We start from the raw sequence: 57,671 nt of genomic DNA on the forward strand, positions 1-57,671 counted from the left end.
GGCACATCTTTAGATGAACTCATCTGTGCCTACTGCGCTCAATAGTGTCTCTTTTTTATTTGAAATGACTATAAAATCCGTTGGCATCGGAATGATTCATTTGTCTCTCCCGTTTCTCTGTATCCTCTGCGCCCTCTGGGTTTTAATCATTCCAATACAACCGAAATTCATATTATTACGCTAATGATTAAAAGGGGAGCAGCCTAAAAGATGTAAAATCGATTCTATAAGCAAGAGCAAAAACCGCATAGGGAAAATGCTACTGTCGATTGAAAAATTTGGGAGTCAAGTGCTGAATTTGAAATGACGAAAGGCACGGCGCAGAGTCCTAATTTTGGATAACTAACGGCGATTCACTTGTAACCAACTTTCCAGGGTCACCAGCAGCCACAACTTCAGCCCATAGCGGGGAAAAACTTCGCCACGATAGTTTAGCCACTCGCGAATTAGTGTTTGATCGAGGTAAGGCGCGATCGCCGCATGACGATTCAGCAGCAACGATCGCGCTTGCCGCTGCCAATCCCTCAAAAACCACTGCTGCATCGACATCACCATCCCGCTTTTCGGACGGTTGACAATGACATCGGGCAGCAAATCCGCCACCGCAGCTTTGAGAACCGCTTTTTCCTGCGCCCCCGAAAGCTTATATTCTGGGGGAATTTGCAAACTTAGTGCCACCATCCGCGAATCAAACAAAGGCGATCGAGCTTTTAGTCCAGCCGCAGCCGTGAGATTATTCACCTTGGTCAAAATGTAATCGGCTCCTTTAAACTCAATGTTGAGCCGCATCAGCCGATTCAAAAACGTCGTTTCTGTCTGTTGCAATTCCTCAGCAAAGACGGAAGGCGCATTCTTCACCTTTTCCCAAACCTCCGGCTTCAGCAAACGTGGTAAATCCACATAGCATTTTTGAAACGAAGTCAAGTAAGCTGCGATCGGATCGGCTTTAACCTGAACCGAACCGTACAAACTATTCAGCAGCATCGGCTTATTTTTCGGCCCGCCAAAGCACGGATCGCCACCTTCGCCATTGAGTACCACGTCTGCGAATTGCTTTGCCGATCGCCCCAGCAGCAAATTGGGAACCGTCAAGCCTTCCCCCACCGGATCATCCATCGCCGCCAGCGTTTCCGGTAGCAACTCCCAAATTTGCTTTGGCGAAACTTCCAAAATGTGGTGATCAGTGCCACAATGTGCTGCGACGATGTTGGCAAATTCAATCTCGCTGGGATATTGAGCGCCAAAGTGCATCGAAAAAGTGTGCACCGGGCGATCGTGCAGCCTTGTGGCGATCGCCGCGACGCAACTTGAATCAATACCGCCCGAAAGATATGCTGCGACTGGTTCTCCCGCTGGTAGCGCTTCCTGCACCAGTTGTTCCAAAAGCGATCGCACTTGTTGACTATGCCATTCCAAAGGGCGATCGGCGTTAGTAATTTGCTCCTGTGGCTGCCAGTATCTGTGCGCCTCAATATCCGGTAAGTACAGGTAGCTACCGGGCCGCAACTCTCGCACCGCTTCCCACAGCGTTTGTGCTCCGGGTACAAACGCACAGCACAAGTAGTCGCGCAAAGCAACTAAATCCAGTTCTCGATCGTGATACGGATTGAGCGATCGCAGTCGAGGCGCGATCCAGCGAGTCGTTCCTGCACGGGTGTAATAGAGGGTTTTGGCTCCGACGCGATCGCGCCCCAGACACAAGGTTTTCTCCTCTCGATCCCACACGGCAAGGGCAAATTGTCCTGAGAGCAAGCTCAGTGTTTTAGTACCGTACTGTTCCCATAGCCGCCCGACGATCGCCAAATCGGTCAATCCCTCGGTATCAATCTGTTGTTTGAGCATTGGAGTGCGATCGAAGCAGCAGTCACCTACGAGTACAAATCGCTGATTGGGGCTGAAGGTGGGTTCACCTCCGATTATGGCAAAACCGGAAGTCTCCCAAGTTGCAGGGTGCGATCGGGCTGCGGAGCCCCAAGCAATGACCCAATTAGGGTAGATAGACTTCTGAGTCTGCATTTTAAATTAGACATCTCCCATAATTATTGTGGAACAGCCATCTTGCCTGTTCAAAACAGGCTTTTCTGGAGATGACTATTACATTAAAAAACGTTTGAAAGTAACTTATAAATCAAGCGAAAAATAGCTGTTCCAGCGATCGCACCCAAAGCACCCAACCATCCCACAAACAACACACCAGTGATTGGAGAATTCGGATAAATCGCAAGTGCCGCCGTCTGCAAAGCCGGGAAAAACCACAGCAAAGCCAGAGTACCTGCGCCAATAATCAACATCTCAGTTTGTTCGATCGCCCTGCGGTACTGGCCGTAAATCAAACCCGCCACAATCATCCCCAACAATCCGATACTCAAGCCTGGAGAGGGCAGCAAACTCGTCAGGGCGATCGCCAGCACCCCCCCCTCAAAACCCGTAAACGCCGCCCCTCCCAAAATATCCCAAATCGAAAAAGCCCGTCTCTGCCCAGATTGCAGATTTCCCGGAGGAGTCGCGGGAACAGGCACAGGAGCCTGCTGAGTCGGTGGCTGCGGCTGAGTCTGTAGGGGAGTCGGAGTCCTTACTGCCGGGGGCTGCACGACCATCGTAGGCTGTTGAGAATTGTATTTCAGAGCCGCTTCCACCTCGGCGGCAGATTGAAAGCGCTGACTGGGAGCCGGCAACAACATTCGATCGAGAACGTGAGCCAAACGCGAACTTACCTGCACCCGCGATCGCCAATTCCACTCATTTTGATAACTATCAAACAATTCCGTCGGCTGCAAACCGCTGAGCAAGGTAATGCAAGTCACAGCCAAAGCATAAAAATCCGTTGCTGGATAAACCTCTTGTCCATTCATCTGTTCTGGCGGAGCGTAACCCAAAGAATAAATACCAGTCGAAGCTTTAGAAGTGCCTGCAGTTTGCGTTACCTGTTTAACAGCCCCAAAATCTAATAAATAAAGCCGACCATTTTTACCCCGCATAATATTAGCAGGTTTAATATCCCGGTGAATCGAGCCGCGAGAGTGCACAAAATCGAGAACCTTCAAAATTTCCCGCAGTACCTCCATCGTTTCTGCCTCCGAAAACTTACCTTTTACAGCAAGTTCATCCTCCAAATTTTCACCGTCAATAAATTCTTGAACCAAATAGAAAAACTGATCATTTTTACCCGCCTGCAAACTCATAACAGTCAGCTCAAAAAACGCCAACAAACTCGGAATTTGCGAATGTTCGTTTCCGAGTTCTTCCAGCACCGCCGCTTCCCGTTCAAACAGAGTTTGAGCGATTTTTAGCTGTGTCGGAGTCAGACTTACCGACGGCTGCAAAAGTTTAGCAACGCACTGCCGCATCGCCGGAGTATAGCGGTCTCTGGCCAAAAAAGCCGCCCCAAAACCGCCTTGACCCAACAACCTCACGGGCAAATAGCGGCCGCTCAAAATCATGGGCATCCCGCAAGCGGTGCAAAACTTTTGCTGCACGGTTTTCAGCAGGGAACTGTCATCGAGGTCGGGAAAATAGTTTTGAGGGCGCGGGCAGCCCGGTCGGGTGCAGTAAACTTCCATTTTTGTTTGCTAAGAAGAAGGAAGAGGGAAGAAGGAAGAGGGAAGAAGGAAAAGGGAAGAAGGAAGAAAAAGAGGTGGTTAAACCAGATTTCGATTTCTCAACTAACCGCGAACTGCTAACTGCAAGCGACCTAAGAGATTAACTTCCCGCCGAGTTGGGAGTTCCTATTTCTATGAATCCCAAATCGAGCGCCGGGGGTTCTTTCTTCTCCAGGATGGTCGAATAAGTAGCAAACTGGGGCAAAATTTCATTGCTGAAAGCCTCTGCTGCTTTAGAACGGTAGCGGTTGGGGTTGTAAATCAGCGACAAAATGCGAGTTACTACAACTTCGTCCATTTGAGATTTGTGCAAAACGCCCATGAGTAACTCTTTTTCGATCGCCGAAACGGACACAAAAGCAGCGCCCAGCCCCGACTGAACGGCATTTTTAATTGCTTCGATCGAATTTAGTTCCATCTCTATTTTCAAGCGGCGCGTGTCTATGCCGCAGCGAGTCAGTACCTGATCGATTACTTTGCGGATAGTAGACTGCGAATCGAGGGATATAAACTGCAATTTGTAAAGGTCTTCTTTTTGGATAGTTTCTTGTTGTACCATCGGGTGAGACGGAGGGAGAATCAGAGCTAATTCGTCCTCAGCGTAAGGAACAATTTCTAAAGCTTCTACAAGTTCGGTAGGAATTTCTCCGCCAACAATTGCCAAATCGATTTGCCCGTTGGCCACACTCCACGCCGTGCGGCGGGTCGAGTGAACGTGAAGCTGTACTGCTACATCCGGGTACTTTTGGCGAAACATTCCGATCATCCGGGGAAGCAAATACGTCCCCGTTGTTTGAGAAGCGCCGACGATCAAAGTACCGCCTTGGAGGTTTTGCAAGTCTTCCAGAGCTCGACAAGTTTCCTGGCAAAGCGATAAAATTTTCTCGCCGTAACTCAGCAGCAGGTGTCCGGCTTCGGTCAGTTGCGCCCGCCGCCCCCCCCGGTCAAACAGCGGCACGTCCAATTGTCTCTCTAAGTTTTGCACCTGCAAGCTAACTGCTGGCTGGGATACATAGAGGCTGTCCGCGGCGCGTTTGAAGCTTCCTTCAGAGGCGATCGCCTTGAGAATGCGTAACTGGTCTAAAGTGAAAGGAAGGTCAGACATATATCTAAATTGTCAGTTGTCAGTTTTCAGTTTTCAGTTGACGGTTGACGGTTGACTGTAGGCAGCGAACAGCAAACAGCGAACAGTCAACAGCGAACAGTCAACAGCGAACAGCGAACAGTCAATAGTCAACAGCGAACAGTGAACAGTTAACTGACTGATAACCGCTGAATGCTCCCATAGATACTTTGTGACACAAATTGGCCGAGAATCAATAACTTTTCTTAATATTTGCAATGACGATCGACTTGGCGCTCGACTCCCACTTAGTTATTCTGGGCCTGTTACTGGTTTTTGCGATCGCCCACAGCGGTTTAGCAGCCCTCCGGCCCAAAGGTGAAAAGCTGATCGGGCCGAGACTTTATCGCGTTTTGTTTGCCCTTGTCAGTTTGCCGCTAGCCGTCATTCTGATTGTCTACTTTTTCAACCACCGCTACGACGGCGTACAGCTTTGGCAAGTACAGGGATTACCCGGAGTTAAACCCGCAGTTTGGATACTTTCGGCAATTTCTTTTCTGTTTCTGTACCCAGCAACTTTCAACCTCCTAGAAATTGCCGCCGTCCAAAAGCCCCAAGTTCACCTCTACGAAACTGGCATCATTCGCATCACCCGTCACCCGCAAATGGTGGGACAGGTGATTTGGTGCGTGGCCCACACCCTGTGGATTGGCACTAGCTTTACCCTCGTTACTTCCATCGGTTTGGTACTTCACCACCTGTTCGGAGTGTGGCACGGCGACAGCCGGCTTCAGGCTCGTTTTGGAGAATCCTTTGAAACCATCAAATCTCGAACCTCAATAATTCCTTTTTTGGCAATCCTACAAAAGCGTCAAACCCTTGATTTGCTTGAGTTTCTGCGCCCTTCCTACGTGGGTGTAGTCATTTTTACAGGCCTGCTGTGGAAAATTCATCCTTTTTTGATGCGTGTAACTAGGAACATATACTGGTAGCATGATCCCTAGAATAGAAAAAAAATTATTAAATTTTGAGGGCTCATGGTGTTGTCGGTTAGCGAACGCACTTTTGCACAAGAGGTGTTTCAAGCCTCTACCCCCGTTTTAGTTCACTTTTCGGCTCCTTGGTGCGGTTTGTGCCGCGCGATCGATCCCACGCTTAAGACGTTTGAAGCACAGTGGGCAGAAAAAGTCAAGCTGGTTGGCGTGAATGCCGATCAATGTTTCAAGTTGGCCCACACTTACCGGCTGACAAGTCTGCCCACGCTGATTTTGTTTGAGGGCGATAAAGTTCGATTTAGATTGGAAGACTACCAAGGGCGGGAGGAACTGCGGCGAACTCTGGATTCCTGGATGCTCGCGGCTCACGTAGCTTCCCCATCTCAACGGCTGCAACTTCAGGAAGTAGCCAACAGGTAACGGTTCCAAGGCATTCGGCTCTTGTTTAGAAGACCTTCGGCTTTTATGTAGAAAGCAGAAGGCTTTCCCCATTTTTACCTCAAATCTGACACCAAAATAAATCTCGCCGTCTTGAACGCACAGGACTGTGAGATTTGTCGTATAGTTTTCGTTTGCACGGGAATAATTTTCGGCGTTTATTGCGATCGTCTCGTTCGCGATGAAAAAGTAGTGCGATCGTCTCGCTCGCTATTGCACTCGGGTATAGCAATACTTAAAGAATTGGATCAAGTATTTTGGCCCAGTCGCGCAGCCGTGTGCCACAATTTGTAAAGAATTGTGGCAATATCTAGTAGAAACTTTAAATTACCTATCAGTCATGGAACTGCTTTATCAATACGCTTGGCTGATTCCAGTCCTGCCACTGGCAGGCGCAATGCTAGTAGGTCTAGGCTTAATCACGTTTAACCAGGCAACCAACAAACTCCGACAGGCGAATGCGATATTAATCCTCTCCGCACTGGGAGGGTCAATGGTACTCTCTTTCGCTTTGCTGTGGAGTCAACTACAGGGTCACGCACCCTACACCCGCACTATTCAGTGGGCTTCTGCTGGCGACTTCTCGCTGAATATGGGCTATATCATTGACCCCCTGACGGCGGTGATGCTGGCGATCGTAACCACGGTCGCCTTTTTGGTGATGATTTACACCGACGGCTACATGGCGCACGATGACGGGTACGTGCGCTTTTACGCCTACCTCAGCATCTTCAGCGCGTCGATGTTGGGTCTGGTAATCAGCCCGAACATCGTTCAGATTTACATTTTTTGGGAACTCGTAGGTATGTGTTCATACCTGTTAGTCGGATTTTGGTACGATCGCAAACCCGCTGCTGACGCTTGCCAAAAAGCTTTTGTCACCAACCGCGTCGGCGACTTCGGCCTGCTGCTGGGCATCCTCGGCATTTACTGGGCCACCGGCAGCTTTGAATTTGATGTGATGGGCGAACGTCTCCACTCTTTAGTCGAATCCGGTGCTCTTTCGGCGACTCTGGCGACAATCTTCGGCGTCCTGATATTTTTGGGGCCAGCAGCCAAATCCGCTCAATTCCCCCTCCACGTCTGGCTACCAGACGCAATGGAAGGCCCGACACCGATTTCGGCATTAATCCACGCCGCGACAATGGTAGCCGCCGGCGTATTCCTGATCGCTCGGATGTACCCGGTGTTTGAAGGGCTGCCGGCAGTCATGAATTTGATCGCCTGCACCGGCTGTTTTACGGCATTTATGGGAGCTTCGATCGCGATTACCCAAAATGACATAAAAAAAGGCCTCGCCTACTCCACCATCTCCCAACTCGGCTACATGGTGATGGCAATGGGCGTCGGCGCTTACAGTGCCGGACTTTTCCACTTGATGACTCACGCTTACTTCAAAGCAATGCTGTTCCTGTGTTCAGGTTCAGTGATTCACGGTATGGAAGCAGTTGTAGGCCACAACCCTGCACTCGCTCAAGATATGCGAGTCATGGGCGGCTTGCGGAAATATATGCCCATTACCTCTGCTTGCTTTTTAATCGGAAATTTGGCAATCTGCGGAATTCCGCCGTTTGCTGGTTTTTGGTCAAAAGACGAAATTCTCGCCAGCGCCTTCGCAGCAAATCCCGCTCTGTGGGCTGTTAGCTGGCTGACAGCCGGGATGACCGCGTTTTATATGTTCCGGATGTATTTCAGCACCTTTGAGGGCGAATTCCGGGGCAATAACAACGCTATCAAACAGCAACTTCTGCAACCGGGTTTGGTTTTCGGCCCCGGAGCGATGAACGTTAAGGAATTGGCATCAACTGGCGAAAGTCACGATGAGCACGACCATTTGCCTCACGAATCTCCTCTGACAATGGCTCTGCCGTTAGTCTTGCTGGCAGTACCTTCTGTGTTTATCGGTTTTCTCGGTACGCCGTTTGCCAATTATTTCGAGCAGTTTGTTCGCGCTCCAGGCGAGTCTCTGGAAGAAGTTTTGCAACACGCTGCTGAGTTCAATTTGACGGAATTTTTGATTATGGGTGGAAGCTCTGTAGGTATTGCTTTGCTGGGCATTACTTTGGCTTCTCTGATGTATTTGAGCCGTAAAATTGACGCAAGTGCGATCGCCCAAAAAATCAAACCGCTTTACGAGTTCTCCCTCAACAAGTGGTATCTCGACGATATCAACGACTTTCTCTTTGTCAAAGGCAGCCGCCGTTTGGCGCGGCAAGTCATGGAAGTGGATTTGCGAGTCGTCGATGGTGTAGTCAACTTAACAGGGCTTATCACCCTGGTTACGGGCGAAGGTTTGAAATACTTTGAGAGCGGTCGCGCTCAATTTTATGCCCTGATTGTGTTTGTCGCAGTTCTGGGTTTTGCGATCGTTTCTGGCATGAGTTGAGATGAATAAATGGGAAATGGGTTTACCATTTCCCATTTCCCAATTGAAATGTCATAGGTTGAAATTTAGGAGATCAATCATGGACAAAGCTATTTACTCACCTTTCCGCTTAATCGTTGGTTTTTTTCTGGGATTATTTATCGCGTTAAACCTTACACCAGTTGTTGCTGCTACCACACCGCCGAAAGTGAATTGGAACGAAGGGCCACACATTGTTTCCCTGGGGGACAATCTCGCTCAGTTGAATTTACCTAAAGGATATCTATTTGCCAATGCTGAGGATACCTCAAAATTGATGGAGTATATGGGAAATATTCCCTCAAAACAGGACATTGGTTTAGTAGTTCCCAACACTCCTAACAAAGATTGGTTTGTTGTGTTCAGCTATGACCCACTTGGCTATGTTAAAGAGGATGAGTCTCAATCTATTGATTCAAAGGCTATTCTTGAAAGCATTAAAACTGGAACAGAAGAAGAAAACAAACAGCGACAATCAAAAGGTTTACCCTCTCTTGTAATTACTGGTTGGCAAGAAGTACCTCATTACGATCAAGCTTCGCATAACTTGGTATGGGCACTTTTCGCTACCGAAAATGGCAATCCAGTGGTGAACTACAACACCCGCAAACTAGGTCGTGGTGGAGTGACTTCGATTACTCTAGTCACATCTCCTACAGAACTGCCACTGTTGAAACCAGAAATCGAAAAACTTGTTGCTAATTACGACTATGTGACTGGGAATAAATACAGTGACTTTATTCAAGGTACTGATAAGGTGGCTGAGATTGGTCTAACGGCTCTCATTGCTGGCGGTGTAGGAGCAGCAGCAGTCAAAACCGGAGTTTTTGCCAAAGTTTTACTGTTCTTTGTTGTAGCCTTGAAAAAAATTTGGATCTTCTTGATTATAGGGTTAGGTGGGCTTTTCAAAAAGCTATTTGGTGGTCAAAAGCCTCAAGATAATTCTGAGGAGGGAGCGACTGATAAAAAGTGAAAACTATTGAACTTGATACACGAAGAGTGCAAGTACCTTGCTTGCTTAGGTAGTGTCGTTTAAATCCTCAACAGCTTATTTGTGCTTTAATCTAAATAAAGTATAAAGTTTAGGTTATAATGCCAAAAAGATGTCTAAATGTGATAGTTGAGAGTTGATTTTAGAACACAATGGATACAGCTAACTTTCCCTGGTTAACAACAACAATTCTGTTTCCCATTGCTGCGTCCCTGCTGATTCCTTTGATTCCCGATAAGGATGGCAAGACGGTGCGGTGGTATGCCCTAATTGTGGGTTTGATCGATTTTGCCCTACTTGTTTACGCTTTTTATACTCAGTACGACTTCAGCAATCCAGACTTGCAACTGGTAGAAAGCTATACTTGGGTGCAGCAACTCGATTTAAATTGGTCGGTTGGTGCTGATGGTTTGTCGATGCCGCTGATTTTGCTGACTGGTTTTATTACTACTCTGGCTACTTTAGCGGCTTGGCCGGTCACATTTAAACCGAAGCTATTTTACTTTTTGATGTTGACAATGTACGGCGGGCAAATAGCAGTTTTTGCCGTGCAAGATATGTTGCTGTTTTTCCTAGTTTGGGAACTGGAATTAGTACCCATTTACCTGATTTTGTCAATCTGGGGCGGCAAGAAGCGCCTTTACGCAGCAACTAAGTTTATCCTGTACACCGCAGGCGGTTCGCTGTTTATTTTGCTTGGCGGGCTGACGATGGCGTTTTACGGCGATACGGTGACTTTTGATATGCGGGCGATCGCAGCTAAAGATTATGCCCCCAATGTAGAATTGATCCTGTATACAGGTTTCTTAATAGCTTACGGCGTCAAACTGCCAATTTTTCCGCTGCACACTTGGCTCCCTGACGCTCACGGGGAAGCAACCGCACCCGCCCATATGTTGCTAGCAGGAATTCTGCTAAAAATGGGCGGTTACGCTTTACTGCGGATGAATGCGGGAATGCTCCCAGATGCTCACGCTACCTTCGCGCCCATCTTGGTAATTTTGGGTGTGGTTAACATTGTTTACGCGGCATTAACTTCTTTTGCTCAGCGAAATTTGAAGCGGAAAATTGCTTATTCTTCGATTTCGCACATGGGGTTTGTGCTGATTGGGATAGCTTCGTTTACTGATTTGGGAATGAGCGGTGCAATGCTGCAAATGGTTTCCCACGGTTTAATAGGGGCGAGTTTGTTCTTCATGGTAGGATGCACTTACGATCGCACTCACACGCTCATGCTCGACGAAATGGGCGGTGTCGGGCAGAAAATGCGTAAGGTTTTTGCGATGTGGACTGCTTGTTCTATGGCTTCTTTGGCTTTGCCGGGAATGAGCGGTTTTGTAGCAGAATTGATGGTGTTTGTAGGTTTTGCAACGAGCGATGCTTACAATCCTGTGTTTAAAGTTTGTGTGGTATTTCTAGCTGCTGTCGGGGTGATTTTGACTCCGATTTATCTGCTGTCGATGCTGCGCGAAATCTTCTACGGGCCTGAGAATAAGGAATTGTCCGATCACGAAGAATTGGTGGATGCGGAACCGCGAGAAGTGTTTATTATTGCGGCTCTGTTGGTGCCGATTATTGGCATTGGTTTGTATCCGAAGATGCTGACTCAGGTTTATGATGCGACTACTGTACAGTTGACGGCTAAGTTGCGCGATTCTGTGCCGTCGCTTGTGGCTAAGGCTGCTGCGGATAAAACTCTGTCTCTGCGTGCTCCGGCGATCGAGCCGAGTAAGTTGTAATTTGAACGGGAGTTAGGAAGAAAACCCCCAAAATCTTAGAAAGATAGAGTTTGGGGGTTTTCTATTTTTTTTTTCGGTGGGGCGATCGAAACTGAATTATTTGGTGGTTGTGCTATCCTAGTGGAGTCTCTGTTAAAAACATTACATTAGCAGCCATGCCGACACCTTCCACAAGTCATTTACCAAAACCTAAATCTTGGGATGAATTTGAGGATATTACATGGGAAATTTATCAACGAAAATGGCACGACAATCAGGCACAGAGATATGGCAGAAGTGGACAGGCACAAAATGGTATTGATATTTATGGTCGGCAAAACAGTTCCGACAAGTATATAGGTGTTCAGTGTAAACGAGTTGAGGATAACAAGCTAACCAAGAAAATAATCCAGGCAGAGATTGTCAAAGCAGAATGCTTTTCACCTCCACTCAGTGAGTACATTATTGCAACTACGGCATCAAGAGATGCAAAGCTTCAAGATTTTGTCCGGTCTTTAAATGAAAAGCGTAGATTAGAAAATAAGTTCCCTGTCTATATAGTGTTTTGGGAAGATATATGCAATGACTTGGCAGAGCCCAATAATCGTGATTTACTCAAGAAGTATTATTCTGAGTGGGAACAGATATTTAGCAATCAAGAGAAATCTATAAGTAGTGAGCAGGTTGCATCTATTCATTGTCTTTTGAGCTTGGAAATACAGCAAGACTGCAACTTACTTCAGGAACTTCTTAATCAAAATCAAGATGCTTTATCGAAAAAATGGCAATCATGCTTTAGTAAAAATCGCGGCGTATGGCGAGAAGAATCGTCTCGTTTACTTCTTGCTAGAAGTAGTATAGAGTTAATGTCAAAAGTTCAAAAATTTTACCACCAATTGGATGATATTGAGAGTAGATGCAAAAGTCTACTTGCCTTGAGATATAGAATTGAATTGGTGAATTCAAAACCCATGTATATAGATTCTAAGGGTGGGATTTTCGGATTTAATACAAAGCCTTTACACCCTTTGGCAAGTTGCTTCTACACAGACTCAGACCTGAAAGAGGTATTTGATTTAACGGAAAAATCCTCTACGGACTTCAATAAGCTGAAAGAAAAAGTTCATGAAACGCTGAATCTTGGCAATCAAATAACTTGTGAGTTAATTAAATTATGCAATTCTGGGAGTTGATATAACAAGCCCGTTGTAGGCCGACTGTATCGAGGTCGTTGAAGGTGGAGTTGAGAATTTTCAGGAACTCATCCTGCTGAGATCGCAATACCCAATACTTCAAAATTACCATTTGGTCGATCGCCCTTCATTCCGGTATTGCGATCGCTCTCTTAGTTTCTAGCCTAATTATTCTGCGAAGAGTGCGATCTTTGTTAAGGGCGATCGCGCTTCTAAGATTCTTACGGCTTCAGATCGAGCAGTTGGGGGTAATTGACACCTTGATTGATTATTGTACCGCCTCAGATTCTTTGAGGGCTGCACTGAACGCGAAGTGGTTAAGATTCAGCAGCGATCGGGAATCCTGAAATTATCTGTTGCCGAATGGGTATCTGAATCACAAACTCGGTGCCTGAGCCAGGTGTAGAAAAACACTGGATGTTACCGCGATGTTTTTCAGTAATGATTTGATAACTAATCGACATTCCCAAACCTGTACCTTTACCGATGGCTTTGGTCGTGAAAAAGGGATCAAAAATGCGCTGCTTCACTCGGTCTGTCATACCGATTCCGTTGTCAGCGATCGCCACCTCCACCCATTGATTGTCGATCGCAGAAGTCCGAATCGTAATCTGGTTCGGGGTGTCTTTAAGCTCCTGATAGGAGCGTTTGCTATTCATCTCATCTAGGGCATCCAGGGCATTGACCAAAATATTCATGAATACCTGATTGAGTTGTCCGGGGAAACATTCCACCTTGGGCAATGTGCCATAGTCTTTGATCGTTACCACGCCTGGACTCTCTGGTTTATCTTTGAGTCGGTGTTGCAAAATCAGCAATGTACTTTCAATTCCCTCATGAATATCAACATCTTTGAAGTCTGCTTCATCCATGCGAGAAAAGTTTCGCAACGAGACGACAATACCGCGAATTCGCTCGGTTCCTACCCTTATAGATGAAATTATCTTTTGGATATCTTCAGTGAGGAATTCCAAATCGATTTCCTCTGCCATTGCTTGCACGTCTGGATCGTTGCTGGGATGGCGCTGTTGATAGAGTTCTATCATCTGCAGCAGATTTTGGGTATATTCGTCCAGGTGGGTGAGATTACCGTGGATGAAGTTGACGGGGTTATTAATTTCATGGGCAATTCCCGCAACCAACTGTCCCAAGCTAGACATTTTTTCGCTTTGGATAACTTGCATCTGGGCTTTTTTTAGTTCGTTTAGGGTTGTCTCCAGTTCTTTAGCTTGCGCCGTCGAGGAGATTGCTAGTTCTTCGATCGCAGCAACCTGGGGTAGAGTTGTCCAGCAAGCAATCGCTACTCCCACAAATGCCAGCGTCATCAACACAATAATCAGCAGATAGGGATTGTGGGTTCCGGCTTCTACCCGCAGCCAAGAGCGGATGAGCCAACTGATCGCCGCTGCACCACAAATCAGCGCAATCAAAATTGCGACCTGAAGCACCACAAAGTCTTCGTTTTTAGGAGGAGTTACTGGCTTGGTATGCAGTCTATCCCACCACGGTAAATGCAAAAATGCCCAAGGAATCCGCAGAACCGCAGCGTCGATAGCTATCACTGCTAACGGCAACAGCAATCCGAGACAAAAATCCATCCATCCCCAGGCAAAACCACCCACCACCAGGGAAATGAACTCCACCACCAGCAATGCTAAGGATAGTCGCCCCCAACGCACGACTGGATCGTTGCGCTGCATCCACAGCCCCAAGTGCAACCCCATAATAGAAATGAAAAAACTCACCCCTGACACCACGACAATTTGAGTGGTGTTGCCCCATACTAAAAATCCTAAACTACATACAAAGGTTAGCAACAGCGCGGGTTCTAGGGCACCCCGACGGGACACTGCGCCAAACACGGGAGACAACAGCCCATCCTGCGCGAGTTGGAAAAGGATGCGGGGCGTATTGCAAACGCTAGTCGCCGATCCCAACAAACAGCTAGCCGCAACCAGCAAAGTGACTATGACAGGGGCAGCGTCTCCCCAGAAAGGCTTGGCAGCCACCAGGAATTTGCCGTACAAATTGCCTTCTAAACCGGCAGCGGTTGCCAACTGCACCAACACTAAAGTGCCACCGACAAACACCAGAGGCATGAACCAGGCAACCCAAGACAGCGCCTTAAGGGTGTCTTTTGGGTGGAGACTGTCTGCTACAAAGGATGAAGCTGTGTCACAGCCATAAAAGCTATAAGCGGCAAACAAGAACCATTTCAGCCAGTCCTGGACACTGATGGCATCAATGCTGGTGGGCAAGAGTCCGGGGCTTTGGGGCGAAAAGGCAAGCCAGCCTAAACCCTGAACGCAGAAGAGGAGTAAAAAGCCGATCGAAGGAAACACAAAAAAGAGGTGCAGAATGGCGACGGCGCGGGTGCCACTGAATGCTACAAAGTAAGCGATCGCAGTAAAACCGATCTCAAACACTTTTTCTGGAATATTCAGCCCCATCGGTGCTAAATGGAATTGGATCAAATCTGTGATGACGATCGCATTAATGGGCGGAAAGGAAACCCACCCCAAGTAGTAGGCAATCCCCAAATAGCGGGAAAGGGCAGGGTAACGATGGAGCAATCGCGTGATGTAATTTGGTGTTCCCCCAGATACATCTGGATATTTCTCACCCAAACTCTGAACTTGAAGGTTAAGCAGAATTCCGACGATAACACCAGGAATCCAGACCAACAGCGATGCGGAGCCAATTCCTGCTTGCATCGACGGCGCTAAGGCAAACCACATCAGATATCCAACCACACTAAACCCCCAAGCTTCTGCAGAGGACATGGTACGCCGGAGGCGATTTAGAAATGGCACAGGATCTATTTCCATAACAAGCAGATAGGGGTCATCCTATTGTGATACAATCGCAATTTTTACAGCCCAGAAAAAACACCTACCTAGTGTTTCCTTCTCGGGCTGAAAATTGTAAGCTCGATCTGATGTAGCGGTGAAAGATTGAGGCGTAATCAGTTGAGGTTGCTAGCAATCGCACTCTTGAGCAAAACAACTCGTTGCAAGTGAGATTTTGCACCAGTTGCAAGAAGCCTTTCACGGGCGGTATCTCCTGCCCACCCCACAATAAAATTCACTTACTTTTTGTGGAACAGGTCGAAAAGCCTGTTAAGCCAGAAGGGTGCAATATTTCAGTTGAAACGGACTCAATAGAGTCTTTTCACTTTGTTTAATATGCCGTTAGCTAGCGATCGCAATACTCAATACCCAATACTTCAAAATTACCCGTAGATCGATCGCTCTTCCATGAGCGTGCGATCGCACTTGCGGGTTTCTATCCTTATTGTTATACCGAGAGTGCGATCTTTGGAAAGGGCGATCGCGCCGAGCAAGTTTTGATTCGATCGCGCTCTAATAGGCAAAAAAGATAGCAACAAAACCCCCCAATCCAGTTTAAAAATGGGGTTGGGGGGAATTCGTTGAGGCTGGCAAGCATACTCATCCGGCTGATATCGTTACCGATCGCAATATTGGACGGAATTTTCCTCTGTGAATAAACTGTTGATTGCAGCGTCCCCAGAACCGCCAGAGCAACGAACCCCTCAACTCCCGGAAGCGATTCGCATCGTAATATCGGCCTTGTGTAGAAGTTCTAACTATATTTGCCGACAGATGAATCGGGGAATTCTTATGTGCGGGAATCAGTGACGATTTCTTGATTTTGGTTGGATTTGGTAATGAATTATAAGCGAGGAGAAGAGTTTTATTTTACATTTGTTTTAGGCGTTTTTTCAGGGAATGAGATCCAGAAAAGTTTTTGCTATCATCGAGGAACAAGAGCGTTGAGGCTACATAGATGACTGGCAAAGCTCAGACCGGCACTAGACAATTATTGCGTAGGTATTGGTTGACCTTAACGAAATGGCGATCGCTCAGTGTCCTCTGCGTTTTGACACTGGCGGTTAGCCTGATTATGAATGCTTGTAGCCTTGCACCACAGCCACTAGCTCCTTTGCGCGTTGGCATCACCAGTTGGGCAGGATTTGATATTGTACTTTATGCTCAGGAAGCAGGCTTATTCAAACAGCGCGGATTGGACGTGCAACTCATTCGATTTGAGAATCAACAAGATTCGACTCGCGCCATGCTGCGCGGTACTCTAGACGCGACTTTTGTCTCTTTGTGGGATGTGGTGCAGTCTGATTCGGGTAGTGACAAGCCTGCGGTGCTGATGGTAACAAATATTTCTCATGGGGCTGATGGTATTGTTGCTCAACCTGCAATCAAGTCAGTGGCAAACCTTCGCGGTAAAAGAGTCGGAGCGAAACTCGGAACAGTGAATCATCTGATTTTATTAGAAGCCCTCAAGTTGCACCAGATTAAACCCGAAGAGGTCAAGATTGAAGATATTTCTAACGAAACAGCGGTTGAGGTGATGCAGCAGGGACGTTTAGATGCCGCCGTGATCTGGCAACCACTTCTAGGCGAAACTGCCCAAGCAATCAAGGGGAATATTATTTTTACCACTCAGGAAGTTGATAGTTTAGTTATTGATACGTTGGTTTCTAGGTCAGCTATTACTCCCACAAAGAAAGCTGAATTGAAGCAATTTATCCTTGCTTGGTTGGATATTATGAGTGCGGTGGAAACAAAGCCTAATGTCGTGTTTCAAAAAGTTGCTCAAAACCTGGGACAGAAGGGTGAGGCTTTTGCTAAAGATTACGCTGGTCTGAAAAAGGGTGATATTGCTATGCAAAAACAGATGTTTAAGTCTGGTCGCTTGTCAGAGGCCATCGCTCAAATGGCTGAACTATTAAAATCTGACCCCCGTGCCGGACGGATACCGCGTCAGGATGTGGAGATTAATACTGAGCTGGTAACTACAGCGATCAAGGAGTGGCAATTATGACCAAATGGTTGCGTCCCCATAGTTTGTCCCAGCGCTTGCTAGTTAGCGTTGGGTTGTCGATCGCCACTGTTGGACTGGCAACCCTCGGACTCAACTATCGGCTGATGCAGTCTGACTTAGAAACGCAAGTTCATAACCGGGCTCAATCGATTACACAATCTCTGGAGTTTTCTACAGAAGGCTTACTAGAGTTAGAGAATAAAAGCATTCTGCGACGGGTTGTGCAAAATTTTGCCACGATGCCGGGTGTGCTGGAAATTGCGATTGTCGATCCATCTGGAATGGCGATCGCCCGCAGTCCTCAGAATACGACTAATGGGCCATACACTTCGATCTATCCGCAACTGGCGCAAGCGATCGACCAAGCGGCAACCACAAGCGTCGAAGTCACCTACGATATCGTACTAGATGGCAAGCCTGCGATCGCACAAATTCTGCCTTTTAGCAGTACCTTATTTGGCACATCTCAACGACGGGGAGTGGCGATCGCGCTACTCGATCTCAACCAAATGAAGCAAGCTGCCCACAGAACTTTCATTACCTCAACATTGTTATTGCTAGTTGGCATCATCACAATTTTGTTAATCATGGGGATACTCCTTCAGAAGAATGTATTGCAACCTTTGCGGGATTTGACAGAAGCAGTTTCCCACAGTAAAAAAACTGGCATCTTTCCTATGCCAAAGACGATTCCCGCTAACGAAATTCAATTTTTGGCTAGCACATTTGAAGAAGTATTCCGACAATTGGAAATCCACGCGCAACTCACCGCAGAAATAGCTCAACGGAAACAAATAGAAGTCACCTTACGCGATAGCGAAGCCAGAGAACGAGACAAATCTCAGCAGCTTGAGCAGGCAATTGAGACTTTAAAACGAACGCAAACCCAACTGATTCAGACAGAAAAAATCTCATCCTTGGGGCAATTAGTTGCAGGAGTAGCCCATGAAATTAACAATCCGGTCGGGTTCATTCATAGCAATCTAATTCATGTACAATATTATGCTGACACTATATTAAATTTGGTACACTTATATCAAAAGCATTATCCAAACCCAATTGGCGAAATTGAGAAAGAAGCAGAAAATATTGACCTGGATTTTTTGCAAGATGATTTACCTAAAATTTTGAGTTCAATGAGAATTGGTACCGATCGCATTCGCCAGATTGTGCTGTCACTCCGCAATTTTTCCCGAATGGATGAGTCAGATTTTAAAGAAGTTGATATCCATGAAGGAATTGATAGCACGCTGTTAATTTTGCAACATCGTCTCAAAGCGCGACTAGAACATCCAGAAATTAAAGTCATTCGAGACTATGGTGATTTACCGCTAGTTGAGTGTTATGCCGGACAACTTAACCAAGTATTTATGAATGTTTTGGCAAACGCTATTGATGCACTGGAAGAAATAAATATTCAACGGGTAGCTTGCTCGATCGAGAAGCACCCATGTTGTATTACCATTTGTACCTCGGTGGTATATTCGCAGTGGGTTAAAATTGCGATCGCCGATAATGGCAATGGAATTCCAGAATCAATTCAAACACAGATATTCAATCCATTTTTTACAACAAAGCCTGTAGGGAAGGGAACCGGAATGGGAATGGCGATTAGTTATCAGATTATTACTGAAAAACATGGTGGGACGCTGAGGTGTTTTTCAACGCCAGAAAAAGGGACCGAGTTTGAGATTTGTATTCCTGTTAAGCAGCAGGAGTTGACGATGGGGAAAGTTTCGGTATAATTAATCCTTCTAATACTGTAAAATGAAATCGTAAGTTGTCATTTTAGCCAAATATTGATGAAAGTAAAACTCAAAAATCTTGGTGTTTTAAAGCAAGCAGAATTGACCCTTGGCGACCTAACAATTATTTGTGGTGGCCATACTACTGGTAAAACCTACGCTACTTACAGCGGGAACCGCTGTATCATTATCTCTTTAGGACTACAAGAAATACCAACAAAAACTACTCATCAGGTTTGGCTTTGCAAAGCCAATTTTTGATAGTCCTGTCGAATAGGAATCTGAATGATGAACTCTGCCCCCTGACCGGGATGAGAAACACACTTCAACTGTCCGCGGTGTTTTTCTACCACAATCTGGTAGCTGATTGACAGCCCCAAACCGGTGCCCTTCCCTACGGGTTTCGTCGTGAAGAAGGGGTCGAACACCCGTCCCTTCACTTCCTCTGTCATACCCGGACCATTGTCGCAAATGCGAATCACAACAAATTGGGCAGCTTTCCGGGTGGGGGCGAGGTTGTGGGAATCCACCTCAGCCGAAGAAACTGTAGAGCTTTCGGCAAGGGGGGGATTGGAAATCGGGGATTTTTCTTCTTCCCCATACCTCACTGAAGTGCGAATTGCGATCGTCCGCGGCCCCCTTTGATCGTGGAGAGTGTCAATCGCATTCGCCAGTAAATTTACAAACACCTGGTTCAGTTGGCCGGCATAGCACTCCACCAGCGGCAGCGGGCCGTACTCTTTAATTATTTGAATAGCAGACTGGTCTAATTTGGCTTGCAGTCGATGCTGCAAAATCAATAGGGTGTTATCAATCCCCTCATGGATATCGACCTCTTTCATTTCCGCTTCATCCAGTCGCGAGAAGTTTCGCAGAGAGAGGACTATTTCGCGAATTCGGTCTGCCCCCACCTTCATCGAATCGAGCACTTTGGGTAAGTCTTCCATCAAAAACTCTAATTCGATTTCCTCAATATCCTCAACAATCGTTGCTGTGGGATGGGGGTATTGTTCCTGATAGAGTTTCACCAGTCCTAGTATGTTTTCACTGTATGTCCTGACGTGAGTCAGGTTGCCATATATGAAGTTAATAGGGTTATTGATTTCGTGGGCCACTCCAGCCACCATCTGTCCCAGGGAGGACATTTTCTCAGTCTGAATGAGCTGGGTCTGGGTGCGCTTGAGCTCTTGGAAAGAAAGCTCTAGTTGTTCGGCTTGTTTTTTTAATAGCGCTTCTGATTGTCGCAGAGCTTGCTCTATCTGCACGCGATCGCGAATTTCCTGGCTCAGCAGCAGATTTTTTTCCTGTAATTCCTGCGTCCTCTCTTCCACTTTATGTTCTAAAGTCCGGCTGTAATCTTCTAATTGCTCATTGGCTTGTTTCAGGTTGTCCGTCGCCTCAGACAAATTGGCATATAGTCGGGCATTTTCCAGAGAAATCGCTGCTTGAGAACAGAGCACGGTTAAAACTTCCAGGCGATCGTCCGTAAACGCACTCGTTGTCAGATTATTTTCCAAGTAAAGCAGACCAATAAGCTTTCCTTTATGGACAACAGGCATACATAAAATCGACTGCGGTTGGGCGTTAACGATATAGCTATCCCTGGTAAAAATTCCCTCCTGACTTGCATCATTTAAAACCACATTCTTCTGAGTTCTAGCCACATAATTGAGGAGAGATAAGGGCAGTTTATGACTCGTTTCTATCGGCGTGGATTGCAGCACTACTACCTCATTATTATCTATGCTTGCCGTGCCTTCTACCACCAGTTGACCATCTTTTTCTAAAATGAAGTAACTTTTTTCAGCCCCAGCATTCTCGATCGCAATTTTCAATAACTTAGAAAGCAGGCTTTCCAGAACAATTTCGCCAGAAATAGCTTGAGAAGATTTCATCACAGAGGCGAAATCCAGTGCCGCAAAACTCCCCGTAGTCGTCGCGCTAGTTGTCCGTGATACGTCGAGGGTGGGGGCTTCTTTAGCCAGTAGTCGCCAGAAGAATTCAGGATATTGTTCTGATAAATCTTTCACTTTGGCCTTCGCTCCCCAGCGAATATAGCCATAGTAAGCATCCGTCAAATAAATCTCCGCTATCTTCTCCCGACCGCGAGAGAAATAAAACTCGGCTGCCCGTTCATTAGCTAGGGCTTCTTCCTGAATGTATCCCTGTTCTCTGGCTCCTTGAATGCTGGCGTCATAATACTCCATCGCTTTGCCAATTTTTCCCAAGACTCGCGCTTTCTCTGCCTCCACTAACTCGTACTTGTGTTGATAATTCATCGGCCCATGTATAGCCCATTCCTGCATTTTTTCCTGATTTTTAGCCACTTGCTTCAAGAATTCTTCTTGTTCGCTGCTGGAAACTTGGGGATATTGACCAAGGAGGGCTAGAGAATAGTAGAAATTGTGTTCCGCACCACTCATCAGCGCCGGTGCACCTTCTTTATATTTTTCTGCTTCGCTGGCATTTTTCACTGACTGAGCGTAATCTTTCAACAAGTAAAATCGAATCAGTTTTGTCAAGTGAGCCACAAAAACAAACATATGTTTATTGTCAGCAATTGACTGTTGCAGGAGTTCATCTTCATTCAAAGCTTCGCCCTTGACCGTATATTTTTCTTCAGGGGCTGCAAGTAATTGTAATACCATTACTCTCCATATTTTCAAATAAGGAAGATGCGAATCTTGTTGAAGTTTCAGCAGTAAATCAAGATAGTGCGCCTGCTTCTGATCCACAAACTCTAACGGTTGGCCAGTAAAAAATATATGATCGCAATAGTAAATACAACTATAGCCAACATCGTCTAAATCTCCAGTTTCTAAACCACTTTTGATGCCTTCAATTAATGGTACTAAGGTTTCTTTTCCATGCTCTTTCCAGTGTCTAATGTGAGCATTAAAAACTACATAGACGTAAGATTTCAGTTCTTTGGCATCAAATCGATCCAACAAATTTAAACCTAGTTGCCCAAAGCGATATCCCGCCTCAATTTCACCCAGATGCCAGCACAAAATCATGCCATAAACCGCATACCCCGAAGCAGCTTGGGGTGAATTACCATATTGGATACACAGATGAATCATTGTAAATGGAACTTGTGGAAGTAAGGCAGGAGCCACATGAAAAGCAAGAGGAGCGGATTTCAATAATATCCCCATAGCCACTCGCTTATTGAGATCCGTCATTTCGGGCAGAGAAGCTAATGCCTCCGTATTCATCTCTTGTGGAGGTTCTGGACAAAGGGAGACGCCCAGCATACCGAGAACTTGCAGCGCAATATCGAACGCGACCTGCATCTGGTTTTGCTGGGTATAAAACTGCATTTGGATTTCATAAACTTTTACTTTTTCAAGCAGAGTTTTAGCGTGTTTGAGAGCTGCCTCAGAAAGTATTCTTGCTCGCTCGAAGTTGATATTTAGAAATTCCACCGCCGCTGTTTCCACATACAGAGAAAACGTCAGGTCATACTGAGTTTCCCAGCTATCTTCTCTTAGGAGTTCTAGCCCCACCCGTAGTTGTCTGGCGGCAGTTTCATAAGCTGTTGCTGCCTTAGCTTTTTTGCCTGCTATCAAATTTAATCTGGCTAGACGATCTTTTTTTGCCTGATGGGTGATGAAGTCAGCCCCAACATTTAACTGATTGACAATCTCAAAGATATTTTCTTCAATCTCCTCTGCTGGAGTATGCTCCAATAGCAGTTCACCAATTTTCAAATGCGTCTGTTGTTTCTGAGATTCGGGAATAAGAGAATACGCCGCTTGCTGCACCCTGTCATGGAGAAATTTGTAAGCGATAGGGGCGTGATGGCTGCAAGGCAAAGAGGCAGGTGAGCCTGATAGCAGAGGAGAATCTGGAGCTATCCTGTGATCTGCTTCTCTGCTCATTTCATCGGAGTTAAAAACAAGAGGGATTTTGTAGGCTTCGTTTAGGGGCAAAACCAAGCCAGCCTGAAGTCCGCCCCACAAATCAGTCGCCGTTTCCGACTGAGATTTTTCATTGACAATAGCCAGAACCTCTAAATTAAACTTGTCTCCAATGCAGGCGGCTAATTTTAAGACCTCCTGCGTCTTTTCCGGGAGTTTTTGAATATTTCTGGCAATCAGTTCTACGACATTATAATCAGTGATTCCTACCGCTTGAATTTCGTTTAATGACCACTGCCAGCACCCAGCACTAAAATCAAAGGTCAATAGTTTTTCTTGGTACAGAGTAGCGAACATCTGAGTCAAGAAGAAAGGATTGCCCTGGGTTTTATTGAACAGTAGCTCGGACAATTCAGAAACCCGGTTTCTCGGAGCGGAAGACTCCTTTAGGGTATGCGCTACCAGTAAGCTGACGTTCCCAATATCCAAAGGACGGAGAGTGATATTATTTACAACCGCCCCATTCTTGTGAATCTCATCTAACGTCAGCATCAACGGATGCGTCGGACTGACTTCGTTATCTCGATAGGCTCCCATCAGCAGTAAATATTGGCTGTCCGGGTCACAAATAAGCAGATTAATCAACTTGAGCGATGCCGAATCTGCCCACTGTAAGTCATCCAAAAAGACGACGAGGGGGTGTGAGGGTTTAGTAAATACATGAATGAATTCTTTAAAGACGCGATTAAAGCGATTCTGGGATTCAGATGCCCCCACTTGCGGAACAGCTTCTTGAGGGCCCACAATCAGTTCGACTTCGGGAATGACATCTACTATGACTTGGCCATTTGAGCCTAAAGCTTCTAAGAGTTGCTCTTTCCAAATGGCTAGTTTTTCCGAACTTTCTGTTAACAGATGCCGCATCAAGCCCTGAAAGGCTTGAATCAAAGAAGCATAAGGAATATTTCGTTTTAATTGGTCAAATTTACCTGAGATAAAATAGCCGCGCTGCCTGACAATCGGTTTTTGAACTTCATTCACTAAGGAAGATTTGCCAATCCCTGAGTAACCGCTCACTAGCATCATTTCGCTGGTTCCGCCGGAGACTCGCTCAAAGGCTGCCATCAAAGTGGCTACTTCTTGCTCGCGCCCATAGAGTTTTTGGGGGATGAGAAATTGTCCAAATTTATCCCGATTACCGATGGGAAAGTTGTCAATTTTTCCCTGCGTTTGCAGTTGATGCTGGCACATTTCTAGGTCAGCTTTTAGTCCCCTAGCGCTTTGGTATCTGTCTTCCGCAGTTTTGGCTAATAATTTCATTACGATGTCAGAAATCGCTTCGGGAATCTCGCCGATTTGCTGATGAGGTGGCACTGGTCTTTTAGCGATATGGCAGTGAATTAATTCTAGGAGGTCCGTGGCTTGATGCGGCAGCTTCCCAGTCAGAATTTCATAAAAGGTGACACCTAATGAGTAAAAGTCAGTGCGGTAGTCAATTGAGCGATTCATCCGCCCAGTTTGCTCTGGGGACATATAGGCGAGAGTGCCTTCTAGCAAGTTGGGATTGCTGAGAATCTGGTTTTCTCGCTCTAAGTACGTGGAAATGCTAAAATCGATGATTTTAATTTGATTTGTTTTGGGTTTGATAATGATATTCTGCGGTTTAATATCTTTATGAATAATCTTATTTTCATGCAGTTGAGCTAGGGTTTCTGCTAAATGAATTGCCAGACTCAGAAATTCGCTTATTTCAAGGTTTTTAGCTGCGATTAGGTTCTTCAGGGAGTCCCCCCCAAAATCTTCTAATATCAGCGCCAGACCGTTATTATGCTTTTCCAAAGAGTGAGCTTTGATAATCCCTGCTATGTTCAGAGTTTTTAGGATTTTATATTCATGCCTCAACCGCGCGATTTCTTCTATTGTGGGATACTCGGCTTTGAGGGTTTTTACTATAAGCGGAGTTAGGTCGGACTCTCTAACCCCGCGATAAATAACTGTATTGACACCTTCATGAATGGGCAACGATAAGAGTTTGTAACCGGGCAGCGTGGTTTTCATATTTGTTTTTTCTATGAGTCCGATTATTCTGGTGTGGAATTGATGGATGGGAACCTGAGACAGCGATGTTCGATCGCCTGTAGGGAAAAATTAAAGGAGCAGGGAATCAGCTTATTAGCAAGTGGCAATATTTTCTCCGCTTATTCAATACTCAAGTGCAGGATGGTTTGATGTTTAACTATCATACTTCCGGTGGAGTTGGACAAGCAAGAAGGCGCATCCACATAAATTATCCGATCGCACTACCTCAATCATCTGTTTAAAGGTCTCTCGCTGTACTCCGCACAGATGCTTAAAGTTTTCATAACTCATGTTTTTTACATCCCAGTAGCTTACCTGTTTCAGCATGAATTATTCCAACTTAGGATTATACATCTTACTACAACATATTTGCAGCACTGCGACCGGGCGCGAGCATTTGCGTCGTGCAAAACATTTGTATGAGAGCAGCATCTCCCAAAAATTGAATTAGAAGATAATCTTGGCAAAATGGTGATCCTTGATATAGAAACAGGCGGCTCTAAAGTTGATGAAAATGGTTTACACGCTGCTGATTACCTGAGTGCGAAACATCCAAATGCTAGACTTTTGGGTATCCCTATTGGATCTAACGTTGGGGCATCTCTAGGTGGTGTCATGGATGGTGTTTTTAAGTAATTTTACTTAGAGCGCTTGATAGATAGGCTAAAATTAATTTTATGGGATTTTGCTTAAAAGTCAAGCTGTTTGAGTTTAAATTTATGATAATCTTCACTGCGCTGGTTTAGAAAAATGCTGACACTGCTTTATATTATGTAGCCTATATTACAGGTTTCTAAGAGAGCGCATTCTCAAGGAGAAACTTTAGACGAGCTACAAGCAAACCTACGTGAAGCGATTGAAATACTGTTGGAAAATGAGAATATAGCCTTCCATCGTTCTTCAATTCAGTACGATCGCTCTTTTAGTTTCTAGCTTTATTGTTCTGCGAAGAGTGCCAGCTTTGATGGGGCGATCGCACGATCGTAAGTCGCGTTACAATTTAGTTCAAAACAAAATTATGTATGCTGACTGACCAAAACAAAGCAATCGTTCTCCAGTTCTACAAAGCGTTCGACGATCGCAAAATGGAACAAGCCTTAGAGCTTCTAGCGCCGAATTTTATTGCTCACATGGCGGGAATGCCAAAGCCATTGGACGGGGAGGGGTTCAAGCAGTTCGGGATGTCGTTTTATCTAGCTTTTAGTCAGGGTCAACACGTTTTTGAGGAGGTCGTGGTTGCAGACAATACAGTGGTGACGTGCGGAACGTTCACAGCAAAACACCTCGGAGAATTTCAGGGTCTTCCGCCAACGGACAAACAAATCAGCTTGGCGATTATGCACATCGATCGAGTCGAGAACGGCAAAATCGCGGAGCATTGGGGGCAAGGCGATGGACTTGGATTAATGCAGCAGTTAGGGATTGTGTTCTTGCCGGGCCCAAAGTTACTACCGCACATTTTGAGAGGTGCTGCGTCCAAACTGTTGAAAAAATCCGCCCATAAATAAGATTGTCAGAGCTTGTAGTTGACAGTGGCACAACAAGTCATGGTAACAGTTACGTCGATCTCGCCGCATAACACATTGCACCCTCACCGGAACAAAGGATGAATTATCTGTGGAGTTGCAATGGCTGTCGCCGTCCGGTTAGCCCAAACGCGCCGAAGAGCGATCGCAATACCCAATACTTCAAAATTACCTGTGGAGCGATATGTCGATGTCGGCTTCACAACATTAGGCCGATAATTCTAGAGTGTTTGATTTAATACTAAATGCTACGGATGTCGATCGGGCTACTATTTTTTATTTTCAAATCGATTTCTTATAACTCTTCTCAGGTGGCAGGAGATCCCGCCTCGACAAAGCTTAAGATATTGCCCGCCTGAAAGCTTAAATTTAAATGTAGAACAGCTTGCAAATTTTTACTGCTCCATGAGGGAACCAAAAAGATATATCATAACCTTAACCAGATCATTTCTTCCCAGATATGTTCTACTGTTCTAATCCAAGGTGTTCCCATCCTTTCAATCCCGACAACTCTAAATTCTGTCAAAGTTGCGGCAAGTCCGACCTCACGCCTCTATTCAGAAACCGCTACCGCGTGATTAGACTGTTGGGGGAAGGGGGATTTGGCAGAACTTATGAAGCGGTAGATACCGATCGCATGGACGATCCCTGCGTAATCAAGCAGTTTGTACCCCAATTTCAAGGAACCTCCGCACTTGAAAAAGCCACAGAATTGTTTAAAGCAGAAGCAAAACGACTTTACGAACTCGGCGAACATCCCCAAATTCCTCGATTAATTGCTTATTTTGAGCAAGACAAGCGACTTTATTTAGTACAAGAGTTGATTGAGGGGCAAACTTTACTAGCAGAATTAACTCAGCAGGGTGTTTTTAGCGAAGAAAAAATTTGGCAGTTACTCGCAGATGTACTGCCGATTTTGAAATTTGTGCACGATCGCAATGTCATTCACCGAGACATCAAGCTTGAGAATATCATGCGTCGCCGCACCTCTGTTAGCTCATCCCTGCCAAAGGCGGGAAATTTTCGCAATTCAGCTTTCCGAAGAGGAGGGCGCGGAGAGTTAGTTTTGATAGATTTTGGCATTTCCAAACAAGTGACGGGCTCGCTGATGAGCAAAGTAGGCACGACGGTAGGAACGCCCGGATATTCGCCAATAGAACAAATGCGCGGTCAAGTTTTCCCCGGAAGCGATTTGTACAGTTTGGGAATAACTTGCGTAAGACTGCTAACTCAATGTTTGCCAAAACTTGACGGTTCCGATGACCTTTATGACCCGATAAACGGCGACTGGATTTGGAGAGAACGGTTGCCAGTCGGCACAAAAGTCAGCAGCGAGTTGACAAAAATTTTAGATAAGTTAATTGAAGATTATCTCAAAAATAGATATCAATCTGCTGATGAAGTAATCAAAGCTTTAAATCTCTATTCTTTACCTCCCCAACCCCCTTTTGTCAAGGGAGGACAACTTGCTTTAAATTCTGCTGTGACCAAGGGAGGCCCACTTGCTTTAAATTCTGTTGTGACAAAGGGAGGGTCACTTGCTATTAATACTCCGCTCAATCACAGCGGGCCAATCAATAGCCATATCTCTGTTAATCCCAGGGTGAAATCCAACCCCAATCCCCTTCCGAACAAGTCATCGCAGAGAACTGCCGCTGTCAAAAGCACTTTTGAGTTTCAGGTGGTGACAGTAGACAAGCGCGGGAAGCAAACTAATCTTAACAGCGGCAAAGCGCGTTTTTTTGAAGAACATCTTGGTAGCAGTACAGTGCTGGAAATGGTATTTGTTGCCGGCGGTACTTTCCTCATGGGTTCTCCAAAGCAGCGGGGTGACAGCGACGAAAAACCGCAGCACCCAGTAACTTTAAGATCTTTCTATATTAGCAAATTTCCAGTCACTCAGGCCCAGTGGACAGCAGTTGCAGCGCTGCCAGAAATTAAAATATTTCTCAATCCCGATGCTGCTCGTTTTAAAGGTGCAAATCGACCTGTAGAAAATGTATCTTGGTACGAGGCGGTGGAGTTTTGCGATCGACTTTCTCGCAAAACGGGTAAGAATTATCGCTTGCCTAGCGAAGCCCAATGGGAATATGCTTGCCGGGGGCAAACTACGGGGCCGTTTCACTTTGGGGAAACGATTACCAGTGAGTTAGCCAATTACAACGGAAATTCTAATTACGCTGATGCGCCGAAGGGAGTTTATCGCTTTCAAACGACAGATGTTGGCAGTTTTAAACCTAATGCTTTTGGATTGTACGATTTCCACGGTAATGTTTGGGAATGGTGCGCGGATTCTTGGCACAATAATTATAACGGTGCGCCTGCTGATGGTAGCGTTTGGGAATCTGACGGGGACTCTTCGCTGAGGTTGTTGCGGGGGGGTTCTTGGAACGATCATCCTCCGAATTGTCGCAGCGCGTGCCGCCTCAGATATCAGCCGGATTGCAAGGCTAGTATTGTGGGTTTTCGAGTGGTTGTTTCGGTTGTTTAAGAATGGCTGTCACGCCTTTTTAGCTTAACTAAAACTTAACCAGCCAAAAACAGTTTCAACTGTCAATTCTAACTCAATTCCATTAAGTATTGGTAAATCACTTGCACCTTCGTACACTTCCACTCTTTGCCCGGGAAATACTGCTAAAATAATTTCTTCTTCTGGAATCATTAACCACCCCAATTCAGTACCTTGTTGCGAACAAGCAAGTAATTTAGCCAGCACTTTAGTTTGGCTTTGTTCGGGAGAAAGAATTTCAATCGCCCAGTCTGGATAAATTTCAAAACGGTTAGCAATTCTACCAGATGGTAGAAAGGGAATTCTTTCCCACCGGAATACTGCTACATCTGGGACGAGTGATGCACCGCCAAAAGTGCAACGCAATTCTGGAAAAGCATAAGCAATTTTTGGTGTTTCGACTATTTGGTTGATGACATTGCAAAGCTTACCCTACAATCTGCTATGTTCACCTGAAGGTATGGGTTTTTGAATAATTTCTGCGTTGAGATATTCTGAAGCTGGCTCCGTTTCTGGAAGTTTTAGGAACTCGTCTAAGTTGGGCGATATTTTAATGACTGTAGTCATAGGTCAAGTCGATTTTAGATTTTAGATTTTAAATGGGATAGATATCAGAACCCCGACTGTTTAAAAGTCGGGGTTCTGGTATCTATTATGAAGGACAAATTCTTGCCTCAACCAGCCTTCTTCTGAGGAGCCATTATGCGTTCCACACTCATAGCAGCTACGCTCAACGTCACCACAGCCATGCCCAGAATTGCCACAGGCTGCAACTTCTCATTGATAATTATGAACGCAAAAAGTCCCGTCATCGCCGGCCCCAAAGTGCCAATAACTGACGCTAAGGCTGCCCCCGCAAAGCGGATGGCAAAATTATTCAAAAGATAGCTAAACAGCGTCAGCACCCCTAAAACAACGCCTCCCACAATCAAACCGGGCCAAACATTTTGATCGATGTTAGGAGCAAAATTGTCCGACAGTGGCACCCACAAACTCAGGGCCGAAAATACAAAAATCGCGGCAAAATTAACTAAACTAAAAGGAATTGGGTGTAGCTTGCCCGCAGCCATTTGTGTCAGCAATACGTAACCTGCAAAGGTAATCCCAGAAGCCAGTGCGGCCATGACTCCCACCCCGACATTGCCGCCGCTCCGAGCAGGGGCAGCAAAACTCGGCGACCCAGCCAAAATTAGGCCTGCGGTAATTCCCAACATTGCCCAAAAGCCGACTGTGCTGGGGCGAGAGCCAAACAATATCCAAGAACCTAGTACAGTGACGATCGGATAAATAAAGAAAATCGTAATCGCAATCCCCGCCGGAATATTGCCGATCGCCAAATAAATCAAAACCTGAGATAAAAACAGAAAAAATGCGCTTCCTAAAACCTTGCCCCACAAAGCTCGATCGCCCGACTCGAACAACCGTCTAATATCTTTCCATACAGAAGGATACAGAAATGTCGCCAATATCGGCATCAAAGCCATCACCACGATCAGCCGCATCAACAAAATCAACAAAGAATTTCCAAAACCTGGAGTTACCACCCCCGGAAATTCAAACAACCCAAAAACCATCCGAGGATGTCTGCCTTTAATCAGAATTCTTAAACAAACATTAAACAGCGACAATACCACCGCCGAAGACAAAGCCAGCACCAAACCTGTCTGCACTTGAGAAGCTACTTTAGCGGGTGCCGTCGGTGGCGCTGAAGAAGGCTGTGGTAGGGGTTCCCGCGGCGTTTGCACAGGTGTTGGCTGGAGAAATTGCGGGCGAACAGAATTAACAGAATTAGTTGATTCCTCGACATAGGAATCTTGAGCATCGAAAGGATTCTCCAGATATTCTTCTTCTGATTCGAGTTCTTCCCTGATGCGGTTTACGAGATTTTGTAACAGCTCTTCCCCTTGCAGTTCCAGGGTTTTCATATTGTTGAGCCGCACGGAAAGCTCGCTTTCATAGCTGCTCAAATCTTGTTCCAGCATCTGGAAACTGCGATCGATCCTTTCATCCAGCGCCGCCAGCAACTGCGAAGCCCGTTCGTCGTAGTTGCTCGGCGGCAGGGGTATCGGGAACTCGCCGCTGGGAATAGGGCTGCTAAGAGAATTTCCCGAGTTAGCGCTGAGTTCGTTGAACCGCTGCACCAACAAATCCTGCAAATTGTGAGCCAAAACTTGAGCCAACTGCTTCAGCCACAATTGCTGCTGCTGAATGTATCGCCCCGACAGAGATTCCATTTGCTGAGACTGCAATTTGCGATATTGCTCCCGGAGGTCTTCAATATCCTCAATCAGGTGATTTTTTTCAGTTTGCAGCCGAGTAATGTCTTGATTTAACTGGCCTTTGACATTTTCATGCAAAGCGTCCAGTTCTTGCATTACTGAGTGGAGGACTTCTTCTGCTGATTGTGCATCCTCTGGCTCGCCCTTTGACGAGTATACGTTCCGCTGCGCCATTAGCCTATAACCTCTAATTTAAACTGCACGTTCAGTGTTCTTAAGTATTTTGCCTGCATCAGGTCGCAAGTTATAGTGAGTGGATCTAAAAGATTGCGAACACTGTTTAATCAATAGTAGTCGCTAAGCTAGAAATGTGAGAAAATTGCGTGAAGCAAAGCTATCCCGCTCTTAATCCCCCCAAGAACACTTTGTGCAATAAGAAATCATACTACAGCTTGACCTCTCCACGGATTGCTCCCGGTAATTCTCGCATCTAACTTGGCCGATTGCACCCGAATCACAAGCCTAAGAGTGCGTTGGGCGACTAAATTTAATTGGGGGGTGGCACTCCTAGCCCCTTAACGGATAACTTGATCCTACAGGCAGAAATCCGGTTTCTTTTGCCCGCCTTTCTCCCGCACTCCCGCACCCAGATTTATGATTTTAACAGTTCCGATCTTTTGCTCGCGAAAGTTTTAAGAGGCGATCGCCCCCTCAAAAACCAACCCCGCGCCATCCAAAAATTAACACATCCCATCCTCGAAGAGCAACAGATATGGCATCCGAAATTTATGACAATTCCTTTACAAGCGATCGACAAAGCCTGAATATTTCGGAGGATGCGGAGGTGTGTGTCTTTCCGGCATCATTTGCCCAGCAGCGCTTGTGGTTTCTCGACCAATTCGCACCGCAAAACCCTTTCTATAATGTAGTAACAGCACTGCGCTTAACTGGCTCCCTCAACTTACCAGCCTTAGAGCAAACCTTCAACGAAATAGTGCAGCGGCACGAAACTTTGCGAACCACTTTTGCTGCGGTATCAGGTCAACCAGTGCAGATAATCTCGGTCGCTTTCAAGACTAATTTAACACTATTAGAACTGCAACATTTGTCGCCAGAACAACGGCACACAGAAGCAAAGAAACTCTCCGCCGCAGAATCTCTTCGCCCTTTCAATTTATCCACCGGGCCGCTGATGCGAATCACCATCCTGCGGCTGACGGAGACCGAGCATATTCTATTGATAAATATGCACCATATAGCCTCCGATGATTGGTCGATAGGCGTGCTAATTCGAGAAATAGAAGCTATCTATACAGCTTTGATAAATCAACAGCCATCTCCCCTGCCAGAATTATCACTTCAATATGCCGACTTTGCAGAGTGGCAGCGCGAATGGCTGCAAGGTGAAGTATTAGAAACTCAGCTAGCATACTGGCGGCAGCAATTACACGGAATTTCTGTGTTAAATTTGCCCACTGATCGCCCTGCACCAGCTAGGCAAAATTATCGGGGAAAAACTCAATATTTAGAACTGCCGAAAAAGCTGAAGGACGCACTTTTAGCGCTCTCGCAGCGAGAAGGAGCGACTTTATTTATGACAGTGCTTGCAGCATTTCAAACTTTGCTTTACCGTTACTCGCAACAAGAAGATATTGTGGTAGGTTCGCCGATCGCCAATCGCAACTTGAGCGAAATAGAAGCATTAATCGGTTTTTTTGTCAATACTTTAGTGCTGCGAACAGACTGCTCGGGAAACCCGACATTTCGAGATTTTTTGGGCCGGGTGCGGGAAGTAACCCTGGGAGCTTACGCTCACCAAGATTTGCCTTTTGAGAAGCTCGTCGAGGAATTGCACCCAGAGCGATCGCTGAATCGCCACCCCTTGTTTCAGGTGGTATTCGGGCTGCAAAATGGGCCTGTGGACGAGCTAGAATTGCCAGAATTAAAGTTGAGTTCTTTCCATTTGGAGACTCAAACAACGCGCTTTGATTTAGAGCTGCATTTGTGGGAAGCTTCGGATAAGTTTAGGAGCAGATACGGCGAACAGTGGGAAGATTCGGAAGGGCTTAGAGGCGTAGCTGTGTACAATACAGATTTATTTGATGAAGTTACGATCGCCCGAATGCTGAGGCATTTTAAAACGCTGCTGGAAAGCATTGTTGCTAATCCAGAACAAAGAATCGCTAACTTACCTTTATTGAGCGAGGATGAAGTGAATCAATTATTCAGAGAATGGAACGATACTCGGACAGATTATCCTCAAAATAAGTGCATTCATCAGTTATTTGAAGAGCGAGCCCGGCAGCATCTGGAGGATGTCGCCCTAACTTTCGACAGCCAGCACCTGACTTACAGAGAACTCAACAGTCGCAGCAACAAACTGGCGCGCTACCTACAAAAACTGGGCGTGGGGGCGGAGGTTTTAGTGGGGCTTTGTGCTGAGCGATCGATCGACCTAATTGTCGGGATGTTGGCTATACTAAAGGCGGGAGGAGTCTATCTACCGTTAGATCCGAGCTATCCGCGCGATCGGCTAAACTTGATGCTGGAAGATGCTCAAGTTAAAGTCTTGCTAATTCAGGATAAATTGATTGGGAATTTCCGAGACTTCTCAAACTCGGTGATTTACTTCGATCGCGATTGGGAACACATAGCCAAAGAAAGCGCCGAAAATCCCGCCAACACCGCAACAGCAGACAACCTAGCTTACGTTATTTACACATCTGGCTCCACAGGAAAACCCAAGGGAGTTGCTGTCACCCACAAAGCAGTAAATCGGTTGGTACTCAACACCAATTATATAAAAATAGAACCTACCGATAAAATTGCCCAAGCATCAAACGCTTCATTCGATGCAGCCACATTCGAGATTTGGGGAGCCTTGCTTAACGGCGCTCAACTCCTGGGAATTAGCACAAATATTGCCCTTTCGCCTCACGATTTAGCCTTAGAACTGCGCCAACAAGGCATCACAGTTTTGTTTTTAACAACGGCCTTATTTCAACAAATTGCTAGAGTTTTACCGCAAGCTTTTAATTCGCTGCGCTGCTTACTGTTTGGCGGAGAAGCGGTCGATATGAGATGGGTTAAAAAAGTTCTCAAACAAAACCCAAGCACTCAATTAATTCACGTTTACGGGCCGACAGAAAATACCACCTTTTCCGCCTATTATTGCGTGCAAGACGTACCCGAAACCGCAACATCTATCCCCATCGGCCGCCCGATCGCCAACACGCAAATTTATCTCCTTGATGCGGATTTGCAGCCCGTGGCGATCGGTGTTATAGGTCAATTGTACGTCGGCGGTGACGGATTGGCGAAAGGCTACCTCAACCAGCCTGATTTAACTGCTGCTGCATTCATTCCTAACCCTTTTAGCAATAAATCTGGTTCTAGGCTTTATAAAACAGGTGATTTAGGTCGCTATTTAGTTGACGGCAACATCGAGTTTTTAGGCCGCATTGACGACCAAGTAAAAATTCGCGGCTACCGCATCGAATTGGGAGAAATCGAAGCGGCTTTGTGCCAGCATCCACAAGTGCGCGAAGCAGTAGTAATTGTGAGGGAAGACATCCCAGGCGATAAACATTTGGTAGCTTATGTTATTCCTGACGGCATTAATGAGAAATTAGAAATTTCCAATCTAAAATCAAGTGAGTTGCGCCAATTTTTGAAAGAAAAGTTACCAGGATATATGGTTCCTGCAAGTTATGCAGTGTTGGAGAATATGCCACTGACGCCTAATGGCAAAGTAGACCGCCGCGCCTTGCCTGATATAGATACAGACAGCGAGGATCTAACAGAAAATTATGTAGCGCCTCGGACTGATCTCGAAAATGCGATCGGGAAAATTTGGGCTAAGGTTTTGGGAAAACAGCAGGTTAGTATATACGATAATTTCTTTGAACTAGGCGGGCATTCCCTGCTAGCAACTCAGTTAATTTCTCGCATCCGAGACGCTTTGCAAGTCGAGTTACCCGTCAGCAATTTGTTTGAGGCTCCGACTGTGGCGAGTCTGGCAAAATACATTGAAACAATGCGCTGGGCCGCGACTGGTTTGGATACTCCTAGAACAGACGAAAATGAGCGAGAAGATGTGGAATTTTAAGGCTTTACTACATAATTGCGGGAGGATTTTGATTGTTTGGTGGAATTGGCGTCCGGGAGCATCTCACTTTTGCAGCCAAGCTAGAAATTGGAGTTTTGAGGCAGGAGGCAGGACGAAAGAGGAAGAAGGAAGGAGCCAGAAGAAGTGTTTTTACAAATATGAGATGCTCCCGGATGACAACCCTCCTCAAACCCTGATGGAGTAAAGATTTAGCATCGCTTATGCTAAAAAAAGATAAACAGCCTTAACTCAACCGTATTGAATTATAGATAACATTCTAATTTAAACTGTTCCCAGCGATAGATGTTCTCTAAATTTTTAAATTTTACTATCAAAGAACAGGCTAACCACTGAACATCAATGATAAAAACACTCATAAAAGTGGAATGATCCTAATAAAAACATGAGCTATCCTCTACCAAAAGCTTCCTTAATGCAAGTTCCCTCTAATTCGGGGATGCTGATGCTGGGAATGGCTGGCAGAGATGTGATAAAAACTGGTAGATAAATTCTACGCTCATGTGGTGGTCATCACTGTTTTTTCTTGGCAATAATCTGATAATGGCTCGGATTCGTTGTTATCAAGAAAAATTTGTGTAATTCATTGAAGTCAATTCATACCTTTTATTACAGTTAGAGCAGAAACTCATGGAAAATACATTGTTCGATCGCACATTCCGGGACAGCGAAGGCAATATTGTTATAGCTCAGCCGCCAAATCTACCACTGAGTGTCGGGATTGTAGCTAGTTTATTAAAGCTCATTGTTACAACAGGGCAAATTAATTTAGCGCTGGATCTAGTAGCTTTTGGTTCTTTGTTTACTTGGGCTTGGGAAGAATTATTTCAAGGCGTAAATTACTTTCGTAGAGCATTAGGTCTGATTGTGCTTGTCGGTCTGATTGCCTCGAAACTTTTATAAGGAAGTGAGCATAAACAAATCGGAACCACCATGATTTTACCTCAACAATCTACGCCAACTTTTCTTTTGTTATTGGCATGATGAGTGAACTTTCAGATCTACAGATGACCTCGCGCTCGCTGAGGAGATTAGCTTGACTCCATAGCATTCTCTCCTTTCTCTTTAATACCGCAATTGTTGCCATGAGTATTAATACCATTGGCGGTTTAATTCAGTAATTACCGCAGATCTCACCTTTATAAACTACCCCCCAGAAGCCGAGTTTCTTGCGGAAACTCGGCTTCTGTGTACCTCCCTTATCTGAAAAGTGCTGTATAATGCTCTCTCAACAGCGAGTCATCCCGAAAATCCGAAACGATGTCCAACCAAGCGTCTGACCGTCTTAAACAAAATTCTGAAAAAATTATGGGGATGTGGGAGAAGCGGGCGCGTGATCAAGTCGATGCATCAACGCACCAAAATTCTCTTGTCTTGCAAGATTCCCTACCTCTGTACTTAAACCAACTGGTAGATGAACTCTCAAACAGAATTGTCAGGACACCTGCCCGCATCACAGCCGACGAGGTAGAAAGCACTCGGATTGGCAAGCTGCACGGGCATGAACGGGCGGGGTATGCTGACTACTCCATGACTCAACTCATTTTCGAGTATCACCTCCTCCGTCAAGTAATATTTCAAGTTTTAGAAGAAGAAGCACCTTTAGGAGTGGAGGATCGAGACATTATTATCGGCTCCATTGAGCAAGCAGTTAATGACGCGGCCACTCAATTCTCCGAAACGCTGCGAGATATTCAAGAACTATTTATGGTGACGCTAACTCACGACCTCAGAAATCCCATCAATGTCGTAAAAATGGGAACTCAACTAACTCTGCGGCGGCTTGAACGAGGAGACAGCCATATGGATGTGGCGGCGAGGATGCTCAGTGCGATCAATCGGCTGGATTCGATGATTCAAAATCTGCTTGATGCGAGTCGCCTGCGGGCAGGGCAGAGCTTAAAGATTGAATTTGATGACTGCGATTTTGTGATGCTAGTCCAAGAGGTTGTAGAAGATTTGAGCTTCGCGTATGGAGAGCGGTTTGTTGTGGTCTCTGATTCTGAGATCTGGGCTTTTTGCAGTCGTAAAGAAATACGGCGGGTGATTGAAAATTTAGCAATTAACGCTGTGAAATATGGTGCGCCTAGTACGCCGATTACACTGACACTCCAGCAAACAGAAACGCAGATCAGCCTTACTATCCATAATGAAGGTGATCCGATCGCCCTAGACGCTCAATCCATCCTATTTCAACAATTTCGTCGAACCATTTCTGCCGAGGAGCAAACCGGCTGGGGATTAGGATTATTTTTAGCAAAGAGTATTACTGAAGCGCATCAAGGGACACTTGCGGTTGAAAGTGCAGAGGGCAAGGGGACAAGCTTTATTATCAACTTACCTAAAGTTCTTGTTTAGTTGGCGACATTAAGACTAAGAATAAAAATAGGTTATAAAATAATGAATCCACAGTCCACATTTTGATCTGACCCAGAGAGGAAGCGATTCAGCAAAGGCGATCGCTCTACACCTGCTATTTTTAAGCCGTCTGTCGTGCGAAACAACGCCTTTCGGAATTGACAAATCAGCGATATATCTCAATACCGTTCAGTTAAGTTCGATCTCCCTGGCGCCCCCCTTAAAAAGAGGGGGGGACAAGAACTTGCTCAAAGTGGGTCTTCTTAAGGGGGATGCCAGGGGGATCTCCGAGGAATAAACAGTTTTAACTGAACCTACAGGATTTTAACTCACATTTTTAGTCACGAAATTTCAGTGCAGAATGCCCTGACAGCATCTGCAAACTGCTGGTTATGCTCCATTAATGCCATGTGTCCTCCTTTCTGTATAGTAACTAGCTCTGCTTGAGGTAATTCTGCTTTCATTCGCAGGCTAGCTGGGGGGGTAGTGGCGATATCTGAATCGCCGCATATTACCAACACAGGAATGTCAATTGATGGCAAAGTTTTTGTTTCGTCAAATTTGAGCATTCCCAGTGTGCCGCGAGCGAGAACGCCGGGAGAACCCAAGGCTGATAAGAAAGCTGAGAATTCTAATTGACCGCGCGTTTCAGTGCCTTTAAATCCCGATAATTCTACACTGATGTGCAGTGAACCATTGAGATAGCTCAGCCAAGTCATTCCCCACATAATGGGTTCAAGAGCTATGGTGAGATAGAGGATAGGTTGGAGCAGCGGCTTCTGCAAAGCGCGTAATAAACCGCTAAAAATAGCGGTTTTGAGAGGATTAGTATAAGTCGTATCTACCAGAATTAAACCAGCTACTCGACTACCGAGAAGTTCTGGGAAAAGCCGACTGAATGTTAGAGCAATCATGCCGCCCATGCTGTGTCCGAGTAGGATAACAGGTTTAGTTCCTGCTATGGCAATTACGGCTTCGAGATCGCGGGCAAATTTTTCTAGGGAGTAGTCGCTGTTTTTTGGTCGAGTGGATTTTCCCAGACCTGGAAGATCCCAAACAATCACTCGGAAGCGATCGGTTAGTTGTCGTTTTGCGTAATACCAAACCATACTGTTCGGCCCCCAACCGTGGGAGAGGATAATCGGCTGTCCGTCCTCTGGGCCGTAGAATTCTACTTGTAAAATAGTGCCATCAGGCCTCTCTACCCGCTGCACCGTACCCGTCCGCGTCGGCTTGGGTTCGTCAGCACCGGGGCGGCGGAACAACGGCAAACTGATAAAGCGGCCGCCAACAGACCAAAGAAGCATCAAGACTCCGCTGACTAAGTAGGAAATCCCTATAAGTTCGCCGATGTACCATTCATAGAGAATGTATATACCTCCGCCAAGTACCCCGACGGACAGCAGTCCCACCAGCCATAGGAACAGGAAATTGAAGGGCATGAACGGCATAAGCTGAAACCTTGGGTAGAAGTTGGGTTGCGGATTCACACAGAATCATACTCAGGTTAGGCCACAGTAAGCAAGCGGTAAGTTAAGCTCTTAATTTGTGCGCTGGTGGAATTTAATTTATTGATTTGCCCAAGTAATGACAGGATAACTCAAAATGTCCGAGCCAAAAATATCGAGTTCATCGCCAAATGCCAGAGATTCTGTCAGGGTGGAGTTAGTTGAGTTTTTATCTTACCTTCGCAGTCTAGATATTAATATTTTTATTGAGGGATCTCGCTTGCGCTGCAACGCTCCTGAAGGAATTATTACACCCGAACTACGCGCCGAAATTTCTCATAGAAAAACCGAAATAATTTCATTTTTAAAAGCAGCTAATCGTACTTCTAGTTTCACTCCTACACCGATTGTTCCTATGGGGCGGGACGGAAATCTACCGCTTTCCTTTGCACAGCAGCGCTTGTGGTTTCTCGACCAGTTAGTCCCGAACAATCCTTTTTATAATGTTCCCGCAGCATTGCGTTTGACAGGTTCGCTCAATTTTGCAGCGCTGCAACAAACCTTCAATGAAATTGTGCGCCGCCACGAAGCTTTACGCACGACTTTAGCAGTAGTTTCGGGCCAAGCTGTTCAGAGAATAGCTGCCGCTTTCCACCTCCCGATTAATGTAGTGGACTTGCGAAACTTGCCAAAGGAATCTCGACAAACTGAAGCAAACAGGCTCACTGCCCAGGAAGCTCAACGCTCTTTCAATTTGTCCAATGACTTGTTGCTGCGAGTCACATTATTGCAGTTAGATGATACCGAATATTTATTAATGCTGAATATGCACCACATTGTCTCCGATGGTTGGTCGATCGGAGTGCTAATCCAGGAGTTAGGTGCACTTTACACGGCATTTGCTAGCGAAAAACCTTCGCCTTTACCGGCTTTGTCGATCCAGTATGCTGATTTTGCAAAATGGCAGCGCGAATGGCTGCAAGGGGAAGTTTTAGAAACGCAGCTTGCTTACTGGCGGCAGCAGTTAAACGGTATTTCTATGCTAAATTTGCCTGCGGATCGACCCAGACCAGCAATTCAAAGTTACCGAGGCAAAAGGCAATTTTTGCAACTGCCAAAACAACTGAGCGAGGCTTTAGAAACGTTGAGCCAGCGCGAAGGAGTGACGCTGTTTATGACAATGCTGGCAGCTTTTAAAACGTTGCTTTACCATTACGCGCAGCAAGAAGATATTGTTGTAGGTTCGCCGATCGCCAATCGCAACCGCAGTGAAATTGAAGCATTAATCGGTTTTTTTGTTAACAGTTTGGTGTTGCGTACAGATTTGTCGGGAAATCCCACTTTTCTGGAACTATTAAACCGAGTCAAAGAGGTAGCATTAGGAGCTTACGCTCACCAAGATTTGCCGTTTGAGAAGTTAGTAGAAGAACTGCACCCCGATCGCGCGTTGAACCAAAATCCCTTATTTCAGGTGGCGTTTGCGCTGCAAAACACGCCGGGGAATCACTTAGAATTGCCAGAATTAACACTCAGCCCGCAGCAGTTAGATGTGGGTACAGCGCGGTTTGATTTGGAGTTTCATTTGTGGGAGCGATCGCCCAACAGCTCGGGAAGCAACCAATCGCCCAGCAATAAGCTGTGGGTTGATAGCTCAGAGGGCATCAGCGGCATGGTTATTTACAGCGCCGATTTATTTGATGAAGCTACGATTAGCCGCCTGATCGGGCATTTCCAAGCCTTGTTAGAAAGCATTGTGACAAATCCAGAACAGCGCATAGCAAACTTGCAATATTTGAGCGCCCAAGAGCGCGATCATTTGTTAGTTGAATGCAACAATACTCAGGCGGATTATCCGCAAGATTTGTGCATCCATCAGCTATTTGAAATGCAGGCGGATCGGACACCGGATGCGGTGGCGCTGGTATTTGGAGAGGAGCGAGTCACCTATCGAGAGCTAAATATCCGCAGCAACCAACTAGCACGTTATTTGCATAAAATGGGGGTTGGGGCGGAAGTTTTAGTCGGGCTTTGCTGCGGGCGATCGCTCGATCTGATCGTGGGGATGTTGGCTATCCTGAAAGCGGGAGGAGCTTACCTAATTTTAGATCCGAGCTATCCTGCTGAGCGATCGAGCTTTATGGTAAAAGATGCTCAATTATCTGTTGTGTTAACTCAGCAGCAATGGATAGAGAATTTGCGCTCGCCCCATTTACAGATAGTTTGTTTAGACACAGACTCGGAGATGATTTCCCAAGAAATCGCCGACAATCCCACCAGCGCCGCCACAGCCGAAAATCGGGTTTACGCGATTTACACATCCGGCTCCACGGGAAAGCCGAAAGGAGTTGAAATTGAGCACGGGAGCTTGTTAAATCTCGTTTTTTGGCATCAAAGAGAGTTTGGGGTGTCAGCGGGCGATCGAGCAACGCAAATTGCTGCGATCGGCTTTGATGCTTGCGGGTGGGAAATATGGCCTTATCTCGCCGCGGGAGCTAGCATCTACTTTCTAGAAGATGACATGAGGCGAGATCCTGAAAAACTGCAAAACTGGTTAGTATCAAACGCCATTACAATTAGCTTTTTGCCAACACCTTTAGCCGAGAAAGTTTTGCTATTAGATTGGCCTCAAACAACAGCGTTGCGAATCTTGCTCGCAGGCGGCGAAAAACTGCAACAACATCCTTTAAAATCCCATCCATTTAAGCTAGTAAATAATTACGGCCCAACCGAGAACACCGTCGTCACAACTTCCGGTTATATTCCTGTAACAGAGCACACAGACATCGCCCCGACAATTGGCCGCCCCATTGCTAACACTCAAATCTACATATTAGACAAATATTTGCAGCCAGTGGCGATCGGAGTTGTTGGCGAATTGTACATCGGCGGAAACGGACTCGCTCGCGGCTACCTCAACCGCCCTGATTTAACCGCAGAACGCTTTATTGTCAATCCTTTTAAACCAAATTCAGGAGAGCGAATTTACAAAACCGGCGACTTAGTGCGCTACAGAGGCGATCGCAACCTGGAATTTTTGGGACGCATTGACGAACAAGTAAAAATTCGCGGTTTCCGCATCGAATTAGGAGAAATCGAGACACTATTAACTCAACATCCGGCGGTGCAGCAAACTGTAGCAATAGCTTCGGAAGATGGACAGGGAGATAAACGTTTAGTAGCTTATATTGCCCTGAATGCAGAATATAGCGTTGCCCGCGAAAAAAACCAAATAATGCAATTGCAGGACGAACAGGTTTTGCAGTGGCAAATGCTCTACAATGAAACTTACAATCAACCTGCTGTTGAGTCAGATCCAACCTTTAACATTGTCGGCTGGAATAGCAGTTATACCAATCAGCCAATCCCAGCAGAACAGGTGCGCGACTGGGCGAACAATCAAGCCGCCCAAATTTTAGCTTTGCAGCCCAGCCGAGTGTTAGAAATTGGCTGCGGCACAGGTTTGTTGCTGTTCCAAATTGCGCCTCACTGCACTCAATATTGCGGCACCGACTTTTCACCTATTTCGCTCAACTATATTCAGCAGCACTTGGCAAATCAACAGTTAGCTAATGTAACGCTGCTTCAGAAAATGGCGACCGACTTTGAAGGAGTAGAGACAGCAGCTTTTGACGCGGTGATTCTCAATTCTGTCGTGCAATATTTCCCGAATATCGACTATCTCGTGCAGGTGCTAGAAGGTGCGGTGAAAGCAACTGCTCCCGGCGGCTTTATATTCATCGGAGATGTCCGCAGCTTGCCGTTGCTGGCAGCTTTCCACACTTCGGTACAACTGTATCAAGCCGAACCTTCTCTCGCTGGCGAACAGTTGCAGCAGCGAGTACAAATGCAAATTTTTCAAGAAACAGAGTTAGTTATTGAACCAGATTTTTTTAGCGCATTAAAGCACCGCTTTCCGCAGATTGAGGGCGTAGAGATGCAATTAATTCGCGGTAGTTATCACAATGAGTTAACTGATTTTCGGTACAATGCTATTCTGCATATTACGTCGGAAACAAATCCTCCCCAATCCCCGGCACAAGGGGAGTTGGGGGCATCGAAACGGCTGGATTGGTCGGCTGAAAATCAGAATCTGACTGTTACCAATGTGCAAGAAATATTATTGCAAAATCAACTCGATGTTTTAAGAATTGCTAATGTGCCTAATGCGCGGGTAACGGCAGCAGTTAAGGCGGCAGAGTTGCTGTCTGTTGTCGATAAATTTCCAACAGCAGGTCAGTTGCAGAAAGCCGTGGAAAAAGTCGAGGATTTAGGAGTCGATCCCGAAGCGTGGTATGCTTTGGAAGTTCCGTATAATGTTAATATTAGTTGGTCTAATTCTGACAGTCAAGGGCGCTACGATGTAGTGTTTGCACGGGGCGAAACTAGAGATTTTGTGCCAGAAACCAGAAGCGATAACTTGCGTCCTTGGCGCTCTTATGCTAACAATCCCTTACAAGGTAAAGTAGCACGGAAATTAGTGCCGCAGTTGCAGGCTTATCTAGCAGAAAAACTGCCGGAATATATGGTTCCGTCGGCTTTTGTGGTGCTGGAGTCGCTACCGGTGACGGCTAACGGAAAGGTCGATCGCCTCGCTTTGCCTGTACCGGAGCCGATTAAGTTAGAATGGGCTGGCGGTTATGTTGCGCCTCATACTTCTATTGAGGAAGTTTTAGTGAAAATTTGGGCTGAGGTTTTGGGGATAAAGCGAGTGGGTATCCGGGACAATTTCTTTGAATTGGGAGGCCATTCGCTGCTGGCGACTCAGCTTGTTTCTAGAGTGCGAGATGCTTTCGGGGTAGAGTTGCCTTTGCGCCGCGTTTTTGAAGCGCCGACAATTGCAGAATTATCTAAGATTGTTGAGAGTTTGAAAGATAAGAATGCTAAAAGTGAAGCTCCAGCTTTAGTGCCGATTTCGCGGGATAGTCGGCGGCGGAAGCTATCATCTTTTAATAGACCTATTGCATAAATTTTTGAGCGGTCAACCGCAGATATAAGGCAGATTAACGCAGATTAACGCAGATAATTTTAAGAGGGTTTGTGAATGAGTGCAAGAGATATAATCTAGAAAGTCAATAAAAATGATGGCTGTTGAACAGGTGCAATTTCGATAAATATGCAGCAAGAAATAGAAGTTTTTGTATTCCCCGCATCGTTTGCTCAGCAGCGGCTTTGGTTCCTCAATCAATTAGCACCGGGTAATCCTTTCTACAATGTCTCAACAGCGCTCCGCTTAACAGGTTCCCTCAACTTCAGATCTTTAGAGCAAACCTTCAACGAAATTGTGCAGCGGCACGAAAGTTTACGCACCACATTTACGCTTTTGGAAGGGGAACTCGTACAAGTTATTGCTCCCATTTTAACCGTATCTATCCCCACAATTGACTTACAAAATCTCTCGCCAACTCAGCAGCAAACCGCAGCGCTCCAACTCGCAACCGATGCAGCCCAATGCCCTTTCGATTTAGCCGCTGGGCCGTTATTCAAAGTAACGCTGTTACAACTCAGTGAAACAGAACATATATTGTTGCTGAATTTACATCATATTGTGGCTGATGGTTGGTCGATTGGAGTGCTAATTCGAGAGCTGGGAACGCTCTACACAGCATTTGTAAAAAATGGCATTTCGCACTTACCAGCACTGCCCGTGCAGTACGCCGACTTTGCAGAGTGGCAGCACCAATGGTTGCAGGGCGAAGTATTAGAAACCCAGTTAGCTTATTGGCGGCAGCAGTTAAACGGAATTACCACTCTTAATCTACCAACAGACAGGCAAAGACCAGCCGTTCCATCCTACCGGGGCGCTAAACAATTTATAACACTATCACCTGCTTTGAGCGAGGCGCTAAAGTCATTGAGCCAGCAAGAAAGCGCGACTTTATTTATCACTCTACTAGCCGCCTTTCAAACTTTGCTGTACCGCTATACAGGACAAGTAGATATTACAATAGGAACGCCGATCGCCAATCGCAACCTGAGCGAATTAGAAGCATTAATCGGTTTTTTTGTCAACAGTTTAGTGCTGCGTGCAGATTTATCAGGAAATCCAACTTTTCGGGAACTATTGCATCGGGTAAAAAACGTCGCAATGGCAGCCTACGCCCACCAAGATTTGCCCTTCGAGAAGTTGGTTGAGGAAATGCACCCCGATCGCGAGTTGAGCCGCAACCCCCTATTTCAACACAGTTTCAGCCTGCAAAACACTCCTGTAGCAGCGCTAGAATTGCCGGGAATCGCTTTCGAGGCGATCGACTTTGACGCGGGAACCGCCAAGCTAGATTTAGAGTGCCACTTGTGGGAAAATGCAGGAAGTATTCAAGGGCAATTTGTCTACAGCACAGATTTATTTGATAGCGGCACAATTGCGCGCATGGCGGGACATTTCCAAACGCTGCTCGAAGCCATTGTTGCCAATCCCAAACAGCACCTCAGCGACTTGCCTTTGCTGACAGCGCCAGAATACCAGCAATTATTAATCGATTGGAATGACACTCAGAGAGATTATTCGCAAAAGCAGTGTTTCCATCAGCTATTTGAAGATCGAGTCGCGCGATCCTCTTCGAGGGCTCCGCTAACGCCCGATGCTGTCGCCGCCGTCTTTGAAAACCAGCAGTTAACCTACCGCCAACTCAACAGCCAAGCCAACCAACTTGCACGTTACTTGCAGCAATTGGGAGCAGCACCAGAAGTTTTAGTGGGTCTTTGTGTAGAACGTTCCTTAGATGCGATCGTCGGATTGCTAGGCATTATCAAAGCAGGCGCAGCCTACCTGCCTTTAGATCCAACTTATCCTCAAGAGCGCCTTAACTTCATGTTAGAAGATGCTCAGGTGTCGATTTTGGTAACTCAGCAGCACTTAGCAAAAAACTTGACGCAGCCGGAAAATTACGGAGTTTTTTCAGTAGTGTGTTTGGACTCCGACAGAGAAATTATCGCCCGACAAAGCCCAGAAAACCCAACTACAAATATCCTACCAAAAAACCTAGCCTACGTCATTTACACATCTGGTTCAACCGGAAAACCCAAAGGCGTTCTAATCGAACATCGGGGACTTTACAACTTAGCCATAGCTCAAATAGAAGCTTTTAACTTAAACTCAAATCACCGCATTTTGCAATTCGCATCCCTGAGTTTTGATGCCTCAATCTTTGAGATTGTCATGGCATTAGGAACCGGAGCAACACTTTACTGTGCCAAGAAAGAATCTTTGTTGCCCGGACAAACATTAATCCAATTTTTGCAGGACAATGCTATTACCCACGCTACCCTCCCGCCCTCGCTGCTAGCTGTCCTTCCAAACGCCGAACTTCCCGCACTGCAAACAATCATCTGTGCTGGCGAATCCTGTTCCCCGGATATTGTTAAACGCTGGGCTTCCCGGCGCAGATTTTTTAACGCTTACGGCCCTACAGAAGCGACAGTCTGGTCAAGTTTGGCCGAAATTGGCGATTCCCTGCCCGATAGCTTCGCTTCACGCAAAAAACCGCCCATCGGCCGCCCAATAGCTAACACTCAACTCTATATTTTAGATAAAAATTTACAGCCTGTACCCGTTGGAATTCCCGGTGAATTGTACATCGGCGGCAGCGGATTGGCGCGAGGCTACCTGAACCGCCCCGAATTAACCGCCCAGCGATTTATTGCTAATCCGTTTAGCCAGAAAGCAGGAGAACGAATTTATAAAACTGGTGACTTAGCTCGCTATTTTCCCGACGGCAATATTGAGTTTTTAGGCCGCACTGACGAACAGGTAAAAGTTCGCGGTTATAGAATAGAATTGGGAGAAATTGAAGCCCTGCTGGTTCAGCATCCAGCAGTCAAAGAAACAGCGGCGGTTGCTGCGGATGATTTGTCTGGCAATAAACGCCTAGTTGCTTATGTCGTCCCCAATCACCAGACACTTAATCCCGGGGAAATACGCAATTTCCTCAAACAACAACTGCCCAATTACATGATTCCCAGCGCTTTTGTGGTAATGGATTTTTTGCCCCTAACTCCTAATGGCAAAATTGACCGCCTGCGCCTACCTGCATCAGGAACTCTAACTAGCAATTCAATAGATAAAAGCTGCATTGCACCTCGTACACCAACCGAGTCAACCCTCGCCCAAATTTGGGTCACAATTCTCAACGCAGAGTGCGTTGGCATTGGCGATAACTTCTTCGATTTGGGTGGAGATTCCCTGCTGGCAATCCGCCTCATCAATGAGATTAACCAGCAATTTCAGCGCGAGTTGCCGCTGTCTGCTCTTTTTTTAAATCCTACAATTGAAGGTTTAGCAGATTCGCTATCTTCAGAAACAAATTCTCTGGAATGGTCGCCTTTAGTTGCAATTAAGCCTCGCGGTAAAAATCCCCCGTTCTTCTGCGTCCATCCCATCTTTGGCGTCGTGTTTCCTTATGTCGAGTTAGCCTTTGGGCTAGGAGAAAATCAACCGTTTTACGGGCTGCAACCAAAGGGTATTGACGGCGAAAGTTCTCCGCTAACTAGCATTGAAGACATGGCGGCTGACTACATCGCAGCTTTGCGTACCGTTCAACCAAAAGGGCCTTATTTTTTAGGAGGCTGGTCTTTTGGAGGTTTGGTTGCTTTTGAGATGGCTCAACAGTTGCTCGCAGCGGGGGATGAAGTGGCTTTACTTGCTGTGCTGGATACTTTAGCGCCGGTTTCTGCTAACAAACCTTCTTTTTGGGACGGTTGCAAGTTTATTCTGACTACTGTTTCGCGCTCTATCTGGCCTTTTGTAGTAGATTATTTTCGCTTGGTGGCTGCTGCGGAAAATGTTCAAAGTGGCGGTATTGCTGCCAAATTTCCGAAATTAAATAAGATGCTTAATTTGGCAGCTAATTTTTTGCATCGCTGGAATTGGAAACAGGCCGTTATGGTTAGCATCCTATCTCAGGAGTCAAAAGAACGGAGCTGGCGCGAGCTGGCAATTCCCTCAATGTTTACTGTATTTCAGGCTAACAGTCAAGCAACTCTCAGCTATGTACCGAAAATTTATCCGCAGCGAATTACTCTGTTTAGATCGAGGGAACAGCTAAGCATGAGTCATCAAGATCCGACTCTTGGCTGGAGTGAATTAACGACGGAAAAAGTAGAGGTGATTAGAGTTCCTGGGAATCATCTTACTATGCTGAGAAAGCCCTGCGTCGAGGTGCTGGCTCAACAGCTAAAGCATTGCTGGGAGAAGGAATTAAGTCATTGAGTGGCCCGCGTGCTGGTGTGCCACAACCGGGTGTGATGTGCGAAAGCGCTATTAGTCCTGAATCTGATCTTCATCTGCGTGAATCAGCGTCCATCCATTGTCATCTGCGGTTTGCATTCTCTTTCTTTAACCGCAGATGAGGGCAGATAAACACAGATTAACGCAGATGAATTCTATCAATTTCGGTTGCACCATTCATCTAAAATCTAAAATTGCCCAATGGATTGCGCGATGCTGAAGATGATAGCACCCAAACCTGCTGCGATCGGAATTGTCACCAGCCAAGCCGAACCAATTGACAGCAAAGTTTCCAAGCGTACTGTTTTCCAAGCTTTGATCAGCCCGACTCCGACGACTGCACCCACTAAAGCGTGGGATGTGGAAACTGGCAAACCGAAGCGGGATGCTAGCAAGACTGTGGTGGCTGTGGCTAATTCCGCGCAAAATCCGCCGCTTGGTTGGAGTTCGATGATCTTTTCGCCGACTGTGGCAATTACATTTTTGCCCCAGATGGCTAAACCGATGACTATTCCTGCGCCTCCGACGACTAAAATCCACAGTGGTACGCTGAAATCTTCTGAGGGAAAGGAACCTGTGCGCCGGATGTAGGCGATCGCAGCTAGGGGAGCAACGGCATTTCCTACGTCGTTGGAACCGTGGGAAAATGCTACAAAACAGGCGCTCAAGACTTGAAATCTCGCCATTTGTTGCTCGATGGGAGAGTGGGGTACTGTCGGAGTGGGGGAGGAGTTTGTACTTGGGCCGAATCCCTTATCTCCTCTTGCTTCTTCCTTTTTCCTTCTTCCTTCTTCCTTCTCAACTGATTCTAATTTTTTCCAGCTAGTGAGTGTCAAGACGATCGCCCCAATACTCCCAATGCCAATGACAATATCGTGAGTTGGAAGATTCCAGCCAAATCGATCGTGCGCGGCGGCGATCGCCCCTGTCTGCACCAAAGCGACATTCACAACAGAGGGCAGTACAATTATCCCAAATACGCTCAGCATTGCTGCACTCAGCCAAGGTATCCACTCGCGCATTTGAGATAGAGGATCTGGCCGATCGAGAATCGAATACTTCACCACACTGTAAAATAGTGCGGCTAAAGCACCGCTGGCAACAGGTGTCGCCACCCAAGTTAGGGAGATGGTGCCGATGGTTCGCCAATCAACTGCATTAATTCCGGCTGCAACACAGCTAAAACCCGCGATCGCGCCCACCACTGCATGGGATGAAGAAACCGGCAAACCTCGACTGGTAGCGATTTGCAGCCAGATCCCGCAAGCTATCAGCACTGACACCATCCCGATTAAAAATACTTGCGGCTGGGTAGAGAACACATCTGCATTCACAACTCCTGTTGCGAGAGTTTCGGAAACTCCTTGGCCGAACAGCACTGCGCCGGAAAACTCCAGTATGCCTGCAACAATTATTGCCTGCCGCAGCGTTAGCGCCTTCGAGCCTACGGATGTCCCCATCGAGTTAGCGACATCGTTGGCCCCCAAGTTGGCGGCGACGTACAAGGCCAGTGCAGCCATTGCCCCTAGTTGCAGAAATACGACTCCAGAGGTATCTAACATAGAAATTTTTTGACATAAAACGGGCATTTCGATATATGATAAGGGATTGTGAGTTTTGGTAAATCCGATGAAAGGCGCAGAAATAATCCGTTCAATCGAGACGGCAGAAATAAATAGAGTCAAGGTAGAACTCAGCAAAGTTCTCCCCGAAATTTACGTGGGCGACACAGTGCGAGTCGGCGTAAGAATTAAAGAGGGTAACAAAGAACGGGTTCAGCCCTACGAAGGGACTGTGATTGCCATGCGTAACGGCGGGATTAATGAAACAATCACCGTCCGCCGCGTGTTTCAGGGCGTCGGAGTGGAACGGGTGTTTTTGATTCACTCGCCCCGCATCGCCACGATCCAAGTGATGCGCCGCGGGAAAGTCCGCAGAGCAAAACTTTACTACCTGCGCGATCGGGTGGGCAAAGCTACTCGCGTCAAACAGCGGTTCGATCGCTCCCTGTAGGAATGCACCCAGCTTCCCTTTTGTTCATGGTTCATGGGAAATTGAGAAATTTCAAAAAAAAGTTTCCCATTTAGGAGCGCACTGTGTTAAAATAGAAATCTAGAGGTTAAGCGAATTTCAGCAACCTCACCTGTGCGCTCTTAGTTCAGTTGGTAGAACGCAGGTCTCCAAAACCTGATGTCGGGGGTTCAAGTCCTCCAGGGCGCGCTGAATCACCAAACTTTAAATTCTGCCCGAAAGCGCCCGGATTATTGGCTGGCAACAGTCAAAACCGCAAACTTTCGGGTAGAATTAATTTTTGTGGGCGGTTCGCAAAAAATGCCATCAACAAATGCTCGGTGTGGCTTCTTGATCGTCGGTTTCGGCGATCGGCATTTACGCCGTTGATTGGTTGGGCTTGTAAAAAATTCGTGGCTTTGGATTTGAGATTTTGGACTTGAGCGTAAGTGGTTAGTGTCAAAAAATCAGAGAGCCGCGGGCCACTCACACGATCTAAAATCTAAAATCTAAAATCGCAAGGGGGATTAAATCGTGGCGAAAAAAGACGAAGCTCAAGAAACTCAAGAAATAACGGCGCCTGGGTTTAACCCTGCGGGTTTTTTTAAGGAAACTAGAGAAGAACTCGACAAAGTGGTTTGGCCGAGCCGGCAGCAGCTAATCAGCGAGTCTTTGGCCGTGCTTTTGATGGTAATCCTCTCAGCAAGCCTGATCTATTTTGTGGATAATTTTTTTAACTGGGGCGCGGGAAAGGTGTTTGGGCCATGACTTTTGCATCAGAAGAATCGGAGTATTCCACAGAAGCGACGGGACAGGCAGCATCGCCAGATGTGCCGGAGATTGATGCTCGCTGGTATGCTGTTCAAGTTGCCTCTGGCTGCGAGAAGCGGGTGAAGGCAAACTTGGATCAGCGGATTCAAACTTTGGATGTTGCCGATCGCATCGTTCAAGTGGAAATTCCGCAAACTCCGGCGATCAAAGTCGGCAAAGACGGTTCCAGGCGGCAGTCAGATGAAAAAATCTTTCCCGGCTACGTACTCATCCGTATGTTTATGGACGAGGATACGTGGCAGGTGATCAAGAATACCCCGAATGTAATTAATTTTGTCGGGGCAGAGCAGAAACGCCGCTACGGGCGCGGCAGGGGTCACGTCAAACCGCTACCTCTGAGTCATTCGGAAGTAGAACGGATCTTCAGAAACGCTCAGGAATCAGAACCAGTTGTCAAAGTATCGATGTCTACTGGAGACCACGTTGTGGTACTTTCCGGGCCATTTAAAGATTTTGAAGGTGATGTGATTGAAGTTAGCCCGGAACGAAACAAGCTCAAAGTTTTACTCTCGATTTTTGGGCGCGATACGCCTGTAGAATTGGAGTTCAATCAGGTTCAGAAACAGAACTAACTAATGGCAAAGAAAGTTGTTGCAGTAATTAAGTTGGCGATTACGGCGGGAAAAGCCAACCCAGCTCCTCCGATCGGCCCAGCCCTGGGTCAGCACGGCGTCAATATTATGATGTTTTGCAAGGAGTACAATGCTAGAACCGCAGACCAAGCAGGTCTGGTGGTTCCGGTAGAAATTTCGGTTTTTGAAGACCGCAGTTTTACGTTTATTCTCAAAACCCCGCCGGCGTCGGTTTTGATTCAAAAAGCGGCTGGCATTGCTAAGGGTTCGGGAGAACCTAACCGCAAGCAAGTAGGGACTATTACACAGGCTCAGTTACGAGAAATCGCTGAAACCAAAATGCCTGACCTCAACGCTAATGATGTTGAGGCTGCTATGAAAATTGTGGCAGGAACGGCTAAAAATATGGGCGTGGCGATCGCGGACTGAAGGAAGAAGGAAGAAGGAAGAAGGAAGAAGGAAGAAGGAAGATTTTTCCTAGTCCAAGTTCCAAATTGCTAATCCAAAATTCCTGATTTTGAAGCTCAAATCTTCAATCTAAAATCCAAAATCCAAAATCCAAAATCGATCGGTTCAGGGGGAGAAGCAAAGCTTCGCTAGTAACCGAAAACGAGTAGATTTTAAGATTGTCCGATAGGTTCAATCTAAAATCTAAAATCTAAAATCTAAAATCGACTGACCCCAGGAGATAACAATGGCAAAGAAAGTATCACGAAGACTGCAAGAACTTCAAAAGAAAGTTGAAGACAGACCTTATCTACCGCTGGAAGCTCTGCAACTTTTGAAAGAAACAGCAACCGCTAAGTTTGGCGAAGCTGCTGAAGCTCACATCCGTTTGGGAATTGACCCGAAATATACTGACCAACAGTTGCGGACAACTGTATCGCTACCAAAAGGAACTGGTCAAGTAGTCAGAATTGCGGTGATTGCTAAGGGCGAAAAAGTTAAAGAAGCTCTGAGTGCCGGCGCGGATATTGCTGGTTCTGAAGAGTTGATCGATGAAATTCAGAAGGGCATGATGGACTTCGATTGCCTGATTGCTACCCCAGACGTGATGCCGTTGGTGGCAAAATTGGGTCGGTTGTTGGGCCCGCGTGGTTTGATGCCTTCTCCGAAAGGTGGCACGGTGACGACTGACCTTGCTCAGGCGATCAACGAGTTTAAAGGTGGTAAACTAGAATTCCGTGCCGATCGAACTGGCATCGTTCATGTTATGTTTGGCAAGGCAGCTTTCTCAGCGGAAGATTTGCTGGTCAACCTTCATGCTTTGCAAGAAACTGTTGACCGCAACCGTCCTTCTGGTGCAAAAGGTCGCTACTGGCGCAGTTTGTACGTATCCGCAACAATGGGCCCGTCGATCGAAGTCGATATCAGTGCCCTGCGCGATACCAAACTTGATGCTGCGTAGAAAGAATTAAGCAGAAGGCAGAAGGTAAAAGACAGCTTCGGCTGTCTGTGTAAATCTCTCACAAGATTTGCGTCATAGCCTTGCTATGTCTGCCTTCTAGTGATAGCCTAATCAAAAATCAATAAGCTGAAGACCGCAGGTGCCGATCGCTTAATTTCCTGCCGAGGCTGAAGAAATAAAAACTCAAGATTCAAAGATTAGAAAATTTCTATTTTTTAATTCTGACTTGTTAATTTTTAATTCTCTGCCCCGGCTCGAAGGTCGGGGTTTTTGACGGGCAATTTTCGATCCTAAAAGGAGGTGAAATAAGTATGGGCAAAACTTTAGCAGTAAAAAATGAGATTATTGCAGACCTCAAGCAAACCTTGAGCGAATCTCAACTGGCGATCGTGATTGACTACACGGGCTTAACTGTTGCTGAAATTACAGATTTGCGTCGGCGTTTGCGTCCGAAAGGCAGCAGTTGCCAAGTGGCAAAAAACACGCTGATGCGAATTGCGGTTGAAGGCAACGAAACCTGGCAGCCGATCCAGGAATTGCTGACCGGTACGTCGGCGTTTCTGTTCGTGCAAGAAGATATTGGCGGCGCGATTAAAGCTTACCAAGAATTCCAAAAAGTCTCTAAGAAGACTGAACTTCGCGGCGGCGTGATGGAAGGACGGGTGCTGAAAGAAGCTGATGTTAAAGCATTAGCTGATCTGCCGTCGAAAGAACAACTCATGGCTCAAATTGCTGGCGCTATCAACGGTGTCGCAACCAAGTTGGCTGTGGGTATCAATCAAGTTCCTACTTCGATCGCTCGCGGTCTTAAAGCTTATGCTGAAAAAGACGGCGATTCAGCAGCAGTAGAAGCTGAAGCAGAAGCACCAGCACAACCTGAAGCAGAAGCACCAGCAGAAGCTGAAAGCACATCTGCGTAAGTCATTAGTAATTAGTCACGAGTCAAGAGTCGTTAGTTTTGAGAAACAAACTCATGACTGGAGACGAGAAACTCATAATTAATGAGCAATCCACAATCCACAATCCACAATCTACAATCGAACTAGGAGTTCAAACAATGTCTACTGCAACTGATGAAATCTTGGACAAACTTAAGTCTTTAACTTTGCTCGAAGCATCTGAATTGGTCAAGCAAATTGAAGAAGCTTTCGGCGTCAGCGCCGCTGCTCCTGTAGGCGGCATGATGATGATGCCCGGTATGGCTGGTGGAGCCGCTCCTGAACCAGTAGAAGAGCAAACCGAGTTTACTGTCATGCTGGAAGAAGTTCCTGCTGACAAGAAAATCGCTATTCTGAAGGAAGTCCGCGCAATTACTGGTCTGGGCCTGAAGGAAGCAAAAGACTTGGTAGAAGCCGCACCGAAGGCAGTTAAGGAAGCTATTGCTAAGGAAGCTGCTGAAGAAATGAAGAAACAGCTTGAAGCTGTGGGCGCAAAGATTTCTATCAAGTAGTCAGAGAATGTAGTTGATATCAATTCCGGTGACACCGGAATGATGGTTAACACTTAACAGTTAACTGTTAACTATTCCCTAAAATTAATCGCGCGATAGTTACATCTCTCGCGCGATTAATTTTAGGGGTAGGGAAACGGCATTGCCGTGTCCTATTAGATTTTAGAGGTGGCTTCCATTTGCCGCACGACTGTTAAAGCAGAATAGGAAACACCGGCAGTGCCTTCTCCGGGATGGGTGGAGTCGCCTACTAACCACAAATTTTTAATTGGTGTGCGGTTGGCAAATCCGAAGGGGCCGAAGGTTGGTATTCGCTGCCCGATGCCACCCACAACGCCTCTATCTCTGGCTGTGTAGCGGGCAAAGGTGCGGGGTGTGGCGGCTTCTTGGTGTACGATCGCCTCTGGCGTCAAATTGAAATATTCGCTCAAACGGGCGATCGCCCCTGCGGTATATTTTTGCTTTAATCCTTCATAATCAACCGAATTCCACCACATTCGAGTATCAGTAAATGATGAAGCGATAATTGTCGCCATTCCCTTCGGTGCTCGGCCATCTCCCGGATGGCTGACAGAAACAAATAATGAATTATTCTCCCCAATCTCGCCGTGGTAATCGTAGAGAAACTGAAGGTGCGGCGGACAATTGGCCGGAATTGCGCTTTCATGCACTCCCAAATAGATGACAAATGCACCGGATGCGGGCGGCAATTTATCAACTCGATATTTGTAGCCTGCCATTTGACTTGGGAGTTTGTTTGTTGTCTCTGAAGTCTCTGATTTAACCGATAAATTATCTGTTAAATTGCCGATACTTGGCTCGCTTGACATCAATTTTACTAGATTTTGCGCGGTCACGTTGGCAACCATGCGATCGGCAGTTTCTGTCCAAACTTCCCCGGTTTTTTGATTGCGAATCACTGTACCGATTGCTTTGCCGTTGGCGGTGACAATACTTTCAACTGTGTGCCGCAACAAAACTTTGCCGCCGTAGAGTTCGATCGCCCCTACGAGTCGATCGCTCAACACCTGCATACTTCCTTCTAGATGATACAATCCCTGTGGCTCTTGCGAAACTCCTAAAGCCGTCGCCGCGTAAAGTAGCGCCGTTTCTTCGGTATCGACTTGAGAATACAATTTTAACTGCAAATCCAGAAAAGTTCTCAAGCGCAAATTGTCTCCCAACCCGCAAAGCCGCAAAGCATCTCCCACTGTCATAAAAGTGAAAGGCAAAGTAATTAAAGTATCGGGGCGAACAGCTTGAATTAGTTGCCAAAAATCCCAGAAGTTTCTGGGCGGTAAAACTGGATCGCGCCCTTGAAATTTCCAGCTAGCTTTGAACAATGCCGACAATAATTGCCAAAAAGGTTCGCTTCCGGGAAACTGCCGCTGTCTTTCTTCCTGCCACTTTTGCGGATCTCGCCACACGCTAATCGGTGCGGTTTCTCCCGGCAAAAACACCGCACAAGCTGGATCGCAGGGTGTGGCGGCGGGAAGTTCTATGTCTAATTCTGAGAAAATTCGGTGATGAATGCCTCCGGGTTCCAATCCTGCAACCTGCGTGGCGCCGACATCGAAGGTAAAGCCTTTGCGTTTGAAGGTGGAAGCGCATCCGCCGGGGACGATCGCCTGGTCTAAGACTAGCACTTTGTATCCTCTGCGGGCTAGCAGGGCGGCGGCTGTCAGCCCGCCGATTCCGCCTCCAATTACCGTGACGCGGCCCTTAGTGTCTGCTGGATTGGATTTGCCAAAAGGGGTAGGAGCGCCTCTCATAATCTATTTTTTGTAATATTTCTTAATAGTATGCTCATATTTTGCAATAAAAAGCTCTTGTAGCGACAGGTTGAAATCTATCGCTACAAGAGCACTCGTCCGAGTTGACAGGACCTTTCAGGGGTAAGGTGCAGCCGGATCGCCCCAAGCAACCCGAGTTTTTGCCGTAGCCGATTGGAGAATCAGGGACGCCGCCACTTGTTGAGATAAGCTTCGCCAATCCCAGCCACAGCCTGCATTTGACCTAGCTGTTCCCGTAAAGCTTTGATGGTTCTTAGCTGTTCTTGAGACTGTTGCTGCAAAGCGTCGTAATTTCGCTGCATCGCTGCACTCTGGTTCAATTGATTTTCCAGATATTGCAACTTGGTCAATTTAACTTGGAAGTCGCCGATCGCACTTGACTTTTCTGCTAACTGATGCTGCAAAGATTCGTAGCTCGACTTCGACACGGTTTCCTGGAATTGGCTTTCGAGATTTTGCTTTTCGGTGCCGAATTGCTGCTGCAAAGATGCCATCGAACTTTCTTTTTCGGCGAGTTGCTGGTGCAAAGATTCCAGAGCACTGGATTTTTCGGCTAGCTGTTGCTGAAACTCGTGTTCCCGGTGTTCTTTTTCGGCGAGTTGCTGGTGCAAAGATTCCAGAGCACTAGATTTTTCGGCTAGCTGTTGCTGAAACTCGTGTTCCCGGTGTTCTTTTTCGGCGAGTTGCTGCTGCAAAGATTCCAGAGCACTAGATTTTTCGGCTAGCTGTTGCTGAAACTCGTGTTCCCGGTCTTCTCTTTCGGCGAATTGCTGCTGCAAAGAAGCGATCGAACTTTCGCGTTCAGCCAACTGCTGTTGTAAACTTTCGTAACTCGACTTCGCTACTGTTTCCTGCAATTGGCTTTCGAGATTTTGCTTTCCGGTAGCCAATTGCTGCTGCAAAGAAGCGATCGAACTTTCGCGTTCAGCCAATTGCTGTTGTAAACTTTCGTAACTTGACTTCGCTACTGTTTCCTGCAATTGGCTTTCGAGATTTTGCTTTTCGGTAGCTAATTCCTGCTGCAAAGAAGCGATCGAACTTTCGCGTTCAGCCAACTGCTGTTGTAAACTTTCGTAACTTGACTTCGCTACAGTTTCCTGCAATTGGCTTTCGAGATTTTGCTTTTCGGTAGCTAATTGCTGCTGCAAAGAAGCGATCGAACTTTCGCGTTCAGCCAACTGCTGTTGTAAACTTTCGTAACTCGACTTCGCTACAGTTTCCTGCAATTGGCTTTCGAGATTTTGCTTTTC

At 46.3% G+C, this 57,671-nt stretch carries 38 protein-coding genes, 1 tRNA gene, 1 pseudogene and 1 other annotated feature (1 of these 41 running past the window's edge); of the genes and pseudogenes, 28 read left to right on the forward strand and 12 right to left on the reverse strand.

From position 1 onward, the window contains the following. Nucleotides 1–342 precede the first annotated feature (342 nt). The 3 genes from QT994_RS14470 to QT994_RS14480 all read right to left on the reverse strand — a co-directional run bounded on the left by QT994_RS14470 (nucleotide 343) and on the right by QT994_RS14480 (nucleotide 4,704). Nucleotides 343–2,016, reverse strand: coding sequence for an asparagine synthase-related protein (locus QT994_RS14470; protein ID WP_333175655.1), 1,674 nt, complete (start codon nucleotides 2,014–2,016; stop codon nucleotides 343–345). 83 nt (nucleotides 2,017–2,099) lie between these two features. Next, nucleotides 2,100–3,560, reverse strand: coding sequence for a serine/threonine-protein kinase (locus QT994_RS14475; protein WP_333175657.1), 1,461 nt, complete (start codon nucleotides 3,558–3,560; stop codon nucleotides 2,100–2,102). 139 nt (nucleotides 3,561–3,699) lie between these two features. Next, nucleotides 3,700–4,704 carry a LysR family transcriptional regulator gene (locus QT994_RS14480; RefSeq protein WP_333045363.1) on the reverse strand — a complete coding sequence of 335 codons (1,005 nt, stop codon included), beginning with the start codon at nucleotides 4,702–4,704 and terminating at the stop codon, nucleotides 3,700–3,702. Nucleotides 4,705–4,940: 236 nt separating this feature from the next. On the opposite strand from QT994_RS14480, the gene QT994_RS14485 reads away from it, so the two are divergent. The 6 genes from QT994_RS14485 (at nucleotide 4,941) to QT994_RS14510 (ending at nucleotide 12,401) form a co-directional block, all read left to right on the forward strand. Beyond that, nucleotides 4,941–5,654: an NnrU family protein gene (locus tag QT994_RS14485; RefSeq protein ID WP_333175659.1), complete on the forward strand. Its 714-nt coding sequence runs from the start codon at nucleotides 4,941–4,943 to the stop codon at nucleotides 5,652–5,654. A gap of 45 nt (nucleotides 5,655–5,699) precedes the next feature. Beyond that, complete coding sequence (locus QT994_RS14490) at nucleotides 5,700–6,077, forward strand: thioredoxin family protein (RefSeq protein ID WP_006635621.1); 378 nt, start codon at nucleotides 5,700–5,702, stop codon at nucleotides 6,075–6,077. Nucleotides 6,078–6,435: 358 nt separating this feature from the next. After that, entirely contained in the window at nucleotides 6,436–8,481 is a 2,046-nt protein-coding gene (locus QT994_RS14495) for an NAD(P)H-quinone oxidoreductase subunit 5 (RefSeq protein ID WP_333175726.1), read from the forward strand. Between the two features lie 79 nt (nucleotides 8,482–8,560). Next, nucleotides 8,561–9,472 carry a DUF2167 domain-containing protein gene (locus QT994_RS14500; protein ID WP_333045365.1) on the forward strand — a complete coding sequence of 304 codons (912 nt, stop codon included), beginning with the start codon at nucleotides 8,561–8,563 and terminating at the stop codon, nucleotides 9,470–9,472. Between the two features lie 170 nt (nucleotides 9,473–9,642). Further along, nucleotides 9,643–11,229, forward strand: coding sequence for a photosynthetic/respiratory NAD(P)H-quinone oxidoreductase subunit D1 (ndhD1, locus tag QT994_RS14505; protein ID WP_445243911.1), 1,587 nt, complete (start codon nucleotides 9,643–9,645; stop codon nucleotides 11,227–11,229). 155 nt (nucleotides 11,230–11,384) lie between these two features. Continuing rightward, nucleotides 11,385–12,401 (forward strand): restriction endonuclease, encoded by a 1,017-nt coding sequence (locus QT994_RS14510; protein WP_333175661.1) that lies wholly within the window; start codon nucleotides 11,385–11,387, stop codon nucleotides 12,399–12,401. Nucleotides 12,402–12,718: 317 nt separating this feature from the next. Here the strand turns inward: QT994_RS14510 and QT994_RS14515 are convergent, their stop codons facing one another. Beyond that, entirely contained in the window at nucleotides 12,719–15,214 is a 2,496-nt protein-coding gene (locus tag QT994_RS14515; protein ID WP_445243912.1) for an ATP-binding protein, read from the reverse strand. 419 nt (nucleotides 15,215–15,633) lie between these two features. Continuing rightward, nucleotides 15,634–15,789 (reverse strand): hypothetical protein, encoded by a 156-nt coding sequence (locus tag QT994_RS14520; RefSeq protein WP_333175665.1) that lies wholly within the window; start codon nucleotides 15,787–15,789, stop codon nucleotides 15,634–15,636. 419 nt (nucleotides 15,790–16,208) lie between these two features. Between QT994_RS14520 and QT994_RS14525 the strand changes: the two genes are divergently transcribed. From QT994_RS14525 to QT994_RS14535, 3 genes are read left to right on the forward strand one after another with little or no spacing between them, the layout of a single operon-like run. Then, nucleotides 16,209–17,261, forward strand: a complete 1,053-nt coding sequence (locus QT994_RS14525) for an ABC transporter substrate-binding protein (RefSeq protein WP_333175667.1) — start codon at nucleotides 16,209–16,211, stop codon at nucleotides 17,259–17,261. After that, on the forward strand, nucleotides 17,258–19,006 hold the full coding sequence (locus QT994_RS14530; RefSeq protein ID WP_333047697.1) for an ATP-binding protein: 1,749 nt from the start codon (nucleotides 17,258–17,260) through the stop codon (nucleotides 19,004–19,006). The genes QT994_RS14525 and QT994_RS14530 overlap by 4 nt, the downstream gene beginning before the upstream one ends. 57 nt (nucleotides 19,007–19,063) lie before the next feature. Further along, nucleotides 19,064–19,267, forward strand: a complete 204-nt coding sequence (locus QT994_RS14535; protein ID WP_333047696.1) for a hypothetical protein — start codon at nucleotides 19,064–19,066, stop codon at nucleotides 19,265–19,267. Here QT994_RS14535 and QT994_RS14540 read toward each other — a convergent pair. Further along, nucleotides 19,237–24,927, reverse strand: coding sequence for an AAA family ATPase (locus QT994_RS14540; RefSeq protein WP_333175668.1), 5,691 nt, complete (start codon nucleotides 24,925–24,927; stop codon nucleotides 19,237–19,239). The genes QT994_RS14535 and QT994_RS14540 overlap by 31 nt on opposite strands. A gap of 489 nt (nucleotides 24,928–25,416) precedes the next feature. On the opposite strand from QT994_RS14540, the gene QT994_RS14545 reads away from it, so the two are divergent. The 3 genes from QT994_RS14545 (at nucleotide 25,417) to QT994_RS14555 (ending at nucleotide 28,965) form a co-directional block, all read left to right on the forward strand. After that, complete coding sequence (locus tag QT994_RS14545) at nucleotides 25,417–25,584, forward strand: hypothetical protein (protein WP_333047694.1); 168 nt, start codon at nucleotides 25,417–25,419, stop codon at nucleotides 25,582–25,584. Between the two features lie 386 nt (nucleotides 25,585–25,970). Further along, the gene (locus tag QT994_RS14550) at nucleotides 25,971–26,456 is read left to right on the forward strand and encodes an ester cyclase (protein ID WP_333175671.1); all 486 of its coding nucleotides are present in this window, start codon (nucleotides 25,971–25,973) and stop codon (nucleotides 26,454–26,456) included. Between the two features lie 478 nt (nucleotides 26,457–26,934). Next, on the forward strand, nucleotides 26,935–28,965 hold the full coding sequence (locus QT994_RS14555; RefSeq protein WP_333175673.1) for a bifunctional serine/threonine-protein kinase/formylglycine-generating enzyme family protein: 2,031 nt from the start codon (nucleotides 26,935–26,937) through the stop codon (nucleotides 28,963–28,965). Nucleotides 28,966–28,989: 24 nt separating this feature from the next. Here the strand turns inward: QT994_RS14555 and QT994_RS14560 are convergent. Both QT994_RS14560 and QT994_RS14565 read right to left on the reverse strand, forming a co-directional pair. Further along, nucleotides 28,990–29,550: pseudogene (locus QT994_RS14560) on the reverse strand (Uma2 family endonuclease). A 107-nt stretch (nucleotides 29,551–29,657) separates the two neighbouring features. After that, complete coding sequence (locus QT994_RS14565; protein ID WP_333175675.1) at nucleotides 29,658–31,436, reverse strand: EamA family transporter; 1,779 nt, start codon at nucleotides 31,434–31,436, stop codon at nucleotides 29,658–29,660. 383 nt (nucleotides 31,437–31,819) lie between these two features. On the opposite strand from QT994_RS14565, the gene QT994_RS14570 reads away from it, so the two are divergent. The 5 genes from QT994_RS14570 to QT994_RS14590 all read left to right on the forward strand — a co-directional run bounded on the left by QT994_RS14570 (nucleotide 31,820) and on the right by QT994_RS14590 (nucleotide 37,686). Beyond that, on the forward strand, nucleotides 31,820–32,026 hold the full coding sequence (locus QT994_RS14570; RefSeq protein ID WP_333175677.1) for a hypothetical protein: 207 nt from the start codon (nucleotides 31,820–31,822) through the stop codon (nucleotides 32,024–32,026). Then, nucleotides 31,975–35,310, forward strand: a complete 3,336-nt coding sequence (locus QT994_RS14575; RefSeq protein WP_333175679.1) for an amino acid adenylation domain-containing protein — start codon at nucleotides 31,975–31,977, stop codon at nucleotides 35,308–35,310. Before QT994_RS14570 ends, QT994_RS14575 begins: the two co-directional genes overlap by 52 nt. Next, nucleotides 35,297–35,515, forward strand: a complete 219-nt coding sequence (locus QT994_RS14580) for a hypothetical protein (protein ID WP_333175681.1) — start codon at nucleotides 35,297–35,299, stop codon at nucleotides 35,513–35,515. Before QT994_RS14575 ends, QT994_RS14580 begins: the two co-directional genes overlap by 14 nt. A 443-nt stretch (nucleotides 35,516–35,958) precedes the next feature. Continuing rightward, entirely contained in the window at nucleotides 35,959–36,231 is a 273-nt protein-coding gene (locus QT994_RS14585) for a hypothetical protein (protein ID WP_333047687.1), read from the forward strand. Nucleotides 36,232–36,588: 357 nt separating this feature from the next. Continuing rightward, nucleotides 36,589–37,686 carry a HAMP domain-containing sensor histidine kinase gene (locus QT994_RS14590; protein WP_333175683.1) on the forward strand — a complete coding sequence of 366 codons (1,098 nt, stop codon included), beginning with the start codon at nucleotides 36,589–36,591 and terminating at the stop codon, nucleotides 37,684–37,686. Between the two features lie 341 nt (nucleotides 37,687–38,027). Here QT994_RS14590 and QT994_RS14595 read toward each other — a convergent pair whose 3' ends face one another. Then, a complete protein-coding gene (locus QT994_RS14595) occupies nucleotides 38,028–39,176 on the reverse strand; it encodes an alpha/beta hydrolase (RefSeq protein WP_333175685.1) in 1,149 nt (382 codons plus the stop codon). A 115-nt stretch (nucleotides 39,177–39,291) separates the two neighbouring features. Here QT994_RS14595 and QT994_RS14600 point away from each other — a divergent pair, with 115 nt between their 5' ends. Then, nucleotides 39,292–44,100, forward strand: coding sequence for an amino acid adenylation domain-containing protein (locus tag QT994_RS14600; protein WP_333175687.1), 4,809 nt, complete (start codon nucleotides 39,292–39,294; stop codon nucleotides 44,098–44,100). Between the two features lie 147 nt (nucleotides 44,101–44,247). Beyond that, nucleotides 44,248–48,339 (forward strand): amino acid adenylation domain-containing protein, encoded by a 4,092-nt coding sequence (locus QT994_RS14605; protein WP_333175689.1) that lies wholly within the window; start codon nucleotides 44,248–44,250, stop codon nucleotides 48,337–48,339. 206 nt (nucleotides 48,340–48,545) lie between these two features. Here QT994_RS14605 and QT994_RS14610 read toward each other — a convergent pair whose 3' ends face one another. Further along, nucleotides 48,546–49,946, reverse strand: a complete 1,401-nt coding sequence (locus QT994_RS14610) for an inorganic phosphate transporter (RefSeq protein WP_445243913.1) — start codon at nucleotides 49,944–49,946, stop codon at nucleotides 48,546–48,548. Nucleotides 49,947–49,986: 40 nt separating this feature from the next. On the opposite strand from QT994_RS14610, the gene rplS reads away from it, so the two are divergent. From rplS to rplL, 9 genes are all read left to right on the forward strand, one after another. Next, nucleotides 49,987–50,370 carry a 50S ribosomal protein L19 gene (gene rplS / locus QT994_RS14615; RefSeq protein ID WP_333047681.1) on the forward strand — a complete coding sequence of 128 codons (384 nt, stop codon included), beginning with the start codon at nucleotides 49,987–49,989 and terminating at the stop codon, nucleotides 50,368–50,370. A gap of 134 nt (nucleotides 50,371–50,504) precedes the next feature. Continuing rightward, nucleotides 50,505–50,577 (forward strand) — tRNA-Trp (locus tag QT994_RS14620). Continuing rightward, the gene (locus tag QT994_RS14625) at nucleotides 50,548–50,757 is read left to right on the forward strand and encodes a hypothetical protein (RefSeq protein WP_333047680.1); all 210 of its coding nucleotides are present in this window, start codon (nucleotides 50,548–50,550) and stop codon (nucleotides 50,755–50,757) included. Before QT994_RS14620 ends, QT994_RS14625 begins: the two co-directional genes overlap by 30 nt. Nucleotides 50,758–50,901: 144 nt before the next feature. After that, complete coding sequence (secE, locus tag QT994_RS14630; RefSeq protein ID WP_332980948.1) at nucleotides 50,902–51,135, forward strand: preprotein translocase subunit SecE; 234 nt, start codon at nucleotides 50,902–50,904, stop codon at nucleotides 51,133–51,135. Further along, nucleotides 51,132–51,770, forward strand: coding sequence for a transcription termination/antitermination protein NusG (gene nusG / locus QT994_RS14635; protein ID WP_242721257.1), 639 nt, complete (start codon nucleotides 51,132–51,134; stop codon nucleotides 51,768–51,770). Before secE ends, nusG begins: the two co-directional genes overlap by 4 nt. Before the next feature lie 3 nt (nucleotides 51,771–51,773). Then, a complete protein-coding gene (gene rplK, locus QT994_RS14640; RefSeq protein WP_006635588.1) occupies nucleotides 51,774–52,199 on the forward strand; it encodes a 50S ribosomal protein L11 in 426 nt (141 codons plus the stop codon). Between the two features lie 265 nt (nucleotides 52,200–52,464). Beyond that, the gene (gene rplA / locus QT994_RS14645) at nucleotides 52,465–53,178 is read left to right on the forward strand and encodes a 50S ribosomal protein L1 (RefSeq protein WP_333047679.1); all 714 of its coding nucleotides are present in this window, start codon (nucleotides 52,465–52,467) and stop codon (nucleotides 53,176–53,178) included. A 108-nt stretch (nucleotides 53,179–53,286) separates the two neighbouring features. Further along, nucleotides 53,287–53,460, forward strand: a sequence feature (ribosomal protein L10 leader region). Nucleotides 53,461–53,489: 29 nt separating this feature from the next. Continuing rightward, nucleotides 53,490–54,098 carry a 50S ribosomal protein L10 gene (gene rplJ, locus QT994_RS14650; protein WP_333175693.1) on the forward strand — a complete coding sequence of 203 codons (609 nt, stop codon included), beginning with the start codon at nucleotides 53,490–53,492 and terminating at the stop codon, nucleotides 54,096–54,098. A 137-nt stretch (nucleotides 54,099–54,235) separates the two neighbouring features. Next, the gene (rplL, locus tag QT994_RS14655; protein WP_333047677.1) at nucleotides 54,236–54,628 is read left to right on the forward strand and encodes a 50S ribosomal protein L7/L12; all 393 of its coding nucleotides are present in this window, start codon (nucleotides 54,236–54,238) and stop codon (nucleotides 54,626–54,628) included. Nucleotides 54,629–54,783: 155 nt separating this feature from the next. On the opposite strand, the gene crtD is transcribed toward rplL, so the two are convergent. After that, entirely contained in the window at nucleotides 54,784–56,400 is a 1,617-nt protein-coding gene (gene crtD / locus QT994_RS14660; RefSeq protein WP_333175695.1) for a C-3',4' desaturase CrtD, read from the reverse strand. A gap of 182 nt (nucleotides 56,401–56,582) precedes the next feature. Continuing rightward, on the reverse strand, nucleotides 56,583–57,671 hold the 3' portion of the coding sequence (locus QT994_RS14665) for a ribbon-helix-helix protein, CopG family (RefSeq protein WP_333175697.1). The gene runs 411 nt beyond the window's last position; only the last 1,089 of its 1,500 coding nucleotides appear in the window; the start codon falls outside the window, past its right edge; its stop codon occupies nucleotides 56,583–56,585.

Origin of the sequence: Microcoleus sp. S13_B4, assembly GCF_036700885.1 — a bacterium.
Taxonomy (GTDB): domain Bacteria; phylum Cyanobacteriota; class Cyanobacteriia; order Cyanobacteriales; family Microcoleaceae; genus Microcoleus.

Excerpts from the sequence above, each read along its gene's own strand:
- QT994_RS14470 (WP_333175655.1), bottom strand. The coding sequence starts at position 2,016 with ATGCAGACTCAGAAGTCTATCTACCCTAATTGGGTCATTGCTTGGGGC.
- QT994_RS14475 (WP_333175657.1), bottom strand. The coding sequence starts at position 3,560 with ATGGAAGTTTACTGCACCCGACCGGGCTGCCCGCGCCCTCAAAACTAT.
- QT994_RS14480 (WP_333045363.1), bottom strand. The coding sequence starts at position 4,704 with ATGTCTGACCTTCCTTTCACTTTAGACCAGTTACGCATTCTCAAGGCG.
- QT994_RS14485 (WP_333175659.1), top strand. The coding sequence starts at position 4,941 with ATGACGATCGACTTGGCGCTCGACTCCCACTTAGTTATTCTGGGCCTG.
- QT994_RS14490 (WP_006635621.1), top strand. The coding sequence starts at position 5,700 with ATGGTGTTGTCGGTTAGCGAACGCACTTTTGCACAAGAGGTGTTTCAA.
- QT994_RS14495 (WP_333175726.1), top strand. The coding sequence starts at position 6,436 with ATGGAACTGCTTTATCAATACGCTTGGCTGATTCCAGTCCTGCCACTG.
- QT994_RS14500 (WP_333045365.1), top strand. The coding sequence starts at position 8,561 with ATGGACAAAGCTATTTACTCACCTTTCCGCTTAATCGTTGGTTTTTTT.
- ndhD1 (WP_445243911.1), top strand. The coding sequence starts at position 9,643 with ATGGATACAGCTAACTTTCCCTGGTTAACAACAACAATTCTGTTTCCC.
- QT994_RS14510 (WP_333175661.1), top strand. The coding sequence starts at position 11,385 with ATGCCGACACCTTCCACAAGTCATTTACCAAAACCTAAATCTTGGGAT.
- QT994_RS14525 (WP_333175667.1), top strand. The coding sequence starts at position 16,209 with ATGACTGGCAAAGCTCAGACCGGCACTAGACAATTATTGCGTAGGTAT.
- QT994_RS14530 (WP_333047697.1), top strand. The coding sequence starts at position 17,258 with ATGACCAAATGGTTGCGTCCCCATAGTTTGTCCCAGCGCTTGCTAGTT.
- QT994_RS14535 (WP_333047696.1), top strand. The coding sequence starts at position 19,064 with ATGAAAGTAAAACTCAAAAATCTTGGTGTTTTAAAGCAAGCAGAATTG.
- QT994_RS14540 (WP_333175668.1), bottom strand. The coding sequence starts at position 24,927 with ATGAAAACCACGCTGCCCGGTTACAAACTCTTATCGTTGCCCATTCAT.
- QT994_RS14545 (WP_333047694.1), top strand. The coding sequence starts at position 25,417 with ATGGTGATCCTTGATATAGAAACAGGCGGCTCTAAAGTTGATGAAAAT.
- QT994_RS14550 (WP_333175671.1), top strand. The coding sequence starts at position 25,971 with ATGCTGACTGACCAAAACAAAGCAATCGTTCTCCAGTTCTACAAAGCG.
- QT994_RS14555 (WP_333175673.1), top strand. The coding sequence starts at position 26,935 with ATGTTCTACTGTTCTAATCCAAGGTGTTCCCATCCTTTCAATCCCGAC.
- QT994_RS14565 (WP_333175675.1), bottom strand. The coding sequence starts at position 31,436 with ATGGCGCAGCGGAACGTATACTCGTCAAAGGGCGAGCCAGAGGATGCA.
- QT994_RS14575 (WP_333175679.1), top strand. The coding sequence starts at position 31,975 with ATGGCATCCGAAATTTATGACAATTCCTTTACAAGCGATCGACAAAGC.
- QT994_RS14580 (WP_333175681.1), top strand. The coding sequence starts at position 35,297 with ATGTGGAATTTTAAGGCTTTACTACATAATTGCGGGAGGATTTTGATT.
- QT994_RS14585 (WP_333047687.1), top strand. The coding sequence starts at position 35,959 with ATGGAAAATACATTGTTCGATCGCACATTCCGGGACAGCGAAGGCAAT.
- QT994_RS14590 (WP_333175683.1), top strand. The coding sequence starts at position 36,589 with ATGTCCAACCAAGCGTCTGACCGTCTTAAACAAAATTCTGAAAAAATT.
- QT994_RS14600 (WP_333175687.1), top strand. The coding sequence starts at position 39,292 with ATGTCCGAGCCAAAAATATCGAGTTCATCGCCAAATGCCAGAGATTCT.
- QT994_RS14605 (WP_333175689.1), top strand. The coding sequence starts at position 44,248 with ATGCAGCAAGAAATAGAAGTTTTTGTATTCCCCGCATCGTTTGCTCAG.
- QT994_RS14610 (WP_445243913.1), bottom strand. The coding sequence starts at position 49,946 with ATGCCCGTTTTATGTCAAAAAATTTCTATGTTAGATACCTCTGGAGTC.
- rplS (WP_333047681.1), top strand. The coding sequence starts at position 49,987 with ATGAAAGGCGCAGAAATAATCCGTTCAATCGAGACGGCAGAAATAAAT.
- QT994_RS14625 (WP_333047680.1), top strand. The coding sequence starts at position 50,548 with ATGTCGGGGGTTCAAGTCCTCCAGGGCGCGCTGAATCACCAAACTTTA.
- nusG (WP_242721257.1), top strand. The coding sequence starts at position 51,132 with ATGACTTTTGCATCAGAAGAATCGGAGTATTCCACAGAAGCGACGGGA.
- rplK (WP_006635588.1), top strand. The coding sequence starts at position 51,774 with ATGGCAAAGAAAGTTGTTGCAGTAATTAAGTTGGCGATTACGGCGGGA.
- rplA (WP_333047679.1), top strand. The coding sequence starts at position 52,465 with ATGGCAAAGAAAGTATCACGAAGACTGCAAGAACTTCAAAAGAAAGTT.
- rplJ (WP_333175693.1), top strand. The coding sequence starts at position 53,490 with ATGGGCAAAACTTTAGCAGTAAAAAATGAGATTATTGCAGACCTCAAG.
- rplL (WP_333047677.1), top strand. The coding sequence starts at position 54,236 with ATGTCTACTGCAACTGATGAAATCTTGGACAAACTTAAGTCTTTAACT.
- crtD (WP_333175695.1), bottom strand. The coding sequence starts at position 56,400 with ATGAGAGGCGCTCCTACCCCTTTTGGCAAATCCAATCCAGCAGACACT.